This window comes from Kitasatospora sp. NPDC057500 (genome assembly GCF_042802195.1).
Taxonomy (GTDB): domain Bacteria; phylum Actinomycetota; class Actinomycetes; order Streptomycetales; family Streptomycetaceae; genus Kitasatospora.
In genome coordinates this window covers 3541-59683 of record NZ_JBHVER010000018.1, presented here as the reverse complement: position 1 = coordinate 59683, position 56143 = coordinate 3541, and the positions used below count along the sequence as shown (strand labels likewise).

The window sequence follows — 56143 nt, the reverse complement described above, 5'->3', positions numbered from 1 at the left end:
GCATCCAGGCGTCGCAGGCGGTGGCCTGCACACCGATGTGCGCGTACACGCCGGTGATCACCAGCTCGTCGCGGCCCTGCTCGCGCAACAGCTCGTCCAGGTCGGTGCGGACGAAGGCGCTGTACTTCCACTTGGTGAGCAGGCGGTCGCCCTCGGCCGGGGCGACGGCGTCGGCGACGGCCGCCGCGTGCGGGTCGTCCGGGATGCCCGGGCCCCAGAAGTCCTGCTGCAGGCCGCGCTGTTCGGGGCTCTGCCCGCCGGGCTGCGCCGAGTAGACGACCGGCACGCCGTGCTCGGCGGCCCAGGCGCGCAGCCGGTTGATGTTGGCGAACAGCTCGGTGACCGGCGAGGCCGTCGTGTCGAAGGCGTTCAGGAAGTGGTTCTGCAGGTCGTGCACCAGCAGCACGGCCCGGGACGGGTCGACCGTCCAGTCGACCCGGTTGGCCGGGAGTTCGGCGACGGCGGGCATCAGGTAGGAGGGGATGCGGGGCAGGCCCACGGCGGTGCGTCCTTAGCGTGTCAGGGAGTTCGGGGTGTTCAGGGGGTGGTGAGGGTGGCGGCTATGGCGGCGCGCAGGTCCTTCTTGCTGACCTTGCCGATGCCGGTGGCGGGGAAGGCGTCGACGAACTCCACCCGGTCCGGGACCTTGAAGTCGGCCAGTCCGCGCCCGCGCACGAAGCGCTTCAGCTCGATGGACTTCGGCGGCTTCGCCCGGTGCTCCTCGCGCAGCACCACGTAGGCGCAGGTGCGCTCGCCGAGGTAGGGGTCGGGCATCGAGACCACGGCCGCGTCGTGCACGGCGGGGTGGGCCAGCAGGTGGTTCTCGATCTCCTCGGCGGCGACCTTCTCACCGCCCCGGTTGATCTGGTCCTTGGCCCGGCCCTCGACCACCAGGTGGCCGGTGGCGGTGCGCCGGACCAGGTCGCCGGTGCGGTAGAAGCCGTCCGCGGTGAAGGAGGCGGCGTTGTGCTCGGGCGCGTTCCAGTAGCCGCGGATCGTGTACGGGCCGCGGGTGAGCAGGTGCCCGGTGGCGCCGTCGGGCAGGTCCTGGTCCTGGTCGTCGACCACCCGCACCTCGTCGTCCGGGGAGATCGGAAGGCCCTGGGTGGTGACGACGACCTCCTCCGGGTCGTCCAGCCGGGTGTAGTTGACCAGGCCCTCGGCCATCCCGAACACCTGCTGGAGGGTGCAGCCCAGCACCGGGCGCACCCGCCGGGCGGCCTCCTCGCTGAACTTGGCGCCGCCGACCAGCAGCACCTCCAGGCTCTCCAGCCCGGTCGGACCGCCGGCCGCCCGGCGCCGCTCGGCGGCCTCCAGCCAGAGCAGCGCCAGCGGCGGCACCAGGCCGGTGATGGTCACGCCCTCGCGCTCGATCAGCGGGAACGCCGTCTCGGGGCTGGGCTGCGGGCAGAGCACCACCTTGCCGCCCGCGTACAGCGTGCCGAGCGAACCCGGGGAGCTGAGCGGGAAGTTGTGGGCTGCGGGCAGCACCACGAGGTAGACGCTGCGCTCGTCCTGGCCGCAGAGCCCGACCGAGCCGCGCAGCGAGTAGATGTAGTCGTCGTGGGTGCGCGGGATGAGCTTGGGCACGCCCGTGCTGCCGCCGGACAGCTGGAGGAACGCGACGTCCCCGGGCTGCGGTTCGGGTCCCTCGGCGCCGGAGGGGTCCACCGGGACGTCGGCCAGCGGCGTGTGCTCGCCCGCGTCGCCCCCGGCCACCAGGACGTGCCGCAGCGTCGGCGTCTCCGCCCGTACCCGGGTGGCGAGTTCGCGGTAGTCGAAGCCGCCCTCGACGGCCGGGACGACGTAGCCGACGGCGCCGGTGAAGGCGCAGAAGTAGGAGATCTCGGTGTACCGGTGCGCGGGCAGCGCGAAGACCGGCAGCGCACCGATCCGGAAGAGCCCGAAGACCACCTCGAAGAACTCGGCGGTGTTGGGGAGCTGGACCACCACGCGCTCGCCCCGGCGGATGCCGCGGGCGCGCAGTCCGGCGGCCATCCGGTCGGCCCGGCGGTCGAGTTCGGCGTACGTCCAGCGGCGGGCCGGGTCCTCGCCGCTGCCGCCGGCCGGGTCGACGATCGCGATCCGGTCGGGGTGGGCGGCGGCGCGCTCGCGCAGCATCGAGCCGAAGGTCTCGCCGCGCCAGTGGCCGGCGGCCCGGTAGCGCTCGGCGAACTCCGCCGGGTACGGGGTGAATCCGGCGAGCACCCGCTCCATCGGGTCCGCCGGGTCCAGGTCGAGCGGTTCGGTCACGGTCTCCCCCGGGGTGGTCAGGTCGCTCACCGCGGAACCCCCGCGGCGTCCAGGAAGGTGCGGAACTTGGCACTGGTCTCCGCGAGTTCGGCCTCCGGCCGGGACTCGGCGACCACGCCCGCGCCCGCGAACACCCGCAGGGTTCGCTCGTCGGCCTCGGCGCAGCGCAGGGTGACCACCCACTCGCCGTCGCCGTCGGCGTCGCCCCAGCCGACCATGCCCGCGTACAGGCCCCGGTCGAACGGCTCGATCTCGCGGATCGCCTCGCGGGCGAGCGGCGTCGGGCTGCCGCAGACCGCCGGGGTCGGGTGCAGGGCGACGGCCAGCTCCAGGGCGGAGACCGCCGGGTCGGCCAGCTCGGCGGTGATGGTGGTGGCCAGGTGCCACATCGCGGCGGTGCGCACCAGGGTGGGCCGCTCCGGCACGTCCAGGGTGCGGCAGTAGGGCGCGAGGGCGGTGCGGATGGCGTCCACCACGAAGGCGTGCTCGTGCAGGTCCTTGGGGGACTCCAGCAGCGCGGCGGCGCGCCGGACGTCCTCGCCGAGGTCGGCGCTGCGCGGCACCGAGCCGGCCAGCGGGTTGGCGACGACGGCGGTGCCGCGGCGCGAGAGGAGGAGTTCGGGGCTGGCGCCGATCAGGGTGCGGCCGCCGCCGGCCGGGACGCCGAAGGTGTAGCCGCCGGGGTCGCGGCGGGCGAGGCGCTGGAGGATCGCGGGCAGGTCGAGCGGGCGGTCGGCGTGCAGCTCCAGGGTGCGGGCGAGCACCACCTTGCTCAACTCGCCGCCCCGGAGCCGGTCGACGGCCTCGGCGACGCCGCTGCCGTAGGCCTCGGGGGCGGGGACCGGGCGGACGTTCCAGTCGATCCGGTCGGCGGCCGGGGCGGGCAGGGCGATCAGCGGGTCGTCGCGCAGGGCGCCGCAGGTGCGCAGCCGGGCGGGGACGGCGAGTTCGGCGCGGCTGTCGTGGTCGAACGCCACCGCGCCCACCACCAGCGGGTGTTCGACGCCGTCGCGGCGGGCCCGGGCGAGGGTGTCGGCGACCCGCTCGACCAGCGGGCGCCCGTCCTGGGGCACCCGGGCGTGCACGCCCTCGGCGAGCAGCGTGCGGGTCGGGGAGGCGAAGAACGCCTCGTCGGGCGCGGCCCGATACTGGCCCAGCAGCCCGCTGGCCGCGCCGATGACGGTGTGGTCCGTCCCGGCGGGGGCGTGGTGCACCGTGGTCACCTGGATTCTCCCAGTCTGCGAGTGGTCGCCGGGCCTCGCTCGTCGCGGTGGCCGGCGGGTGGTGTGGTTCGGGCCCGCGTTCCCCGGTGGGGGTGCGCGGCTCCGGTGGGGCGGCGGGTGGGGGCGCTGCTCGTCCCCGGTCGCGGCCCGCGCGGTCGTCCGGGTGCCCGGACTGCCGGGGTGTCAGGCGCGCAGGGTGGCGCCGCCGTCCACGTAGAGGTCGTGCATGGTGATGTGGCGGGCCCGGTCGGAGACCAGGAAGGCCACCGCCTCGGCGATGTCGGCGGGTTGGGCGATCCGGCCGAGCGGGATGCCGACCCGGTAGCCGGCCAGGTCGCCGTCGATGACGCGCTGTTCGGCGGCGGCCGCGTCGTCGCTCCACAGCGCGCGCTGCATCTCGGTGTCGGTGGAGCCGGGCGAGACGATGTTGCAGCGCACTCCGGAGCGGCCGAGTTCCAGGCCGAGACAGCGGGTGAACATGGTGGCCGCCGCCTTGGAGGCCGCGTAGGCGGACATGCCGGTGCGCGGCACGCCGGCGGCGTTGGAGCCGACGGTGACGATGGCGCCGCCGCCGCGCCCGGCCATCCGCCGCCCGACCGCGCGGGACAGGTGGAAGACCCCGGTGGTGTTGACGGCGAAGGTGTCGGCCCAGTCCTGGTCGCTCAGCTCGACGGCCGGTGCGGCACGCAGTATTCCGGCGACGTTCACCAGGATGCCGACCGGGCCGAGTTGATCCTCGATCAGGGCGACGGTGGACTCGACGGCGGCGGCGTCGGCGACGTCCAGCAGGTAGGGGTGGACGGGCCCGCTCGCGGCCCGCTCGCCCGGGCCCGCCGCCAGCTCGTCCGCGAGTGCGGCGAGCGGGCCGGGGTTGCGGTCGGCCGCCGCGACGACGGCGCCCGCGTCGACGAGCGCGCGCGTCACCGCCGCACCGATGCCCTGCCCGGCGCCGGTGACGATCGCGACGGCGCCGGCGAGTTCGGACTGCTGCACAGGAAAATCCCCTCCGACCAGCGACATTAGGCAAGGCTAACCTAACACAACTGTTCGGGTCCGCCGAGAGGTCGCGCAAGGCCCGGCGGCCCCTGCGGGGTCGTCAACTGCGTGCGCCCGCCGAGGCGGAGCATCGGGCGCCCGCCGGGCTGCCACAGGGCTGCCACCGGACCCCGACCGGACTGCCGCCGGGCCGCCATCGGGACGGTCGGGCCGCCACCGGGCCACTGCCGGGCTGCCGCCGGGCTTGAATGTAGACGCAACGTTGCGTCCAGTGTTACGGTCGCCGCATCGTTGAACCGAGACGCAACGTTGCGTCCACTTTTCGGATCCCACCACCTCGCACCGAGGAACACCCATGCCCCTCGCCCCGCCCCGGCCCTCCGGCGGCGCCCTCGCCCCGGCCGCCGTCGCCCTCGCCTTCTGGGTCACCATGGCCGGCACCACCGTCCCGACCCCGCTCTACCCCCTCTACCAGCACGCCTTCGGCTTCTCGACCTTCACCGTCACGGTGATCTTCGCCGTCTACGCCCTCGGTGTCGTCGCCGGACTGCTCGCCCTCGGCCGCCTCTCCGACCAGATCGGCCGCCGTCCCGTCATGCTGACCGCCCTGCTGCTCGCCGCGGCCGCCGCCGGGCTCTTCGAGGTAGCCGACTCACTGCCCTGGCTGCTCGCCGCCCGGGTGCTGTCCGGGTTCGGCGCCGCCCTCGTCACCGGCGCCGCCACCGCCGCCCTGCTCGACCTCGCGCCGCCGGAACGCCGCCTGCGCGCCCAGACCCTGGCGCTCGCCGCCAACATGGGCGGCCTGGCCGGCGGCACCCTGTTCGCCGGCATCCTCGCCGAGTGGGCCGGCTCGCCGCTGCGGCTGCCCTGGACGGTGACGCTCGTCCTCATCGGCATCGCCCTGCTGGGCCTGCTCGCCGTCCCCGAGACGGTGCCCGCCGAGGTGCGTGCCGCCTCCCGGTTCCGGCTGCGCCTCCAACCGCTGCGCATCCCGCCCGCGATCCGCCCCGCCTTCCTGCGCGCCGCGCTCGCCGGGGGCGCCGGATTCGCCGTCACCGGCGTGCTGACGGCGGTCAGCGGGCTCTTCCTGGCCACCGTGCTCGACCTGCGCCACCACGCGCTGACCGGCTTCGTCGTCGCCCTGGCGTTCCTGTTCACCGCCCTCGGACAGCTGCTGGTCCGGGTGCTGCCGCCGGCCCGCGCGCTGCCGCTGGCCTGCGCCGGGCTGGTGCTGGCCGCCGCGCTGATCGCCGGCGCGCTGCTCGGCGCGACGCTGCCGCCGCTGCTGCTCGGCGCCTGCGTCAACGGGCTCGCCACCGGCACGGCCATCGGCACCGGACTGGGCACCATCAACGGAGGGGTGGCGCCGCACCAGCGCGGCGAGACGGTCTCCGCCTTCTTCGCGGTGCTGTTCACCATGCTCTCGCTGCCGGTGATCGGCGTCGGCGTGCTCGTCCGGGCGACCGATCTGCGGACCGGCGGGGTCGTCTTCAGCGCCGTGGTCGCCCTGCTGGCGCTGGTGATCGCGGCCGGGCTGGTCCGGCGTCCGGGCGGCGCGGGACGGGTGGCGGCCGACGAGGAACGGGTGCCCGCCGCGCGCGCCGAGGAGGCGTGAGAGGATGTCCGCGACGATCGCCCCCGGCCCCCAGCGGCCCCCGGACAAGGACCAGCACGCCATCACCGCCGCCCAGCCCCGCCCCGCCACCGGAAGCCGCGCCGCCGGCCGCCGTGCGACCGCCGCCGCGCCCGCTTCCGCGTCCGTGACCCCGGCGAACGGCAAGGGCAAGGGGGCCGCCGCCTCCGGCGGCAGCGGACGGCGCAGCGAGGCCGCGCGCCTGGCCGTGCTGAACGCCGCCGACGACCTCCTGGTGGAGCAGGGCTTCGAGGGCCTCACCATCGAGGGCATCGCGGCCGCCGCCGGGGTCGCCAAGCAGACCATCTACCGCTGGTGGAAGTCCAAGGTCGACATCCTCTTCGACAACCTCGTCCTGGACGCCGGCACCGCCCTGGCCTGGCCCTCGGAGACGCCCTCCACTCCGGCCGACCTGCGCGCCTACGTCCACCGGTTCGCCGTCTTCCTCGGCACCGACCCGGCCGGACAGGTCCTCCAGGCGCTCCTCGGGCACGCCCAACTGGACGCCCGGACCGCCGAGTTGCTGCACGGCGGGTTCCTGGACGAGCTGCGCGCCCGGGACGTCGCGCACACCCGCGCCTGCCTGGGCCCGACCCCGGGCGACGGCGACAGCACCGGCAGCGACACCGGCACCGGCACCGGCACCGGCACCGGCGAAGACGCCGCCGCCGTGCTGCTGGACGCCCTGCTCGCCCCGCTCTACCACCGCGCCCTGGTGCTGCGCCGCCCGCTGGACGCCGCGTTCGTCGACGCGCTGCTCGACCAGCACCTTCCCCGCTGACACACCCCTCTTTTCCCAACCGCGCCGCCCGCGGCCCGTGTTCACCTCCGGGCCCGCCGCCGGCGTCATCCGATCCCTGCCAGGAGTCACCGTGTTCCGTCGCCCCCGACCGACCTTCGACGTGCAGGTCGTCGCCGTCACCCCGCTCACCCCGGCCCTCGTCCGGCTCACCTTCACCGGTCCCACCCTGGACGCCCTCGCCATCGAACACCCCACCCAGTGGGTCAAGTTGGAGATTCCCGAGGGCCATTCCCGGGCCTACACCATCCGCCATCACCGCCCCGCCGAGCGCGAGGTCGACATCGACGTCGTGCTGCACGGCAACGGGCCGGTCTCCCGCTGGTCCGAGGTCGCCCGCCCCGGCGACGCGGCCCGGCTGGCCGGACCGCGCGGCCGCCGGCCCTCCTTCGAGGGCGCCGGGCACGCGCTGCTCGCCGCCGACGAGAGCGCGCTGCCCGCCGCGCTCAGCATCCTCGACGACCTCCCGCCGGCCGTCCCGGCCTCCCTGTTCGTCGAGGTCGGCGACGCCACCGGGGCCGGCCTGCCGCTGCCCGACCGCGCCGGCCTGACCGTCCACTGGCTGACCCGCCACCCGGACCTGCCGAAGGGCGGCACGCTCGCCGACGCCCTGCTCGCCACCGACGTCCCGGACGGCACCACGGCCTGGCTGGCGGGCGAGGCGCACGCCGTGGCGACCGTCCGCCGCCATCTGCTCACCGACTGGGCGCTGCCGCGCGAGCGCGTCCACAGCAAGGGCTACTGGAAGCACGGCGAGGCCGACCACAAGGAGTGACGGACCGTCAAGGTCGGTGTTGCAGGCCTCTTTCCGCAGCGGCGGCCGCGGTGTGGAGCTCGGTGGCCGGATCCCCCCCCCGGTACGCCGGGGCCGGTCAGCACGGCACGGACGGCGGCGAGCGCGGCAGGCAGTTCGCGCCCGTCCGCCTCGGCCGTCCCGACGTCCGGGAACACCCCTTCGGGCTCCGACACCCGCACCAGGCTGGCGAGCGCCGGGCGGCCGTCGCGCTCGAACGCGTAGTTGCGGCAGCGCTTCTCGAGGGAGAGGGCCGGCCGGTGACCGAGGCCGCGCACGATCGCGTGCGCGGCCTCGCCGTCGGCCATCCGCGTCTCGTGCTCCGGCCCGGTCCCCGACGCCTCGTCCGCCCGGGCGTCCTTGTGCGTCAGCAGCGCCGTCCGGCCGCCGTCCGCGCCGGTCACCCCGCTGATGCGCAACTCGCGGTCGGTGGCAGCGATTTGCCCGTCCGTCGTGTCGTCGTAGGTGTCCCGGTGGGCTTCGACGCGCCCCGGCCGGTACGCGCCCTCCAGCCGGCGCAGCACCGCGCCGGTTCGCGTACCACCGCCTTCAGCTCCGCCTCGATCACCGCTCGCCCCCGCCGCGCTCCGCCTGCCGGTACGGCCCCAGGAAGTAGGACAGCGCCGCGAGCGAGGCGCCGTCGGCCACCTCGCCCGCCGTGAGCAGCTTCACCACCTCGCCCTCGGTCAGCCACTCCACCCGGCTCGCCTCCGCCCGGTCCACCGGCTCGCCGATCCGCGTCGCGCCGGTGGCGTGGAAGGAGTGGAAGTGCATCGTGGAGATGCCCGACATCGCGTCGAACCCCGTCAGCGGCACGACCTCGCCCGGCCGCCAGCCGGTCTCCTCCTCGATCTCGCGGGCAGCCGCCGTCGCAGGCTCCTCGCCCGGTTCCACCCACCCGGCAGGCAGCTCCCAACCCCACCGGCCGGTGATGAACCGGTGCCGGTGGAGCAGCAGGAAGCGCCCGTCCCCGTCCGTCACCACCGCGTTGGCGCACTCCTTCGGCATCCGCAGCACATGGTGGTCGACCCGGCCGACGCCGGGGATGTCCACATCGTCCAGCCAGAGCTCCACCCATGGCGACCCGTACACCTGTCGCCGCCCGTGCACCTCCCACTGCGCCACTGCCCGCACCCGCCTGCTCAGCGCGAAACGGCGGGGGTGGAGGCGGGGGCCGGGGTCCGCGCATTCTGCGAGGACTGCGAGGACTGCGAGGACTGCGACGGCTGGGAGGTCCGCGGGGTGCCGGTCGAGGAGGCGGGCGGGGAGGCGGCGGCGCCGTTCGGGGAGGCAGCGCCGGAGGCGGGCGCGGCGCCCGGGGCGGGGGCGAGGCCGGTGCAGCCGCGCAGGCCGTCGCGGCGCTTGAGGGCGGCGGCCGCGGTGGCACCGGACTGCGGCACCGGCACGCCCTTGTCGTCGATGGTCGCCGGCACGAACGCCTCGCCGAGCACCTTTCCGGCCGGGCTGACGGTCAGCGTGGTGACCCCGGTCTCGTTGGAGTTGGCGTAGTTGGAGGTGCCGTACCAGAGGAAGTTGCCGAAGCCGTACCCGATGTAGGTGTCCCCGAGCATGCCGGAGCCGACCATGGTGTGCGCGTGCGTGCCGACCACGGCGGTCGCGCCCGCGGCGGCGAGCTTCTTGGCGATGGCGGTCTGCGCGCCGGTGGGGCAGGCCTTGCCCTCGTCGCCCCAGTGCAGGTAGACGAGCACCACCGGCGCCTGCCGCTTCGCCTCCCCGACCGCCTTGACCAGCGCGGCGGCGTCCAGCGCCGAGGCGATGCCGGGCTTGTTCGCGCCGGCCCGCCACTTCTGGTTGGTGAGGTCCTCGACTTGGCTGGCCGCGACCACCGCGACCTTCACCCCGCGCACGGTGGTGACGTAAGGGGCGTACGCCTCCTGGGAGTTGCGGCCGAAACCGACGACCGGAACCGGCGAGGAGGCCTTCGCGGCCAGGGTGTCGGCGAGGCCGTCCGCGCCGAAGTCGACGGCGTGGTTGTTGGCGAGCGAGACGACGTCGACGCCGGAGTCCTTCAGCGCGGTGAGCGCCTTGGGCGAGGTACGGAAGGTGTACGTCTTCGGTTCGGCGGCGCCGCGTTCGGTGATCGCGGTCTCCAGGTTGAGCACGGCCAGGTCGGCGGCGGAGAGGGTCTTGGCGATCGGGCCGAGCGCGGTCTCGGGCGGCTGTACGGCGAGCCGGGCCTCGGTGCGGCCCTCGAAGTGCACGTCCCCGGCGAACGCCACCGTGATGCTGCCGTCGGGGCGGGGCGCGTCGCCGGACGCCTGGTCACCGGAGCCGTCGGAAGCGTTCGGCGAGGCCTTCGCGGCAGCCGCGTCGGCCGCCGCCTTGGCGGACCTGGAGGCCTTGACGGTGGCCGGATCGGGGTCGTCCGGCCCGCAGGCGGTCGCGGACATCAGGCTGAGCAGCAGTGCGACGGCGGCCGCGCCACGGCGCATGTGTGTTCCCCCAAGGTCGGTCCAGGAGCGGTCAGCCTACGCCACTCCCCCGCTCCCCCTTCGCCCCGCCTCCACAACCGACACCCGCTCGTCGCCCGGCGTTCGACCACCCCGGCAGGCCTTCCCGGGGCGGGCCCGTCGGCGCGCTCCGGGCCGGTCCGTCCCAAGCCGGCGGCCGGTCCTGGCCATCCCGTCCCTGGCGCGGCGCCCGGGTCGCGCGCAGCGTGGAAAGGTGGAGGCCTCGTGGGAGCGCGGCGGCCGTGACGACAGGCGGGTGGTGTGGGCCATGGCCGGCTACGGGAGCACGGGCACCGGGCGGCGGATCGTGGTCGGGATCGATGGCTCGGCGCCCTCGAAGGCGGCGCTGCGCTGGGCGGTCGGACAGGCGGTGCTGACCGGGGCGACGGTGCACGCGGTGGCCGCGTGGGAGTACCCGTCGCTGTACGGCTGGTTCGCACCGATGGTGGACGACGGCTTCGAGCAGTCGGCGCGCCGGACGCTGACCGTCGAGGTGGACGAGGTGATCGGCGAGCGGCGACCGGTACCGGTCGAGGAGAGCCTGGTGCTGGGGCACGCGGCCGAGGTGCTGCTGGAGGCGGCCGAGGGCGCCGACCTTCTGGTGCTCGGCAGCCGGGGCCGCGGGACCTTCGCCCGGACGCTGCTGGGGTCGGTGAGCGCGCGCTGCGCCGTGCACGGGTCCTGCCCGGTGGTGATCGTCCGTGCGGACGGCACGGCCGCGGCACCCGCCCCGCTCGCGGCGGGCGCGGGGGCGGGAGCGGGAGCGGAGGACACGGAGGGCGACAGCGGGGAGCCGGCCGTCCGGACCAAGGACTGGCAGCTGACCCTGCACGTCGTCGAGGACCGCGACACCACCCGGGTGCACGCCGTGCTGGACGCCGACGGCGACGTGCTGCACAGCGACGCCCTCGCCCGGCGCAATCCGCACGACGCCCCGGCGCCGGCGGTGGGCGACGACTTCGCGGTCGGCCGCGCCCTGGTCGACCTCGGCCACCAGTTGCTCCGCGCGGGCACCCACGGTGCCACCGGGTCCGCCGAGGAGTGACATCCTGACTACCGAAGGACAAAATGACGATCGATGTCGACGCCTGACAGCTGACAGTTGACAGCTGACAGATTTCAGATGACGGATAACAGATGACAGATTCTGTCAGCCCAACTCCGGGCGCCCACCACGCCCCCTCGCCCGACTTCACCCCCGCCCAGCGCGCCCGCGGCCGCGCGCTGCGCCGCGCCCAGCTCCCGTGGGCGCTCGGCGGACGGCTCGCCGGCCTGGCACTGACCCTGGCGCTCGGACTGACGCCCGCCGGGGCGGGGCTGGTGTCGGCGGTCGGCGGCTGGTTCGGCGGCTCGCGGACGGCGGAGGTGCTCACCGGGGCCGCCGCCCTGGTGCTGCTCGGGCAGCTGGCGCAGCTGCCGTTCGGGGCGGGCGCCCGATCGGTGCGGGCCCGGTTCGGCCTGGTCACCCAGGGCTGGACCGGCTGGGCGGTGGACGCCCTGCGCGTGCTGGCGCTGACACTGGTCCTCGCCCTGCCGCTGGCGTTCGGCCTCTACGCGCTCACCGACCGCTCGCCGGAGCACTGGTGGCTGCCGGCGGCGGGCGCGGCCGCGCTGCTGACCGCCGCCCTCTCCTTCCTCCACCCCCTGCTCGTCGAGCCGGTGTTCAACCGCTTCACCCCGATGGAGCCCGGCCCGCTGCGCGAGGCGCTGCTGGGCCTGGCCGAGCGGGACGGCGTGCGGGTGCGGGACGTCCTGGTGGCCGACGCCTCGCGCCGCACCACGGCGCTGAACGCGTACGTGTCGGGCCTGGGCGCGACCCGGCGGATCGTCGCGTACGACACGCTGCTGTCGACGGCCGAGCCGCGCGAGGTGGAGCTGGTGGTGGCGCACGAACTGGGGCACGTCAAGCACCGCGACGTGCTGACCGGCACGGTGCTGGGCGCGGTGGGCGCGGCCGCCGTGGTGGCACTGCTGGGCGTGGCGTCGGGCTGGGACGCGCTGCTGTCGGCGGCCGGCGCGACGGACGCCGCCGACCCCCGGTCGATGCCGCTGCTGGCGGCGCTCGCCGCGCTGCTGGGCGCGCTGTCCGGCCCGGTGCAGTGCGCGGTGAGCCGCACGGTGGAGACCCGCGCGGACCGGCACGCCCTCGAACTGACCGGGGACCCCGAGCAGTTCATCGCGATGCAGCGCAGGCTGGCGCTGACCAACGTCTCCGACGTCGACCCGCCCCGGGTGCTTGAGCTACTGTTCGCCACTCACCCGAGCGCCACCCGCCGGATCGCGGCCGCGCGCGCCTGGCAGGCCCGGCGCCCGTCCGCGTCCAAGGTTGTTGTATAGTGCAACAAAATTCCGAGGCCCCGAGGAGGTAGGTCACCGTGCCCGACCGCGAGACGTCGATCGCCACCATCCAGCGCGAGCTGACCGCCTTCGCCCGCCGCGCCCGCCACAAGGCGTCCCAGCTGCACCCGGACCTCTCGCTGGTCACCTACAGCATCCTCGACCTCATCACCGAGCGCGGCGGCTGCCGGGCCGCCGACATCGCCGCGCACTTCATGCTCGACAAGTCGACGGTGAGCCGCCAGGTCACCGCCCTGGAGAAGCTCGGGCTGCTGCTCCGCGAGACCGACCCGGAGGACCAGCGCGGGCAGATCCTGCTGGCCACCGACGCCGGGCTGACCCTGCTGCGCGAGGCCAACGAGCAGCGGCGGCTCTCCTTCACCGCCCGCTTCACCGACTGGGCGGACGAGGACGTCGCCCGGTTCGCCGACTACCTGGCCCGCTACGGCGCCGAGGGCTGACCGGCCGCCGGCGCGGTCCGTTCGCTCCCCGTCCGGCGCCCCCTGTCCGTTCGCTCCCTGTCCGGCCGCCCCCGCCCGTTCGTCCCCCGTCCGGCCGCCGACCTCCGGCGCGCGGGCATCCGGCGGCCCCGGGGTGCGGCGGACCACCCGGACGGTGTACAGAGGAGAGGTGCCACCTCGGCAGCAGCCTCCCCGCGAGCGGCACCCCCGCGCGGGACCCACCGACGACCGGCGTTCCCGTGACCGCCGGCGCTCCTGGCGGCCCGACCGCCGGGCACTGACCGCGGTCCCGCTCGCGCTGATCGTCCTGATCACGGTGGTCGACGTGCTCGCCCCGCCGGACATCCACCTGGGCCCGCTGCTGATCGTCGCCCCGGCCCTGACCGCCTCCGTCGCCGGCCCCCGCACCACCGCCGCCGTCGCCGTGCTGGCCATCGCCGCACTGACCGTCATCGGCATCCTGCGCGACGGCGTCACCACGACCAACCACCAGACCCAGCTCGGCGCCCTGCTCGCCGTCTCGGCCCTCATCGTCGGGCTGCGCGTGCTGCGCGACCGCCACGAGCGCGAACTCGCGCAGGTCCGCTCCGTCTCCGAGGCGGCGCAGCGCGTCCTGCTGCGCCCGCTGCCCGACCGGATCGGCCCGCTGCGCCTCGCCTCCGTCTACCTGGCCGCCGAGGCCGAGGCACAGGTCGGCGGCGACCTCTACGCGGCGGCCCGCACCACCACCGGCACCCGGCTGCTGATCGGCGACGTCCGGGGCAAGGGCCTGTCCTCGCTCGGCGACGCCGCCCTGCTGCTGGGCGCCTTCCGGGCCGCCGCTCACCTGCACGCCGACCTGCCCGGCCTGGTCGGCTACCTCGACGGCAGCATCGCCTGGGACCTCGCCCAGCTCGCCGAGCAGCAGCGCGCCCAGCAGACGCGCCTCCAGGAGCAGCCCCGGCTCCAGCTCCCGCCGCTGCTGCGGCAGGTCCCGCGTCCGCCGCCGCTCGGCGAGGCGCCGACCGCTCCCACCGCCGCCGAGGACGACAGCGGCGAATCCTTCATCACCGCCCTGGTCCTGGACATCCCGGACGACGAGGCGGTGGTCCGGCTGGTGGACTGCGGCCACCCGCCGCCGCTGCTCCTGCACCGGAGCCAGGAGCGGGACCGGGAGCAGGGCCGGGACCGGGAGCAGGACCAGGACCGGGGCCGGGAGCGGGGCCGGGTGACCCCCCTGGAGCCGGGCCGCACCGCGCCCCCGCTCGGCCTCGGCGAACTGGCCCCGGGGCCGTACGAGGTGGTGGAGTTCCCGTTCCTGCCCGGCGACCGGCTGCTGGTCTACACCGACGGCGTGATCGAGGCCCGCGACACCGGACGGCGGTTCTACCCCCTGCCCGAGCGGGTCGCCGGCCTGACCGCCGCCCACGCCGGCGAGCCCCCGGCCGCCCTGCTGCACCACCTGCGCCGCGACCTGCTCGCGTACGTCGGCGGGAGGCTGGACGACGACGCCGCCATGGTCGTCGTGGAGCGCTTCTGACACGGCTCCGGGCGGCTCACGGCTTGTACGGCAGCTGCGGCACGTCGAAGCAGGTGGTGGTCATGGACTCCACCTGGGTGACCCAGCCCCCGCGCCCGCCCTGGGCGGAGTCCTGCCAGCGGGCCGCGTTCAGGCAGGCCCGGGTGGGGCCGCTCGGCGGGGGCTGCGGGACGAAGGAGGCGGGCAGCAGCAGACCGTGCGCGTCGTAGGGCTCGGGGCGGTTCATGAACCGTTCGACGCAGGTCCGGGTGAGTTCCGCGCCGCACGATTCCATCGCGTCGGTGAGCCACTGCGCGCCCGCCCAGCCCTCCAGTTCCCAGGCCGACAGCAACGGCTCGCGGTCCGGGTAGTACTGCGCCATCGCCGCCCGGAAGGCGCCCACCGCCGGGTGGCGGACGTCCTCGTAGTTGAGTGAGGAGGAGGTCGCCCAGAGCGCGTTGCGGCAATCGGGCGAGGCCTGGTAGTCGGTGCGCACGGCCTCCGACCAGTTCTGCACGTTGGTCACCTTGGCGGTGACCCGCACGCCGGCCTCGTCCAGCGAGCGGCAGAGCGCGGCGTTGCCCCGGGTGTCCATGGCGTCGAACAGCAGCTGCGAGCCGTCCGCCCGGACGGCGGCGGCCACCGCCTGGAAGTTCGGCAGCGCGAAGTCCACCGTCTGCATGAGCACCCGGTAGCCCTCGGCCTCCAGGCCGGCGCGCAGCTGGGCGGCGTAGCGGGCGGAGTCGGCCTGGTTGTAGGCGACCACGGCGGCGCTGGTCGCGCCCAGCCGTTCCTTGAAGAAACGGAACACCTCGGTGGACTGGTAGAGCGTGCCGTTCCAGCCGACGGCGTGCCCGTCGCGCGGCGCGCTGCTGCCGTAGACGCCGTACAGGTGCGGCCAGCGGTCGTAGGCGGTGCCGATCGGCTGGCCGCCGACGTCCGGCACCGCCTTGCCGCTCACGTAGGGGGCGCCCGCGTAGTCGAGGACGCTGCCGGAGACGAAGGCGAAGACGTGCGACTGGTCGATCAGACGGTGCACGCAGTCCTGGTTGCCGATGCCGCTGCCGCCGTCGTCGCAGGTGACGAGCTTGACGGTGCGGCCGTGCAGGCCGCCGTGGTCGTTGAGGGACTGGAAGAAGGCCTGGGCGCCGTAGCGCGGGCCACTGAACACCTCGCTGCCGACCGGGCTGGTGAGCGAGGTGACGATGCCGATCCGGATCTCGGTGGGTGTCACGCCGGTGTCGGAGGCCGGATTGCCGTTGCCGTTGCCACTGCCGTCAGCGGTGGCGGTGGCGGTGGCGGTGCTGGTACCGAAGGCGCTCGCCGGCAGGCGCGTCCCGCAACCCGCCACCCCGGTCGGCGCCAGTGCGAGGAGCAGCGCGAGGACCGGGGCGACGGCGCGTGGGCGAGGGGTCAGCTGCATCCGGGGATCGGGGTGCCGGTGGCACCGGCCGCCTGGACCAGCAGGGCGCAGAGGGTCGAGCGGGAGACCTTCCAGACGCCGTTGTCCAGCACTGCCTGCCCGGTCGCGGCGGGCTCGACCACGTTGCCTTCGAGGGACAGTTCGTAGGTGACGGTGGCCTCGGTCGGGGAGGTGAACGCCACGTCCGTCACCCTCGCCTTGACCTGGCCGACCCGCGGGTCCTGGGTGAAGCCCTCCAGGACGGGCAGCAGGACGTCACCGTTCTGGAGCAGTGAGGCCTTCTCGGGGATCGGGGTGCCGGGGTCGAAGAACTTCTGCCAGTTGTCGGTGATCGCGGTGGTGGCCGCCGCGGGATCGGCGGGCCCGGTCGCCCCCGGGCTCGCCGTCCCGGTGACCGTGGCCGTCCCGGTGCCGGTCGCCGTGGCCGTCCCGGTGGCCGTCCCGGTGACTGTGGCGGTGGCCGTGGCGGGCGGCGACGGGCTGGCCGTCGAGGATCCCGAACCGTCGTCGCCGCACGCCGCCAGCGTGGCCGCCGACAACAGTGCGAGCAGGACGCCCGCCGACCGCAGGACCGGACCGCCGAGCCGGCGGGGGCCGCTCTGCCTCAGGTGCATGGTCTTCCTCTCGACGGCCGGAGCGGGCGGGCGCCGCGCGGGCCGGTTCGCCCCGCTCCGGATGCTGTTCCAGGCCGATCCTGGAAACGTCGCAAGTGACACCATCAAGGCGGATCCATGGACGAATCGCAATCCGGGCGGCAGAGCACCGCGAACCGCTCGAAGGCCGCGGCGGCGCGCGCCGTGCGGTCGGCGCGGGAGAGCGGCGGCTGGGCCGGATGGGCGCTCGTCGCCGTCGGCGCGGTGCTCTGCGTACTGGGCTGGTACGGGGTGTCCGGCGAGCGCTTCGTCGAGCAGCAGGTCCCGTACCTGGCCTCGGCGACGGTCCCGGGCGCGGCGCTGATCGTGGCGGGCGTCGTCCTGGTCGCCCTGCGCCCGTCCGGACGCTCCCGCGCCGGGCCGCCGGGGTCGTCTGCGGTCACCGCCGCCACTGCCACGGACCGCCGGATCGAGCACCTTTACGCCCTGCTGGTGGAACCCTCCGAACCCGCCGAACCCGCCGGTCCCGCCGGTCCCACGGCGACCGCCGCCCCCGGTCCCCCGCTGGCCGTGCCCGGCGGCACGCTCTACCACCGCCCGGACTGCCCGCTGGTGGCGGGCAAACCCGCCGCCGCACCCGTCGACGCCTCCGCCGTCCGGGAACGGGGGCTCACACCCTGCCGCCTCTGCGACCCGGGACCCGGGCCGTGGCAGGCCGACGAGCCCCCCGCCGGCCCCACCACCCGTCCAGGCGATCCGCGCCCGCCGACCGGCTGAGGCGGCGGACCGATGAACGCCCTGGCGTCGACCGGCCTCACCGTCGACCTCGCGCTCGCCGGCCTGACCGTCGGCAGCGCCGCCGCGCTCAGCGGCATCGGCCTGGTCGTCTGCCACCGCGCCACCGGCGTGCTCAACCTCGCCCAGGGCGCACAGGCGATGCTCGTCGCCTACCTGCTGCGCGACCTGGTCGTGGAGCGCGACTGGCCGCTCTGGCCGGCCGTGGCGTGCTGCCTGCTGCTGGTGGCGCCCGCGCTCGGGGTGCTGCTGGACGTCCTGGTGTACCGGCCGCTGCAACGGCGCGGCGCCGGGCCGGCCGAGACCATGGTGGCCGGGCTCGGCGTGTTCGTGCTGCTCATCGGGGTGGTGGTGCTGGTGTGGGGCGCAGCGCCGGTGGGCGGCGCGCCGTCCCCGTTCGGCGGGGCGCCGATCACGCTGCCCGGCGGGCACACGCTGCGCCCGGACACGGTGGCGCAGCTGGCCGCGATCCTCGTGCTCGCCCTGGCGGTCGGGGCGACGACCCGGTTCACGCCGTTCGGCCTGCGGCTTCGGGCGGTGGTGGACGACCGGCGGCTCGCCGCGCTGGCCGGGGTGGACGCCGACCGGGTGTCGGCGGCCGGGTGGGCGTTCGGCTCGTTCACCGCCGGGCTGGTCGGGATCACGCTCGCGCCCTACCTGCTGCTCGACCCGTACGGGCTGCCGCTGCTGGTCATGGAGACGATGGCCGTCGCGGTGGCGGCCCGGCTGCGGAGCATCCCGGTCGCGGTGGTGACCGGGCTCGGGCTGGGCGTCCTCCAGGCGGAGCTGACCCGGTTCCGGCCGGACGGGCAGCTGCTGCCGCTGGTGCAGGCGGTGCAGGCGAACCTGTTCGTGGTGGCGCTGCTGGCCGCCGCGCTGCTGGCCGGGCCCCGGCTCGCCGACGGGGACCGCCCACCGTCCGCCCGTCCCTCCCCGCCGCCGGTGCGGGCCCGGGGCGGCGGGGGCGCCTGGGCGGCGCGGGCGGTCTGCCTGGTGCTGCTCCTGCTGCCGCTCGGCTTCCGCGGCAACGACCTGCGCAGCGCGCTGCTGGTGCCGGCGCTGGCGCTGGTGCTGCTGTCGATCGTGGTGGTGACCGGCTACGGCGGGCAGATCTCGCTGGGCCAGGCCGGGTACGCGGGGCTGGGCGCGCTGGGGACGGCGCTGCTGATGTCCGGGCGGATCCCCGGCCTGCCCGCGCTGCCGGCCGCACCCGCGCTGCTGTTGGCCGTGCTCGCCACCGCGCCGCTCGGCCTGCTCACCGGCTGGCCGGCCATCCGGCGTCGCGGCCTGGCGCTGGCGCTGGTGACCTTCGCGGTCGGTACGACGCTGAGCCGCCTCGTCTTCCAGCAGCCGTACGCCACCAGCGGGCTGGTCCTGGACCGGCCCGCGTTCCTGGCCGGCGACCGCGCCTTCTACGTCGCCGAACTGCTGCTGCTGGGCCTGGGCGCGGTCGTGGTGCGGGCCCTGCACGGCGGTCGCACCGGCCGGGCGCTGAGCGCGATGCGCGATCACGAGCCCGGAGCCGCCGCGGCGGGCGTCAACGTGCCGGGGCTCAAGCTGTTCGCCTTCGTGGCGGGCGCGGCGCTGGCGGCCCTCGGCGGCGGCCTGATGGGCATGGCCGGCCGCGCCTTCGATCCGGCGGCCTTCGACCCGGTCCTCGGCCTGCTCTGGTTCGCGGCCGTCGTCGTCGCGGGTGCCGACAGCGCCCTGGCCGCGATCCTGGCCGCCGCCCTGATCATCGGCCTGGACGCGGGAACGGCGGCGGGTGTGTCCGCCGTCGCCGTCGGCGCCCTGGCAGCCGCCATCGGCCACCTCCCCGGCGGCCTCGCCAACCTCGCCACCCCCCGGCCGCCCGCCCCGCCCCCGACCACCCCCACCGCCCACCTCACCCCGACCGGCCACCACCTCCGCACCCTCGTCACCACCCGCCGCCCGGCCAGCGGCACGGCTCCCGGGAGGGCCGAACCATGACCCGACGCCGCCCACCGCCCCCGGGCCGCCCCGCAGCCCGCCCACTGCCGGCCGGCCGACGAGACCGCGCGCTGACCTCCCGTCAAAGGCTCGGCAGCAAGCCACCCATCGGAGCCGCACCGTGACCGGATCGCGGCACCACACCCCTCCCCCGCCGTCGACCCAGCGGGCACGCGCGCCGATCGGCCACGAGCGACGTGAGCGGGTGCGGTGGAGGGGTCCACCGCACCCGCTCACCGCGCAGACGACCGTACCCGGCATCAGACGGACGGTACGGCGATGCCGAGGCGCCACCCGATCCACCCCGGTGCCAGCCGTCTGCCCCCAAGCGGCAGACGGCCGCGCGCTCTGATCACCGCCCATCGAACGACCAACGGCGAGACGCCCCCGGGAGCCGCACCATGACCCGACGCCACCACACCGCCCCTCCGCCGCGCCCGCTCGCCGCACGGCTGACGGCGCGTGGGGTGGTGCGGCGGTACGGGGGGATCGAGGCGGTGGCGGGGGTGGATCTGGTCGCGGCGGCGGGGCGGGTGACGGCGTTGATCGGGCCGAACGGGGCGGGGAAGAGCACGTTGTTCGACTGCCTGGCCGGTACCGTCCGCCCCGATGCGGGGCGGGTGCTGCTCGGCGGGCGGGACGTCACCCGGATGCCGGTGCACGAGCGGGTGCGGCTCGGGCTGGCCCGGACGTTCCAGCAGATCGCCGTGTTCCCGACGCTGTCGGTGGCGGACAACGTGCGGGTCGGGGCCGAGCAGCGGGCCGGTGCGGTGGACGGCCGGACGGCGCGGGCGCTCGCCGTGTTCGGGCTGGGCGCGCTGGCGGCGGAGCCGGCCGGTGGACAGCCGACGGGCGTGCTGCGGCTGGTCGAACTGGCGCGGGCGCTGGCGGGCGAGCCGCGCGTGCTGCTGTTGGACGAGCCGGCGGCGGGCCTGGACACCGCGCAGACCGCCCGGCTGCTCACCGTCCTGCGCGGGCTGGCCGACGACGGCATGGCTCTGCTGCTGGTCGAGCACGACCCGGACCTGGTGTCCGAGCTCGCCGACACCGTCTACGCGATGGCCGACGGCCGGGTGGTCGCCGCCGGCCCGACGACGGCGGTGCTGGCCGACCCCCGGGTGATCCGCGCCTGGGGGCGGTGACGGGGCGGGCGAAACGGGTGACAACTGACAACTGACAGATTTCAGATAACAGATAACAGATGACAGATTTCCAATTTCCAACCCTCGACCCGTACTCGACCCCGGGAGGGCCGCCCCATGCCTGTCGAAGTGGCCCTGCGGGGCGTGCGGGTGCGGTACGGCCCGCTGGAGGCGCTGCACGGGGTGGACCTGGCCGTGCCCTCCGGGCGGGTGACCGTGCTGCTCGGCCGCAACGGGTCGGGCCGCACGAGTGTGCTGCACGCGCTGGCCGGGCTGGTGCGGCCGGCCGCCGGGCGGGTGGTGTGGCGGGGGCGGGACGTCACCGCGCTCGGCGTGCACCAGCGGGTACGGCTCGGGCTCGCGCTAGTGCCGGCGGAGCGGGCCGTCTTCCCGTCGCTCACCGTCGCCGAGCACCTCGCGCTCGGCTCCGCCCGCCGCCAGGGCGGCCCGGCCGGCGAGGCGCTGGAGCTGTTCCCGGAACTCGCCGCCCTGCTCCCCCGGCGGGCCGGCACGCTCTCCGGCGGTCAGCAGCAACTCATCGCCGTAGCACGTGCGTTGACCGCCTCTCCGACACTTCTCCTGCTCGACGAGCCGGACCGGGGGCTGGCCCCCGCCGTCGCCGCCCGGCTGCACTCGCACCTGCTGTCCTCGGCCGCCGCCACCGGCCGGACGGTGGTACTGACCACGCAGACCCTCCCCTCGACGCTGACCGGGGCGGCGGCCGTGCACGTCCTGCACCGGGGCGAGGTCAGCTTCTCCGGGGAGCCCGGCGAGCCGAGAACGGCGCCGGACGCGGCGCGCTGATCACCTCGCCGGGCGCTGCGGCGGCCATGATCTCGTCCAACAGGCCGCGCGCCTCGGTGAGTTCACGGATCGCATCGGTGATCCGGGCACGCTCGCGGGCCAGTCCGGTCAGGAGTTCGGGACAGGTCGGGCCGGGCGGGCGCTCGCCCGGCAGGGGCAGGCCGGACAGCAGTTCGCCGATCACCGCCGAGTGGAGGCCCGCCGCGAGGAGGGTGCGGATGCCGTGGACGGTGCGCACGTCCCGCTCGCCGTACTCGCGGTAGCCGCTGGGCCGGCGCTCCGGGTGGAGCAGGCCCTGTTGCTCGTAGTAGCGCAGCGCCCGCGGGCTCACCCCGGTCCGCTGCGCCAGTTCACCGATCCGCACGCCCGCCACCCCCGCTGTCACCGTGCCACTCGTGCCACCCATGTCACCCGTGCCACCGGCACTCAGCCGCTTGACTCTGACATCGACGTCAAGGTCTAGCGTAACCGCCGTGACAGAGAACCGATCGCACCCCACCGACCACTCAACTCCCCCACCCCCCAATCCCGTTACTGTTCTCGGCCTCGGCCCGATGGGCCGGGCGCTGGCCGGCGCGCTGCTCGCCGCCGGGCACCCGGTGACGCTGTGGAACCGCACGCCCGGACGGGACGCCGAGCTCGTCGAACGCGGCGTGCGGACGGCCGCGAGCGCCGCCGAGGCCGTCGCCGCCGCCCCGCTCACCCTGCTCTGCGTCCGCGACGACGACGCCGCGCGGGCCGTGCTCGACGCCGCCGGCCGGTCGCTGGACGGCCGGACGCTGGTCAACGCGACCTCGGTCGGCCCGGACGAGGCACGCGCGAGCGCCGCCCTGGCCGCCCGGCACGGCGCGCGGGTGCTCAACGCCGCGATCCTCAGCCCCACCCCGACCATCGGCCGGCCCACCGGGGTGATCGTGTGCAGCGGCGACGAGGCGGTGTTCGACGCACACCGGTCCGAACTGTCGGCGCTCGCCGGGACGGTGAACCACGTCGGCGCCGACCCCGGCCGGGCCGCCGCGTACGACACCGCGCTGCTCGACCTGTTCTGGACCACCGCGCACGGCCTTCTGCACGCCCTCGCCCTGGCCCGCGCCGAGGGTCTCTCGGCCGCCGAATTCGCCCCGTACGCCCAGGGGTTGCCGCGCATGCTGCCGGCGCTGATCGACGACTGGGCCCGCCGGGCGGACGACGGCCGGCACCCGGGCGAGCGGGCCACCGTCGCCTCGGCCGCCGCCGGGCTGGCGCACGTCGCCCGCACGGCCCGCGCCCACCGCCTGGACACCGGCGTGCTCGACGCCGCCCTCGCCCTGACCGAGCGGGCGGTCGCGGCCGGTCACGGCGCGGACGGCGTCTCGGCCCTCACCGAGACCGCGGCGACGACTCCCCCGGCATCACCGGGCCGCTGACCGCCACCGTCACTGGGCGAGGTAGCCGCCGTCCACCGGGAGAACGGCACCGGTGATGAACGAGGCCTCGTCGGACGCGAGGAAGAGGACGGCGGCGGCCACCTCCGCCGGTGAGCCGAGCCGGCGCATCGGGTGGAGCTGCTCGATGGCGGCGAGGTACTCGGGCCCGCCGGGTTCGTCCCGCAGGCGGGCGACCCGCTCGGTGGTGATCGTGCCGGGGGCGACGGCGTTGACCCGGATGCCCCGGTCGGCCCACTCCACCGCGAGGTGCTTGGTGAGGCCGGAGGCGACGAACTTGGCAGGGCCGTAGACCGCCTGGCCGCGCTGCCCGGCGACGCCGGAGATGGACGAGACGCAGACGATCGCTCCACCCACCGGCGCCATCGCCTCGATCGCGTACTTGCAGGTGAGGAACATGCCGCGGCCGTCGACGGCCATCACCTGGTCCCAGTCCTCGGCGGACGCCTCGGTGATCTCCATCAGCGGGATCACCCCCGCGTTGGCCACCAGGACGTCCAGCCGCCCGTGCCGTTCGACGGCGGCGGCGATCATCCGGCGGGCGTCCTCCTCCCGCGACACGTCCCCGACGACCGTGGTGACGGTCTGCGGCAGCTGTTCGGCCAGCCGCCGCAGACCGTCACCGTCGAGGTCGGTGGCCACCACCGACGCGCCCTCCCGGGCGAAGAGTTCGGCGACGGCGCGGCCGATCCCGTTCGCGGCGCCGGTGACCACACAGGACTTCCCGGCCAGCCGCCCGGTGGAACCCTGGGCGGCCGTGGTCCTCACATCCTCCATGACGCCGAACTGTAACGGCTCGACGTCGATCAGTGGCCCTCCCCGGGAAAACACCCCCCGGAGCCGGCTACGCCGCGGCCCGGGCGTCCGTGGCGAGGGCCTCGGCGGCGGGGAGGTTGGGCTGCGGGTGGGTGAGCAGGTGCACACCGGCCGCCAGCGCGCCGCCGACCAGCGGGGCGAGGAGGAACAGCCACAGCTGGGACAGCGCCGGTCCGCCCGCGAACAGGGCCGGGCCGAAGCTGCGGGCCGGGTTCACCGAGGTGCCGGTGAGCGGGATGCCGACCAGGTGCACGACCACCAGGGCCATGCCGATCGGCAGCCCGTCGAAGCCGGTGGCGGCGAGCCGGTGGGTGACCGCGAGGACCACGTAGACCAGCAGGAAGGTCAGCACGACCTCGGTCAGGAACGCGCCGCCGGCGTTGATGTGGACCTGCGAGCGGTCACCCCAGCCGTTGGTGCCGAGCTTGCCGTGGGTCTCCAGGCCGGGGACCTGCTTGGCGAGGAGCAGCACCAGCGCCGCGCCCGCGATGCCGCCGAGCACCTGCGCGACCCAGTACGACACCGCCGTGCGGCCGTCGATCCGGCGGGCCAGCAGGAAACCGAGCGTCACCGCCGGGTTCACGTGGCAGCCCGAGATCGGGCCGATCGCGTACGCCAGCGCGAGCAGCACGAAGCCGAACGCGAGCGCGATGCCCACCGAGCCGATGGCATCCCCGGCCAGCACCGCGGCGCCCACCGCCAGCAGCACCAACAACAGCGTTCCGAGGAATTCGCCGACCACTGCTCGCCTGTCCATCCGGGTCCTCCTGACCTCGTGCGCGCGGACGGCCTGGCGCCGCCCGTCACTCCCGGTCAACCCTCTGCACTCGAATGGGCGAGCGCATGTCGGCCGACCGGCTTAACCCCGTGATCACGGGGATTCCGAGCGTCGGATTATTCCAAACGAGTTAAAATCAGACCAATCCGGACTTAGCTCACCATCGGGACGATCTTCCCCAGCAGGCGACCGAGCCCCCCCTCGGCCCGCGCCTCGGCCGCCAGAACGGCGGCCGGCCCATCACCGTCGAGCCGACCCCGCACTTCGACCCGGCGCAGGAAGTCGACCCCGCCGACTTCCCACTCCACGGAGCCACGGACAGCGGGCCAAGCCACAACACGGCACAGGCCAGGTCGGGTCGGGTAGGCCGCAGCGCTCAGGCGGAAGGAGCGACCGGGCCCAGCGAGGCGCCCATCACCGGATGGAGCAGGAAGTCGACCCCGCCGACTTCCCACTCCGCGCGGGTTCAGCTCAGGGCGGGTGGCGGCAGCGGGTGGCGGCTCACCACTCCTTCGGCTCCTTCGGGCGGGTGCGGGCGCGGAGGTGGAGGCGTTCGCCCTGTTTGCCGAAGAGGCTGAGGACTTCGACGTCACCCGTGCCCGTGGAGCCGAACCAGTGCGGGTTCTGGCAGTCGAACTCGGCCGCCTCGCCGGGGGCGAGGACGACGTCGTGTTCGCCGAGCAGCAGGCGCAGGCGGCCGGAGAGGACGTAGAGCCATTCGTGGCCGGTGTGGGTGGCGAGCGAGGGGGTGTTCTGGGCTGCCGGGATGGTGATCTTGAACGCGCGGGGTTCGGTGCGGTGACGGGAGAGCGGGACGAAGGTGCGGCCGTCGGCGCGGCCCGGGTGCTGGTGGACGCGCGGGTCCTGGACGCGGGGAGCGGCGACGATCTCGTCCAGGGGGACGGCGAGGGCGGCGGCGATGGGCAGCAGGAGTTCCAGGCTGGGCTTGCGCTGCTCGGACTCCAGCCGGGACAGCGTGCTCTTGGAGATGCCGGTGGCCTGGCCGAGGTCGGCCAGGGACATGCCCTTGCGCTCGCGCAGGCGGCGCAGCCGGGGGCCGATCTGGCGCAGGGTCGCGGCGATCTCGGGGTTGGCGTCCTGGTCCATGCGACCGATCGAAGCAGCCCGTCCCGGTTCCGGCAACGGCCCCGCCCGCTATCCGAGCGGGCGGCGCGGCAGGGGCAGCAGGTGGTGCAGCGGCCGGCCGGCGGCGGCCCAGCTCTCCAGGCGGGCGCGGTCGATCCAGTGGACGCCGTACTGGTCGCCCCAGGCCATGGCGTCGCGGGTGAGGCCGCCGTTGGTGACGACCACGGCGATGTCGGCGCCGTGCACCGGGCCGGCCGTCCCCTTGGCCCGGTGCATCACCTGCACGTCGACCTCGGCGCCGACGGTGGTGCGCTCGGCCTGGAGGACGATCCGGCCGTGCCGGGGGTGGTGGCCGGTCACGTCGGCGGCCCGGCCGCCCTGCCGGCCGGCCCGGTCCGCCGTCCAGCCGTCGCGGACGAGCAGGTCGCGCAGCGCGCACCCGAAGTCCTGGTCGCCCATCGCGTCCACCTCGGCGAGGCTGAGGCGCAGGCCGGACGCCGGCCGTCCGGCGCGGGTGCGCTCCGGCAGCGGGCCGCGTACGGCGCCCGCGAGCGTGAGCAGCGCGACGGCCGCGAGGAAGACCCAGGACTTCAGCAGCGCCTGGGTGACGCCGAGTACGGCGACGGCCGCCGCCGCGGCGACCAGCCCCGCCGCCAGCCGCTCCACCGGTCCGCGCGGCCTGCGGAATCGGGCCGCCATCAGGGCGTCGCCGTAGCGGCGGGCTCGGCGCAGCCCGGCCGCCCACCGATCCCGCCCGAGCCGGGCCTGCGCCGAGGATGGGCGCGCACCCGGCCCCACTCGCCGCCACCTGCCATACCTGCCTCCTCCCACGACCGCCCCGATGGCCGCCCCGGTGGCCGCCTCCGGTCGGACCGCCTCCAGCGGGTCGCCTCCAGCGGGCTCACCTCCGGCGGGCTCACCTCCGGTCTAGCAGCGGCGGCCGACAGCCGCGGGCCGTTGTTCGGTTCGCACACCACCGGACCGTCGGAAACCAGCCACCCGGACCGCCCCCGAAGCCCCGCCGTCCACCGCTTCCACCGCCCCGCACCCCCGCCGGCCCGCAAGAACGCCTCGCGCAGAGTCGACGGGAACCCGCCCGGCGCCCGCCGCGGGGACGCGCGCCGCCCCGGCGGGCCCGAACGCGCGGGCGGCGCCGGGCGCCCGTCCGCGAAACTCCCCTGCGACGGCCTGTCACATCCGGGCGCCCCGCGTCGTCTCCCTCCCGACAGCGGCCGACCGCCGGGAGCGACCCGGGCCGGCCGGACGAGGACCACCAGGGAGGACGGGCCCATGGCGCGGCGGATCACCATCATCGGCGGGGGCTTCGGCGGTCTGACGGCGGCCATCTCGGCGGCCGAGGCCGGCGCCGACGTGACGCTCCACGAGGCGCACCGGCGGCTCGGCGGCCGGGCCCGCACCACGCGGGCGCCGTACCGGGCCAACGAGGGGCCGCACGCCTTCTACCGGCGCGGCCCGCACTGGGCGTGGCTGCGCCGGCGCGGGCTGGTCGGGCCGCTCGCCCGGATCCCGCTCGGCGCGCTGCTGCGCACCCGCTACCTGCTCGACGGCCGGCTGCACGCGCTGCCGCCGCTGGCGCTCTCCCGGCTGGCGGCGCGCCGGGACGCGCCGGTCGGCCGGACCTTCCTGGGCTGGGCGAGCGAGGTGGCGGGCGAGCGGACGGCCCGGGCCGCGGCCAACTTCGCGGCCGTCGCGACCTTCCACCACGACCCGGGGATGCTGTCGGCGGCGTTCACCCAGGAGCGGTTGCGCCGGGCCGCGAGCCTGCCGCCGGAGGCGGTGTACCCGGTGGGCGGCTGGCAGTCGGTGATCGACCGGATGGCGGCGCGGGCCCAGGAGTTGGGCGTGCGGATCGAGACCGGGTCGCGGCTGGAGGCGCTGCCGCCGACCAACAACCCGATCGTCGTCGCGACCTCCCTGGAGTCGGCGCGCCGACTGCTGGGCGACCCGGGCCTGACCGGGGAGAGCGGACGGACGCTGCTGCTCGACGTGGCGCTGCGCTCGCGGCGCGGGGACGCGTTCTTCGTCTCCGACCTCGACCGCACCGGCTGGGTGGAGCGCTTCACCACCCAGGACGACAGTCTGGCCCCGGCCGGCGAGCAGCTCGTCCAGGCCCAACTCCCGCTGTCCGCAGCGGAGTCGAAGGAGGACGGGCTGGCCAGGGCCGAGCACCTGCTGGACCTGGGCTTCCCGGGCTGGTCGGAGCGCCTGGTGTGGCGCCGCGCCGCCGTCGCCGCCGGCCGCACCGGCGCCGTGGACCGGCCCGGCACCTCCTGGCGCGACCGCCCCGCGATCGACCGCGGCGACGGCGTCTACCTCGTCGGCGATCAGGTCGCCGCGCCGGGCGTGCTGAGCGAGGTCTCCTTCACCAGCGCCCTGGAGGCCGTCTCCCTGGCCCTCGCCCGGCACCCCGCCCACCGCGTCGCGCACCGGGCGGCCGACCGAGCGGCCGACCGAGCGGCCGACTGAGCGACGCGCGGGAGGGCGACGGGCCCGGGTTCCCGCGCGTGGCGCCCGGCGGGTGAGGGACCGCGGGCCTACACCGGGGCGGGGCCGGTGCGGAGCACCGCCTGGTCGCCGTGGGGGCCGTAGAGGTGGAGGATCTCCACGGCGTCGGCGCCGGCGGGGCCGAACCAGTGCGGCTCGGCGGTGTCGAACTCGGCGGCCTCGCCCGGGTGGAGGGTGAGGTCGCGGCCGCCGACGAGCAGGCGCAGGTCGCCGGCGAGGACGTAGAGCCACTCGTAGCCGGCGTGGCTGACGAGCCGGGGTTCGCGCGGGGCGAGGACCTGTTTGAAGACCTGCACCCGGCCCGGGTACTGGGTGAGCGGGAGGAGGACGCTGCCGGGGTCGCGGTGGCGGGGCCGGAGGTGGAGACGGGGGTCGCCGGTGGCGGGGGCGGCGATCAGGTGGTCCAGGGCGACGCGGTGGGCGCGGGCGAGCGGGATGAGCAGGTCGAGGGTGGGGCGGCGGTGGCCGGACTCCAGGCGGGACAGGGTGCTCACGGAGATGCCGGTGACGGCGGCGAGGGCGTCCAGGGTGAGGCCGCGGCCGAGGCGCAGCGCGCGCAGCCGGGGTCCGATGGCGGCGATGAGCTCCATGACGTCGTCGTTGGCGGTGGGGTCGGCGTCCATGGGGACGATTCTGCCCGCAGGCCGCCGCTTTGCGGTTTTCGCAAGAACGGTGGGCCGGGCCCGTGCCCGGACCTCAGCATGGGCGACCGGTAAGACGATCCGACCGGAAGGCGGGCCCCGCCCATGAGCAGCTCCACCACCACGGCGACAGCAGCACCGCCACCGCCCCTCCTCGGTGCCCGCCGGCGCTGGACCGTGCTCGCCGTCTGCGCGCTGAGCCTGTTCCTGGTGGGCCTGGACACCACCATCGTCAACGTCGGCCTGCCCGCCATCGGGCGCGGCCTGGAGGTGGGCACCCGCGACCTGGAGTGGATCGTGGACGCCTACACGGTCGTCCTCGCCAGCCTGCTGATCACGGCCGGCGCGCTCGCCGACCGCTTCGGGCGCCGGAGGGTCTTCCAGGGCGGTCTGCTGATCTTCGGCCTCGCCTCGCTCGGCTGCGCGCTCGCGCCGTCGACGGGCGCGCTGGTCGCGGCGCGCGCCCTCCAGGGCGTGGGGGCGTCGATGCTCAGCCCGGTGGCACTGGCGATCGTGGTGAACGCCATGCCCGACCCCCGGGAGCGGGCTCGCGCGATCGGGGTGTGGGCGTCGGTGTTCGGGCTGAGCATGGCGGCGGGGCCGGTGACCGGCGGGGCGCTGGTCGCGGCGTTCGGCTGGCGGTCGGTGTTCTGGGTGAACGTCCCGGTGGTGGTGGCGGCCGTGGTGCTGAGCGTGCTGTTCGTGCCCGAGTCCCGCGCGCCGCGCGCCCGCCGGCTCGACCTGCCGGGCCAGCTCCTGCTCACCGCGGCCGTGTCCGCGACGGTGGCCGTGCTGATCGAGGGGCCGCGGCTCGGCTGGGCCTCGCCGTGGGCGCTCGCCGGGTACGCGGTGGCGGTGGCGGCCACCGCCGGGTTCGTCCGTGCCGAGCACCGCCGGGCCGAGCCGCTGATGGACCTCGGGCTGTTCCGGCGGCCGGCGTTCACCACGGCCGTCCTGGGCGCGGTGGCGGTGTTCGTGGCACTGACGGTGAGTCTGCTGCTGACCACCTTCCAGTTGCAGCACGCCCTGGGGTGGACGCCGCTCGCCGCCGGGCTGGCCTCGCTGCCGATGGCGGTGGGGGCGACGGTGTGCGCGCCGCTTTCGGGGGTGCTGGTGAGCCGGGGCGGGCCGCGCCGGCCGCTGCTGCTCGCGGCCTGGTTCACGGCGGCCGGCGGGGGGCTGCTGCTGGTGCGCACCTTCCTGCCGGACGGGAGCGGGGCCGACGTGCCGGTGCTGCTGGCCGCCAACCTCCTGCTCGGCACCGGCTTCGGCTTCGCCAACGCGCCGATCACCAACACCGCCGTCGGCGGCCTGCCGGCGGACCGTGCGGGGGTGGCGGGGGCGATCACCTCGACGGCCCGTCAGCTCGGCTCGGCGCTCGGCATCGCCGTCGCCGGTGGCCTGGCTGCGGGTGGCCTGGCTGCGGGCGGCCCGGCCGCGGGCGATCTGGCCGCCGCCTCCCGACCGGGCTGGCTGCTGGTCACGGCCTGCGGCCTGTCCCTGCTGCTGGTCGCCCGCGCCTCCCGGCAGCGCTGAGCGGAAAAACCCCTCGCCCCCGTCGCGGACCGCGTGCTACCGTCCCTCGGCGAGGCGGGCCGAACAGGCTGTCGAGCTGGTCACGGTGAACGGAACAAGTCACCGGATCAAGTCAACAGAACAAGTCAACGGAACAGACGGAACAAGCGGAAGAAAGGGAAGGTGGATCGTGGTCGCGGAGACAACCGCTGCGCAGGCACTGCGCGGCACCCGGACTGTCCTCACCTCCCGGGTCCCGGTCTGACACCTCTCGCTCCGGGGCCCCTTCTCAAGGGTTCTCCCATGTCTTCTTCCGCTTCCACCTCCCCTTCCTCCTCCTGGCGCGCCCGCGCCGAGGTCCCCGCGGACGTCCCGGCCGTCCGTGAGCTGACGCTGGCCGCCTTCGGGCGGCCGGCCGAGGCCGACGTCCTCGACGCGCTCCGTGCCGACGAGGGGTGGCTCGACGGCCTGTCGGTCGTCGTCTCCCACGCCGACGACCCGACCGGCTCCCCCGTCGGCCACGTCGTGCTCACCCGCGCGTTCATCGGCGACGTGCCGGCGCTCGCCCTGGGGCCGGTGTCGGTGCACCCCGACCACCAGCGCAGCGGCGCCGGCTCGGCCGCCGTCCGGGCGGTGCTGGACGCCGCCCGCGCGCGCGGCGAGCGGTACGTCATCCTGCTCGGGTACCCGTCGTACTACCCGCGGTTCGGCTTCGGCCGGGCCTCGGAGCACGGCATCACGCTCACGATCGACGCGCCCGACGACGCGTGGATGGCGCTGAGCCTGGACCAGGAGCGCCACCCGCTGCCGTCCGGGACCGCCCGCTGGGCGGCCGCGTTCGGCATCGGGTGACCGGCGTCGGGACCGCCCGCCCCCCGGGCGGTCCCGGCACCGTCCGCAGCGGTTCCGCCGCGGGCGAGGCGCGGGTGCGGCGCGGGTGCGGCGCCCTACTCCTGCGGCGGGACCACCGCCGACGGCGTGCCGCCGGTCAGCTTCAGCAACTCGTCGTACGTCATCGGCACCACGGTGTGCGGGTGCCCGGCGGCGGCCCACAGCAGGTCGTAGCCGGCCAGGTCGGTGTCGACGACGGTGCGCAGCGGCGCCGGGTGGCCGACGGGGGCGACGCCGCCGATGGCCTGGCCGGTGGCCTCGCGCACCTGGGCGGCGCTCGCCCGGGTGACCGGGCCGGTGCCCAGGACGCGGGCGAGGTGGTCGGTGTCGACGCGGTGGGCGCCGCTGGTCATGACGAGCAGCGGCGCGCCGTCGCAGACGAAGACCAGGCTGTTGGCGATCGCGCCGACCTCGCAGCCGAGGGCGGCGGCGGCCTCGGCGGCGGTGCGGGCGGAGTCGGGCAGGACGCGGATCTCCCCGGGCAGCCCGGCCGCCGCGAGGGCGTCGGCGACCGCCCGGCTGCGGTCGGGCAGGGACGTGTCGTTGGTCATCGCCCCATCCTGCCCCACCCCCGCCGCGGGACCCGTCGACGCGACGCCCGCCCGCGCGACGGCGCTGAGGACCGCCCGGATCCCGGCGTCCAGTACCGAGGAGTCCCGCCCGGCGCCCCAGACCACCTGCCCGTCGACCCGCGCCTCGACGTAGGCGACGGCGTCGCTGTCTGGTCCGGTGCGCACGGCGTGCTCGGTGAACTGCAGGATGTCCACCGCCCGCCCGGCCGCGCCGAGCGCCGCCGCCACGGCGGCCAGCGGGCCGTTGCCCTCCCCCCGGTGCACGGCGCCGCCGAGCGTGAGCGATGCCCGGTGCCGCCCGTCGGCCTCCCCGGTCCGCCACTCCACACCCGCCGGCGCCGCGTCCAGGTAGGTGGCGGCGAACAGCGCGTACAGCTCCTCGCCGGTGACCTCGCGCCCGCTGTCGTCCGTGGACTCCTGGACGACCCGGGAGAACTCGATCTGCAGCCGGCGCGGCAGCTCCAGCCCGTGCCCGGTCTGCAGCAGATAGGCGATACCGCCCTTGCCGGACTGGCTGTTGACCCGGATCACCGCCTCGTAGTCGCGCCCGAGGTCCGCCGGGTCGATCGGCAGGTAGGGCACGTCCCAGGGCGCCTGCCGCTCGGGGACGCCGAGGCGGGCGGCGGTGGCGGCGTGGTGGGCGAACCCCTTCTTGATGGCGTCCTGGTGGGTGCCGGAGAAGGCGGTGTGGACGAGGTCGCCGACGTAGGGGTGGCGTTCGGGCACGGGCAGCCGGTTGCAGTGCTCGACGGTGCGGCGGATCTCGTCGATGTCGGAGAAGTCCACCATCGGGTCGACGCCCTGGGTGTGGAGGTTCAGCGCGAGGGTCGCGAGGTCGACGTTGCCGGTGCGCTCGCCGTTGCCGAACAGGCAGCCCTCGACACGCTGGGCCCCGGCCAGCAGGGCGAGTTCGGCGCAGGCGATGCCGGTGCCGCGGTCGTTGTGCGGGTGGACGGAGAGGATCACCGCGTCGCGCCGGGCGAGGTGCCGGTGCAAGTACTCGATCTGGTCGGCGTAGACGTTGGGGGTGGCGATCTCGACGGTGGCGGGCAGGTTGTGGACGACCGGGCGGTCCGGGCTCGCGTCCCACAGTTCGGTGAGGCCGTCGCACAGCTCCAGCACGTAGTCCGGCTCGGTCAGGTTGAAGACCTCGGGCGAGAACTGGAAGCGCAGTCCGGGGCGGTCGCCCGCCAGGCGGGCCATCCGTTCGGCGGCGGCGGTGACCAGCTCCCGCACCTGGGCCCGGTCGCGGCCGAGGACGAGTTGCCGCCAGACGGGGGCGGTGGCGGTGTAGAGGTGGACGACGACCCGGGGCAGGCCCTCGACGGATTCGAAGGTGCGGTCGATCAGGTCGGCGCGGGCGGCGGTGAAGACGACGACGGTGACGTCCTCGGGCACCGCGCCGGGGGTGGTGGCGAGGTGGCGCACGAAGTCGAAGTCGGTGCGGCTGGCGGAGGGGTAGCCGACCTCGATCTCCTTGAAGCCCATCGCGAGGAAGAGGTCGAACATCCGGCGCTTGCGGGCCGGGTCCATCGGTTCGGCGAGCGCCTGGTTGCCGTCCCGCAGGTCGACCGGGACCCACAGCGGGGCCCGTTCGATGCGCCGGGCGGGCCACCGGCGGCCGCCGGGCAGCGCGTCGAGGGGCGGCAGCGGGACACGGGCGTGGGCGGGGCGGTAGCGGTGGAACGGCATGGCGCTGCCGCGTTGGGGGTTCCAGGCGGGGGCGTCGGCCGGGACCGGTCCGGCGGGTGTCCGGAGGGTGGCGAACGGTTCGACGTTCTGTGCGGATTCGGTGGAGCGCACGGGGTGCGGCGTCCTTCCCTGGTTCGGTGTCGAGGGGACGACGACCGGCAGCACGGCGACCCGCAGCGGGGTGCCGGTCTGTCAGACCCCGCTGCGGCCACCGAGAAGAAGGCTCCACGTCTGCATGATGCCGGGTACCGTAGCCGTGAACCGCGGGTTGGGACAACCCCGTTCCACCCACCGGGACTTGTCATGGCGTCCACGGGCGCGACCGGGGGCGCGCGACCGGTGCGGAGCGCCCCGGGCCGGGCCCGGACGACGCCCCGGAGGAGCTGCGGACTCCGCGCTCCGGCGATGTCAAGGACTTGTGTGTGCACCGTCCGAAGATCGAACGGGCTTTCACTCCTAACACACCGTATGACTAGTATCGCCTCGTCATAAAGCCCGTGCCCCCGGTCGGTGCGGCCCCTCCCGGGCCGGCCGCCAGCCCCAAGGAGTCAGCTCTGCGCGCGCGTGCGAATCGGCGGCCCCCGACGCCGAAGGCCCCCCGCAGGCGTCGTCCGCGCCTGTCGCTGCGGACGGCACTGCTCGTCCTCGCCCTCGTCCCCAGCATCGCCATGGCCGTCCTGTGGGCGGTCACCAGCGGTGTGACCTTCTTCGACTTCCAGCGCCAGGCGGACCAGGGACTGCTGGCCCAGAAGGCGGGACAGCCGTCCAACATCGTCTACTACAACCTCCAGGAGGAGCGCCGGCTCAGCGCCGAGGCGCTCGCCCGGCCCGGCACCGTCACCGAGCAGCTGAAGAAGCAGCGCCGGCTCACCGACGAGGCCGTGCAGAAGTTCCAGGCGCTCTCCCGGGAGACCGCCGACAGCGCGCCCGCCGAGGTGCTCACCGCCGTCGCCGAGGCCCGGAGCGCGATGGAGAAGCTGGGCGACCAGCGGGCCGCCGTCGACCGGGGCGACGCTGAGCAGCAGGTGGTCTACGCGTACTACACCGACCTGATCGCCGTCGACCTGCGGCTGTTCACCGCGCTCAGCCACGGCGACAACGGCGAGGTCACCTGGATCTCCAAGACCCTGGTCAACTCCTTCTGGGCGAAGGAGATGCTGGCCCGCGAGGACGCGATCCTGGCCCGCGGCTGGCCCTCCGGCCGGCTCAGCGCCTCCGAGTACCAGCTGGTCCAGCAGGCGATCGGCGCCCAGGACCACCTCTTCACCGTCCAGGTCGTCCCCTACCTCCCGGAGGACGAGCGGGGCGCCTGGTCGGAGCTGATGGGCGGCACCGCCTGGCAGGCCAAGGCCGCCGTGGAGCAGGCGCTGACCCGCCCGACCACCGCCGACACGACCGGCACCGTCCGGCTGCCGCAGCTGCAGGACCAGTGGCGCCAGGCCGTCGACCAGGTCAACTCCCAGCTGGTGAAGCTGATGGAGACCCGCACCGACGGCGTGGTCGTGGTCGGCAAGGCCTCGTTCCTCTCGCTGCTCACCCGGGTCGCGCTGACCGCCGTGATCGGCCTGATCGCGGTGATCGCGGTGATCGTCGCCAGCTGGCGGCTGACCCGCTCGCTGCGCCGGCGGATCAAGGACCTGCACCACCAGGCGCAGGAGCTGGAGCGCACCCTGCCCGAGGTCGTCGAACGCCTCGCCCGCGGCGAGCAGGTCGACGTCGAGGCGGAGAGCCGGGCGATCACCGCCGGGTCGCGCGCCCGCGGCGGCGACGAGCTGGCCGAGCTCGGCCAGGCGATGAACCTGGCCCGCACCGCCGCGCTGGAGACCGCCGTCCGGCAGGCCGAGCAGCACCGCGGCTTCGAGCGGCTGCTCCAGCGGATCGCCCGCCGCACCCAGCTCCTGATCGGCCAGCAGCTGCGCAAGCTGGACACCCTGGAGCGGCGGCACGAGGACCCGGAGGTGCTGGAGGGCCTGTTCGACCTCGACCACCTGACGGCCCGCCTGCGCCGCTACGAGGAGAACCTGGTCATCATGGCCGGCGGCCAGCCGCAGCGTAAGTGGCGCAAGCCGGTGCCGCTGCTGGACGTGCTGCGCTCGGCGCAGGGCGAGGTGCAGGAGTACCGCCGGATCGTGCTGGACGTCGAGGGCCACCCGTGGCTCTCCGAGCGGGCGGTCGGACCGGTCGCCCACGTGGTCGCCGAGCTGATGGAGAACGCGGCGAGCTTCTCGAAGCCCCCGACGCCGGTCGACGTGCGGGCAGCCGTCGTCGGGCGCGGGCTGGCCATCGAGATCGAGGACCGCGGCCTCGGCATGGACCTGGAGCAGTACGACGCGGCCAACGCGCTGATGGCCGCCGCGCTCGCCGACGACCCGCCGCGCACGGACATGCTGGCGCGCGGCGACGACATCCGCCTCGGCTTCCACGTGGTGGGCCGGCTGGCGGCCGCGATCGGCCTGCAGATCGAGTTCCGCCCGTCCGCCTTCGGCGGGACCAGGGTGGTCGTGCTCGTGCCCGGCGAGTACGTGCTGGACGGCGACGCCGGCCTGCCGGACGGCGCGGCGGTCACGCCGATCCCGCTCGCCCGGCGCCAGCGGCCCGATCAGCGCAAGGAGCCCGCGCCGCTCGCCTCGGTGACCGAGATGCCCTCGGCCGCGACCGCCCCGGCGTCCGCGCCGGTCGTCGCGGTGGACGAGGCGGAGGAGCGCGCGGCCCTGGGGGAACCCGGGACGGAGCCGGACCCGGACCGCGCGGACTGGTTCACCCCGGGCACCCACCCGGCGCCGGCCCAGGCCTTCGCCCACGTCGAGTACGTGCCGCCGTCGGACGACGAGGTGTTCGGGGCCCCGGCCCGCACCGGCGTCGAGGACGGTTTCGCGGACAACTTCGCGGACAACTTCGAGGACGACTTCGCCGCGGGCTTCGGCGGCGGCTTCGCGCACGGCGACACCGACGGCTACCTGTACCCGCTCTCCGAGCACGGCCGGCCGGTCGAGCACGGCTCGCCCGCCGGCCCCTACGGCTACGGCGGCACGGCGTACGGCTCCCCGGCGCACGGCGTGCCCGCCCAGCCCACACCGCCCGGCCAGTCCGGCCAATCCGGTCACTCCGGTCAGCCCGGTCACTCCGGCCGGCCCACCCAGGCCGGTCAGCCCGGGTACGACGACCCCGCCTACCCGGACATCGCCTACGCGACGGTGACGCCCGACGAGGCCCCGTACGCCGACGAGCAGTACCGGCCCGCCGACCACTACCGGCTGGCCGAGCGGCGCCGCGAGGACGGCACCGGCCCGGCGGACCGACCGGCCCCCGCGCCGGCCGCGCCGCCGGCGGGCTCGCAGCCCCCGCTGCCGCAGCGGGTCCGGCAGGCCAGCCTGGCCGCCGAGCTGCGCATCCCCCCGCCGGCCCGCAACCCCTACGCCGCGGACCCCGGCGGCGCGGCCTCCGCCGGCGCGGCCCCCGGCGGCACCGGGAGCGCCCCCGCCGCGGGCCCGTTCCAGCGCCCGCCGCGCCGCTCGGGCGCCACCGTCGGCGCCTTCCAGCGCCAGTCCAGGGCCGCCCGCGGCCTCGGCGACACCGGCGGCACCGGCGGCGGCACCGGCCCCGACGCGGCCGACGGCCCCGACGCCACCGCCGCGGACCACACCGCGGCCCGGCGCGGCCTGCCGCCCGGCCCGGCCGCCCCCACGGCCGTCACCGGCCCCCCGACAACCGCGCCGGGCGCCGCCCCCTGGGCGCTCCCGGCCGCGGACCCCCGAACCACGAGGACGGAAGAGCAGTCATGAACCGCACCATCGCCACCCACCAGGACCTCGACTGGCTGCTGGACGGACTCGTCGACACGGTGCCCGGGACCAGGAGCGCCGTCCTGCTCTCCGACGACGGCCTGGTGGTCAGCCACTCGCGCTCGATCGACCGCGCCGACGCCGAGCGCCTGGCCGCCGTCGCCACCGGCCAGCAGAGCCTCGCCCGGGGCATCGGCCAGCTCTTCGACGGCGGCCCGGTGCACCAGGTGATCATCGAGCTGGCCGAGCTCTGGCTGTTCGTCATCGCCGCCGCCCAGGGCACCCACCTGGCGGTGGTCGCCGACCAGGAGGTGGACGCCGAGGTGATGTCGGTGGCCATGCACCAGCTGGTCCAGCAGGTCGGCCAGAAGCTCAGCACCCCCGTCCGCAGCGAGTTCGACGCCTTCGCCGCCAGGAACCGGGGGTGAGCCCGCGGTGAGGCCGCACTGGAGCGAGCTGCCCGACGAGGACGAGGACGACGACTACGGCGCGGGCACGATGGTGCGCCCGTACACCATCACCCGCGGCCGGACGGCGCCCGAGCACGACCACCTCACCCTGATCACGCTGCTGACCACGGTGGAGGAACTCGCGGACCCGGTGCTGGCCGCCCGGTCGTCCGGTGTCCGCGGGCTGCAGCCGGAGCACCGCCTGATCCTGGAGCGGTGCCGCCGGCCGGCCGCCGTCGCCGAGGTGGCGGCCGGGCTCAACCTGCCGGTCTCGGTGACCAAGATCCTCCTGGGCGACCTGATCGCCCAGGGGTTGCTGCTCGCCCGGGCCCCGATCTCGGTGGCCCGGGCCTCGGGGGACGGCGGCCTGGACCTCGGGCTGCTGACGGCCGTACGCGAAGGACTCCGGAGGCTCTGAACCATGGCACCATCCGCACCTCTCCCCTCCTCCCCGTCCCCCATCACCGCCGCGGCCCCCGCGGCCCTGAAGATCCTCATCGCCGGCGGCTTCGGGGTGGGCAAGACCACCCTGGTCGGCTCGGTCAGCGAGGTCGCGCCGCTGCGCACCGAGGAGTACCTGACCCGCGCCAGCGAGGGCGTGGACGACCTCTCCGGGGTGGACCAGAAGGAGACCACCACGGTCGCCCTGGACTTCGGGCGGATCACGGTCAGCCCGGAGCTGGTGGTCTACCTGTTCGGGACGCCCGGCCAGGAGCGCTTCTGGTTCATGTGGAACGACCTGGTGAACGGGGCGCTCGGCGGCATCGTGATCGCCGACACCCGCCGGCTGGAGACCAGCTTCGCCTCGATCGACTTCTTCGAGAGCCGGGGCATCCCGTTCGTGGTCGCGATCAACTGCTTCCACGGCGAGAACACCCGCACCGTGGCGGAGGTCAGGGCGGCGCTGGACCTCGACCCGCAGGTGCCGATGCTGGTCGGCGACGTGCGGGTGCGGACCTTCGGGCGGGACCTGCTGCTCGCGCTGGTCGACCACCTGATGGAGCTGTCGACCGGCACCCCGGCCCGCTGAAACCTTTCCCCCGCGCCCCCGCCGCACTCTCCCCTCTCCTTCCCCATCCTGGAGTACCACCATGACCCCACCCCTGCGCGTCCTCGTCCACGGCGCCGGCATCGGCGGCCTGACCGCCGCCACCGCCCTCGCCGGCCGCGGCCACCGGGTCGACGTCGTCGAGCTGCGCGACGCCCCGGAGGCGCTCGGCGTCGGCATCATCCAGCCCTCCAACGCGCTGCACGTGATGCGCGAGATCGGCGTGCTGGAGCAGTGCCTGGCGGTCGGCTTCGAGTGGGAGGTGCTGACCATCTGCGACCCGGCCGGCGGCGTCCTCGCGAAGATCCCGCAGCCCCGGATGGACGGCGCGCCGTCCAACAACGGCATCCCCCGCCCGGCGCTCGCCCGGGTGCTGGGCGAGGCCGCCACCGCCGCCGGGGCGACCCTGCGCTTCGGCACCACCGTCGCCGAACTCGCCGACGAGGGCGAGGAGGTGGCGGTCACCCTGTCCGACGGCAGCAGCGCCCGCTACGACCTGGTGGTCGGCTTCGACGGCATCGGCTCGCCGCTGCGCAAGCGGCTCTACGGCGGGAAGTACGCGCCCGAGTACACCGGCTTCGCCAACTGGCGCGTCACCCTGCCGCGTTCGCCCGAGGTGCAGGGCGTGGTGATGTCCACCGGCAACCTCGCAGCCAAGGCGCTGCTGACCCCGATCAGCGACGAACTCATGTACCTGGGCTCGGTGTTCGCCGAGGCCGAGGACTTCCGCCCGGACCCGGAGCGCGCCCACGAGCAGCTGCGCGAGCGCCTGGCCGGCTTCGGCGGCCCGATCGCCGAGGCGCTGGCCCGGGTCACCGACCCGGCGGCGGTGGTGTACTCGCGGATCTCGCAGGTCACCGTCGAGGAGCCGTGGCACGTCGGCCGGGTGGTGCTGGCCGGCGACGCCGCCCACGCCTCCACCCCGCACCTGGCGCAGGGCGCCGCGATGGCCGTCGAGGACGCCCTGGTGCTCGCCCAGTGCCTGGACTCCGCCGAAGCGGTGCCCGCCGCGCTGGCCGCCTGGGAGGAGCGCCGCCGGCCGCGCGCCATGTTCGTGCAGGCGCTGTCCCGGGCGATCCTCAAGCAGGAGACCGGCACGCCGACCACCCCGGAGGAGGACGAGCTGCTGAAGGTCGGCATCCCCGGCGCGGCGCACGCACTCGTCAAGCCCTACTGACCCGCGCGCCCTCCCGTCCGGTCGCCCGCACGCGAACCACCCGGGCCCGGTGCGGACTTGTGTCCGCGCCGGGCCCCGGACAGACTTGACGCCCGTCCGACAAAGTGGCCAGCGCCCGAGGGGGGACGGATGACGCCGTCGTTGTTCCGCATGCTCGATCTGCACGAGGCCGTGGAACGGGCCCGCCAACGACCGGACGGGCGGCTGTTCGTCTCCGACTACAACGGCGGCCACCCCTTCGTGGCCGACTACCTCGGCGACCTCGCGCACACCCCGCCGTACCGGCTCGGCGACGTCACCCGCTACGCGGCGCTCGACGAGGACGCCGCGCTGCGCGCCAAGATCGCCCGCCTGCACGAGGGCTACGACGCCGAGCCGTGCTCCCCGGACCGGGTCGTGCCGGCCGGCGGCGCCAGCGCGCTGCTCGGCACCTTCTGCACCTGGCTGCACACCACCGGCCGCACCCGGATCCACTACCTGCCGCCGGTCTACTACAAGTTCGCCTACTTCTTCCGGTTGTTCGGCATCGAGCCGGTCCCGGTCGCCGGCGCGCACGCCCACCAGCCGGGGTTCGAGCTGCGGCTGCCGGACGAGCGCACCGTCCTGCTGCTCACCGACCCGGTCTGGTACGCCGGGCGGCGGGTGCCCCGGATGGTGCTGAAGCAGCTCGCCGAGTGGCAACTCGCCACCGGCTCGCTGGTGTTCGTCGACGGCACCTTCCAGTACATGCGCTGGGACGGCGGGCGGCGCGAGGACTCCGCCGCACTGCCCGCCGACCTCACGCTGCGGATGGTCTGCCCCACCAAGTACCTGTCCATCCACGGCTACCGCTGCGCCCACCTGCTCGTCCCGGAGCGGCTGCGGGAGCCGCTCGCGGACCTGCACCTCAACCTGCACGGCGATGTCACCCTCGCCGACCGGCTGTTCGCCCACCGGGCCGCCGACCTGATGCTGATCGAGGGCAACCACCGCCTCCTGGAGCACGTGCGCGCCAACCACCAGCGCCTCACCGGGGCGGGCGCACTGGAGGCCCAGGAGCGGATCGAGACCGGCTACTTCCTGTTCGCCCGCCCCGCCGCCCCGCCGGAGCGGCTGCTCGCCCTGGACGGCCGCCACTTCGAACTCCCGGGCCACCCGGGCTTCGTGCGGATCAACCTGCTCAACGAGCAGGCACTGGCGGGCCTGCAAGAGCCGGGGCGCCACTGATCGCGTGCCGCCGCTCCCACACCGCCGCCGAGACCCGCGCCAGCAGCCGGGCGGCCGGGTCCTCGGCGGCCCCGTCGGCGCCCGAGGCGAGCGGTCCGGTGTAGCAGACGGCCAGCAGGTACGGCGGGCAGTCGTCCGGGCGGACCAGGCCCACGCAGTGCCGCACGCCGGGGAACCAGCCGTTCTTGAACGCGACCCTGGTCCCCGGCGGCAGCCCGGCCGCCAGGTCGACCCGGAAGGCGTTGCGCTCCAGGAGGTCGAGCAGATCCGGTTCGCCGTCCAGGGACTGCACCAGGCGCACCAGGTCGCGCGCGGTGACCCGGTTGTGCACCCCCGCGTCCCGCGCCGGGTGGTCCTCGATGCCGCGCGGGCTGGCGCTGCGGGTGGCGCCGGCCCGCCGCCACACCTCGTCCACGGCCGGGTGGCCGGCCCGGGCCAGGCAGAGGTTGGCGGCGAGGTTGGAGGAGTGGGTGATCATCCGCTCGGTGAGCAGCCCCAGCGGCACGGTGGCGCCGAGCAGCGTCCACGGCACCGGGTCGCTGTCCCACTCCGGATCGTTGGCGAACTCCCCGCCGGCCCGCGAGGTGAAGGCGTTGACCACCGGCACCGGTTCGCGCGGATCCGCGCCGGTCCGGCGCAGCGCGGCCAGCACCGCGATCTTCATCGTGCTCGCGGCGTCGTGCGGCACGTCCCCGTTCCGCTCGAACACCGGCTCATCGCCCCAGGGGGCCACCACTACTGACAACATGTCCGCTTCAGTCCCCCCGCCCGCCGCGACCCAAACCGGTACGCGCCGGAACGGTCCCCGACCGGCGGCGCGGGGCGCGGACCGCCTCCGGTTGAGGCGGCGCGCGGGGCTCGGGGATACTCGTGCAGCCCCCTGCATCCGCCCCCGTCCACAAGGTTCCTGTCGATACGTCAGCTCCATGACCACTGGAGGATCCAGCCCATGCCAGCATCCCGTCAGGTCGGCCTCGCCCTCGCGATCGCGGGCTCCGCGGTCACCGGGGCCGTGCTCCCGTCCGCCGCGCAGGCCGAGGAAGCCGTGCTCCACGTCGACAACGGCCCCCGCTCGAACTGCTCGGACTCCGGGACCGGCACCCGGGAGCGGCCGTTCTGCACCGTCCAGGCCGCCGCCGACGCGGCCGGCCCCGGGCAGACCGTCCAGCTCGCCCCGGGCCGCCGGTTCACCGGCCAGGTCACCGTCCGGCACTCCGGCGAGCCCGGCCGGCCGATCGTCTTCCAGGGCGCCGAGCCGACCGTCCACGCGCCGAACGCCTCCGTGGGGACGCGCCACTGGACCCGGGGGTCGGCCCCCGCGCCGCACGCCTTCGTGTTCGAGGGCGTGCACGACGTCACCGTGACCGGCCTGCGCCTGGACGCCCCGCAGGAGGGCGTGCTGGTCAAGGACTCCACCCGGATCGCCGTGGACCACAACGACATCGAGGCGGGCGACCCGGTCCGCGGCGGCGTGCGGGCGTTCCCGGCGGCGACCCCGAGCGTCCGGGTCACCGGAGCGGGCTCGTCCGTCACGGTGAGCCGCAACCGGATCTCCGCCGCGCCCGTGAGCGGCGTCGCCGTCGACACCGGGACGTCCGGCGTGGTCGTCACCACCAACCTGATCACCGGGGGCTCCGGCCGGGGCGTGCTGGTCACCGACGCGCCCGGCACGATCGTGGTGGGCAACACCTTCGGGCGCAACTGCGGGAGCGACCTGGAGTTCGCCGGGAACTCCACCGGGTCGGTGGCCGAGAACAACATCCTGGCCAAGCGTCCCGCCCCGCGCTGCGGCGGCACGCCGCCCACCGCGATCCCGCTGGTGGTGTCGGCCGGGTCCGTCCGGAGCACCAGGGTCGACTACAACACCGTCGTGCCGTGGGGCCCGTACGCCTACTCCTGGGGCGGCACCCCGTTCGCCACCCCCGAGGCCTTCCGGGCGATCGGACAGGGCGCGAGCGACAACGCCGTCGACCCGGGGTTCCCGGCCGACCGCGAGGACTACACGCCGACCGCCGCGACGGGCCTGACGGACGCCGCCGACCCGGCCGCCCTCGGCACCCTGGCCACCGACCTCCTCGGCGCCGAGGCGGCCGACCACCCGCGCTTCGCCGGCACCAGCGCCTGGGGCTACCGGGACCGCGGCGCCATCGAGCTCCAGGACCCGCTGCGGGTCGGCCTGAGCGCCCGCCACCGCCCCCGGCCGGGCCACCCGCTGAACGCCCGGTTCGCGGTCGGGTACTCGACCGGCTGGACACCGGGCACGGCGGCGCTGGACTTCGGGGACGGCAGCGCGCCGCGCGCGGTCGAGCCCGGGTACGGGTTCGTCGACCACGACTACCCGGCCGCCGGAACCTACACCGCGACGCTCACCGCCGGCGGTCCGGCCGGGACGGTCCGCACGTCCACCGTCCGGGTCACCGTCGGCCCGGCGGAACGCGGGTGACGGACCGTCAGGCCCGGCGGGCGTTGCGGTAGGGGTGCCGGTGGTCGCGCGGGAGCCCGTGCGGGCGCGGGCGGCGGGGGCGCTCCGGGGCGAGCCGGGCGGCCGGGAGCCGGCCGGTCTCCAGCGGCCCGGGGGGCTCGGCCTCCTCGGCGAGCACCGCGAGGTAGCGCTCCCTGGGCTGCGGGACGGCGCCGAGCGAGCGCACGTGCGGGGAGTCCCACTGGGCGTCGAGCAGCCGGCCGCCGGCGGCCGCGAAGCGGGCGGCGAGGTCGGCGACGGCGACCCGGGCGGCGTCGGGCCGGCGGTGGAACATCGAGTCCAGGCTGAGCACCGGCCCGGAGGCGATGCCGAACACCCCGCCGATCAGTTCCCCGTCCTGCCACACCTCCGCGCTGTGGGCCGCGCCGAGCCGGTGCAGCCCGGTCAGCGCCTCCTGCAACTCCGGGGTGAGCCATGGCGGTTCGCGCCCCTCGGCGCAGGCGGCGAGCACGTCCCCGAAGGCCTGGTCGGCGGTGGTCCACCAGTCGAGGCGGTTGCGCAGCAGCCGGGAGAGCTTGCGTCCCAGCTGGACGCCGTCGGCGTCGAGCAGCGGCCGCGGGTCGGGTGACCACCAGGCGAGCGCGTAGGGGTCCGCCCCGTGGTCGGGGCCGGGCAGCAGAGCGACCCGGCCCGCCGCCACCGCCTGTTCGGAGCGGGCCTCGTTGAAGGCGCTCGCGTAGGCGTCGGCGGCGGGCAGCGGGAACAGCCCGCGCCGGTAGGCGGCGAGCAGGGTGGCGGGCGCGAGGTCGGCGCCGAACGCGGCCGGGCCGTCGGCGGGCGCCCGGGCGACGTCGAGCGCCGCGAAGAGCTCGTCGGGGGCGGTGGCGGTCATCGCAGGGCCTCCAGCGGCGAGGCCTCCTGCGGCGGGGCGAGGAAGCCCTCCGCGGTCAGCCGGTCGAGGTAGAAGTCGAGCAGGGTGTCGTCGACGGCGGGCAGTTCCACGCCGCTGCCGGCCAGCGCCCGGTCGGTGTTGGCCCGGTCGAAGCGCGGGAAGGTGGGGCGGAAGTACAGCTCGCTGATGGACAGCCCGGTGCCGGGGACGCGGTCGACGAAGAGCGGCACGAAGGGCGTCATCGGGTGGGTGGGGTGTCCGGCGGCGAACCGGACCAGGCCCTGCACCCACTGCGGGTAGGGGACGTGGTCGACGGGGTGGCCGCGGGCGCGCAGCCGTGCGGCGAGGTCGGCGAGGTCCGCCGGGCGGGGCGAGGTGAGGTGGTAGACCTCGCCGATGGCGGGGGCGTGGGCGACGACGTGGCAGATCGCCCGGCTGAAGCGGTCGGCGGGCACGAAGTCGAGCGGCAGCCGGACGTCCGGGCAGGTGCCGCTCTCCGCGATGTACTTGATCAGCGCGCAGATCTCGGTGCCGGTGTTCATCACGCCGGTGCGCAGGTCGCCGGTGACGTCGTTGGTGCGCAGCACGGTGACCGGCAGTCCGCCCGCGGCGGCGTGGTGGAGCAGCTGTTCGGCGACCCACTTGCTCTCGACGTAGCCGACGGCGAGCCGGTCGGGGTGGGCGAGCGGGGTGCGTTCGGCGACCTCGCGCACGCCCGCCGGGCCGAAGCCGGCCAGCACGGCGAGGGTGGAGAGGTAGTGGACGGGGATGCCGCGGGAGTGGCCGGCGAGGCGGATCACCTCGCGGGTGCCGGCGACGTTGGCGGCGCGCAGCTGGTGGTAGGGGTAGATGAAGTTGACCTGGCCGCCGAGGTGGTGGATGGCGTCGAGGCTGCCGGCGAGCCGTTCGAAGCGTCGGCCGGTCAGGCCGAGCCGGGGTTCGGCGAGGTCGCCGACGAGGGGGACGACGCGGCGGTCGGCGAGGTCGTGGCGCAGGTAGCGCTGCTGGGCGGCGCGCAGGCGTTCGAGGGCGTGTTCCTCGTCGGGGGCGCGGACCAGGCAGTGGACGCGGGCGTCGGTGGTGTGCAGCAGGGCGTCCAGCAGGTGGGCGCCGCAGAAGCCGGTGGCGCCGGTGAGCAGGATCTCGGCGGGTTCGGCGCGGGAGGGGGCGGGGCTCCAGGACTGCCGCAGGGGGGTGTCGAGGCGGGCTTCGGCGGCCCAGTCGACGGCGGCCTCGCGGGGGCCGGGGGTGGTGGTGCCGGTGCGGGCGGCGAGGGTGGCGGCGGCGAAGGCGCGCAGGGTGGCGTCGCGCAGCAGGGCGCGGGTGAGGAAGCGGATCCGGGTGACGTCGATGCCGAACATGATCCGGGCGCGGGCGAGCATCTCCATGGCGAGCAGGGAGTTGCCGCCGAGGTCGAAGAAGTCGTCGGCGGGGCCGGGTGCGCCGATGCCGAGGAGTTCGGACCAGAGCTGGGCGACGCCCGCCTCGACGGCGGACCCGTCGCCGGTGCCGGCCGCGCCGCCCGCCGCCGGGCCGGTCACCGGGCCGGTCACCGGGCCGTTCGGGGAGGCGTTCGGCGAGGCGTCCGCGCGGACGGGCGCCGCCGCTGCCGCCGCTGCCGCCGCTCCGCCCGCGTCCGCCCGCCCGTCGCGGGGCCGGCGCACCCTCGGCGGGGCGTCGGGCAGCCGGCGCCGGTCGATCTTGCCGGCCGGGGTGAGCGGCATGGCGGCGAGCGGCACGAACTCGGCCGGGACCATGAAGTCCGGCAGCCGTTCGGCGAGGTAGGCGCGGATCCGGCCGCGCCGGGCGCGCGGGCCGGAGGCGGCCCGGTCGGTGAGCGTGTAGTAGGCGGTGAGGACGCGGCTGTCGCCGCCGCCGTCGGCCGCGACCCTGGCCTGCCGGACGTCGGGGTGGGCGGCGAGCACCGACTCGACCTCGGCGGGGTCGACGCGGTGGCCGCGGACCTTCAGCTGGTCGTCGAAGCGGCCGAGGACCTCCAGGGTGCCGTCGGCCCGCCAGCGTCCGGCGTCGCCGGTGCGGTACATCCGCTCGCCGGGGGCGGGGGCGTAGGGGTCGGGCAGGAACGTCTCGGCGGTCAGGCCGGGCGCCTTCCAGTAGCCGCGGGCCAGGCCGGGCCCGCCGAGGTGGATCTCGCCCTTCTCGCCGGGCCGCACCGGGCTGAGCCGGGCGTCCAGCACGTGCACCCGCACCCCCGGCAGCGGGCGCCCGATCGGCACCGGCGCGCCCGGTCCGTGGGTGCCGGGGCCGTGCGGGCCGGGCGCGGCAAGCACCCGCGGGGTGAGCTCGCCGAGCGTGGAGGTGACGGCCGCCTCGGTGACCCCGTAGGCGTTGACCAGCCGCACGCCCGGCAGCCGCTCCAGGCAGGCGCGGCAGTCGTCCTCGTGCACGGTGTCCCCGCCGACCACGATCAGCCGCAGCCCCTCGGGCGCGGGCCCGCCGGGCGGGAAGAGGCCGAGCAGGTGGTGCCAGTAGGCGGGCGTGAGGTCGGCGACGGTCAGCCGCAGCCCGGCCATCCGGTGGGCCAGCTCGGTGGGCGCCCAGGTGCGGGCGCCGCCGAGGACGACGGTGGCCCCGGCGGCCAGGGGCGCGAGGACCTGCTCCAGCGCGGTGTCGAAGCCGAGCGCGGCGAGTTGCAGCACCCGGTCGCCGGGGGCGAGCCCGTAGGCGTCGGTCACCCGGCCCAGGGTGAAGGCCAGCGCGCGGTGGGTGACGGCCACGCCCTTGGGGGTGCCGGTGGTGCCGGAGGTGTAGATCAGGTACGCCAGGTCGTCCGGCCCTCCGGTGTCCGGCACGGGCTCCGGAGGGTCCGTCCGCTCGGCGCCCTCGCCCGGTGCGACCACCCGTACGCCCGGGAACCGCGTCCCCTCCCCCGCCACGGCCAGGCGGGCGCCGCAGTCGGCGACCAGTGCGGCCAGCCGCCGGTGCGGGTGCGCCGGGTCCAGCGGCAGGAAGGCCCCGCCGGCCTTGAGCACGGCGAGCCAGGCGGTCACCAGGTCCGTTCCGCGCTCCAGGCACACCGGGACGATCCGCTCCGGCCCGGCGCCCAGGGCGCGCAGCACGGCGGCCAGCCGGTCGCTGCGCGCGTCCAGCCCGCCGTAGTCGAGGCTCTCGCCGTCCGCGAGCACGGCGAGGGCGCGCGGGTCGTGCGCGGCGCGCGCCCGGACCAGGCCGTGGACGGTTAACCCGGTCCCGGTGCCCGTCCCGGTGGCCCCTGCACCCGCTCCGACGCCGAGTCCGGCCGGGCGCCACTCGCGGTCCACGTAGCGGCGGCACTCCTCGTGCGGGGCGGGCCCGAACACCGTGCGCCAGCCGCCCGGCACGGTGAGGCCCCCCGGCCAGATCGCGTACTGACCGTCCTCGTTGACCAGCACGGCGTGACGCCCGGAACGCGCTCCGGGACGTGCTCCCCGTGCGCTGTCTGCTACGTCATCCACCGGCTTGACCTCGTGCTGTGGCGGCAGAATGCTGGGAGGTGCGACATTTCCGACTATACGCACTCAAGGCCCATTTCGAACGTCAGACCGGACCTCCCCGGCCCGGCTCGGACGCTCGCGAGCCCCTGCCCGGACCCCACCGCCCGTCCGCGGGCGGGCGCGGTGACGCCGAGGAGGAGGTAGCTCGTTGACACGTCGGCGCCAACGCCTGATGGTCTGTTACCTGGCGTGGATGGTGCTGTTCACCGGCATCTACTACACCAACCCCTCCCAGCGGATCATCTGGTGGACGGGCGTCGGCCTGGGCGGCGTCGCCGCCATCGTGGTCGGCGTCCGCCTCAACCGCCCCTCGCACGCCGTCTACTGGTACCTGCTGGCGCTGGCCAACCTCAGCTTCACCGCCGGCGAGGTCGTGCAGGTCGTCCAGATGCAGTTCCTGCACCTGGGCAGCCCCTTCCCCTCCGTCGCCGACGGCTTCTACCTCGCCGAGTACCTGCTCTACGCGGCGGGCGTGCTGGGCTTCATCCGGTGGCGGACGGCGCATCAGGACCGGGCCAGCCTGCTGGACGCGCTCATCCTCACCATGGGCCTGGCGCTGCTCGTCTGGATCTACCTGATCCTCCCCTACGCCCGCAACCCCGACCTCGACTGGTTCCAGAAGGCCGTCTCGATCGCCTACCCGCTGGGCGACGTCGTGGTGCTCGCCCTGCTGCTGCGCCTGGTGGTGCCGCGCGGCGGGGTCAGCCGCTCGCTCCAGCTGCTCGCCGCCGGAACGGTCGGCCTGCTGGTCTCCGACATCCTGTACGGGCTGATCGTGCTGCACGGCGACTGGCGCATCGGCACCCCCGTGGACCTCGGCTGGGCCGCCTTCTACACCGCCTGGGGCGCCGCCGCACTGCACCCCTCGATGGTCGAGCTGACCAGGCCCATCCCCAGCCAGCAGCCGGACATCGGCCCCGGCCGGCTCGTCCTGCTCGCCGGGGCCTCGCTGATCGCACCGACCATCCTGATGGTCGAGGCGAGCAACGGGAACACCAGCAACGCCGGGGTCATCGGGGCCTTCTCCGCCGTCCTCTACCTGCTGGTGCTCGCCCGGCTGGCGGTCGTGGTGCGGGCCCGCCGGCAGGCCGTCGCCCGCGAGCGCGCGCTGCGCGAGGCCGGCTCCTCGCTCACCGCGGCCGTCACCGTCGAGGAGGTCGCCGACGCCGTCCAGGCCGCCGCCTCCACCCTGATGCCCACCGAGCCCGGCCACGTCGCGCTGCTCGCCGTCACCGAGAGCGGCGTGCTGCACGTGCGGCACGCCGAGCGCGGCGCGGGCCGCCACCGCCTGGGCGCCGAGCGCGACTCCGACGAGGTGCTCGCGCTGGCCGCCTACCGGGAGACCAGACTGCTGCCCGTCGAGGACATCGGCAGCGAGCTGGCCGCCCGGCTGGACGGCATGCCGAGCGCCCTGCTCTGCCCGCTCACCCTCGCCGAGCGCCCCTCCGGCGACCCGCTGATCGGCGCGCTCATCGTCACCGGCACCGAGCAGGAGCTGACCAGCCTCTGGGGCTCGCTGGAGATCCTCGCCGCACAGGCCGCCCTCGCCGTCGAGCGCGTCATGCTCAGCCAGGAGATCACCCGGCGCGACAGCGAGGCGTACTTCCGCACCCTGGTGCAGAGCGCCAGCGACGTCATCCTCATCCTCGACAACGACGACTCGGTGCGCTACGCCTCCACCTCCTCCGCCGGGCGCGTCCTCGGCTACCCCCGCCTGGTCGGCACCCTGCTCACCGACCTCGTCCCGCCCGAGGACAGCCGGTCGGTCGGCAAGGCGCTGGCCCGGATGCGCGGCCCCGCCGTCACCGGCGCCGGCCGCTCGGGTCCGGACACCCAGCGTGAGCACTGGCGGCTGCTGCGGGCCGACGGCTCCCCGATCGAGGTCGAGGTGCGCTGCAACGACCTGCGCGAGGACCCGACGGTCGGCGGCCTGGTGCTCACCCTGCGCGATGTCACCGAGCAGCGGCAGATGGAGCGCGAGCTGACCCACCGGGCCTTCCACGACTCGCTGACGGGACTGGCCAACCGGGTGCTCTTCCTGGACCGGGTCGGCCACGCGCTCTCCCGCGGCGAGCGCAGCGGCGCCGTCACCGGGGTGCTCTTCATCGACCTGGACGACTTCAAGATGGTCAACGACACCCAGGGCCACGCGGTCGGGGACGAGCTGCTGGTCGCCGTCTCGCTGCGGATCTCCACCGCGCTGCGCGCCTCCGACACGGCGGCCCGGCTCGGCGGCGACGAGTTCGCGGTGCTGGTGGAGGACGCGCTGGAGCCGGCCGACGTCGGGGCGATCGCACAGGGCGTGCTGGCGGCGTTCACCGAGCCGTTCAAGCTGAGCGCGGGCGCGGTGCGGGTGTCGGCGTCGATCGGGGTGGCGACGACCGAGGACAGCGTGGACGCCACCGAGCTGCTGAGCCACGCCGACCTGGCGCTGTACTCGGCGAAGGCGGCGGGCAAGCGGCAGTGGTGCCTCTACCAGCCGGCGCTGCAGGCCGGACTGATGGCGCGGCACGAGCTGAACGAGAACCTGGACACCGCGATCGCCGAGTCCGCCTTCCGGCTGTACTACCAGCCGATCGTCGACCTCCGGACGGGTGACCTGGTGGCCTTCGAGGCCCTGGTGCGGTGGCCGCACGACCGGCGCGGCATGGTGCTGCCCGACGAGTTCATCGCGCTCGCCGAGGAGAGCGGCCAGATCGTGCCGCTCGGCGCCTGGGTCCTGGAGCGCGCCGCCCAGGAGGCGGCCGCCTGGCACGCCCTCAGCACCCCCGCCCGCGCCGCCGCCGGCCTGCCCCCGTTACGCGTCAACGTCAACGTCTCCGCCCGCCAGTTCCGCGACGCCGGCTTCGTCGACGTGGTCCGCGGCGCCCTGCGCACCTCCGGCATCCCGCCGCAGTCCCTGGTCCTGGAGCTGACCGAGTCCGTCCTGATGCGCCGCGACGACCGCGTGCACACCGACATGCGCACCCTCGGCGAACTCGGCGTCGGCATCGCCATCGACGACTTCGGCACCGGCTACTCCTCGCTCTCCTACCTGCGCGAGTTCCCGATCTCCGTACTGAAGATCGACAAGTCCTTCATCGACGGCCTCGGCCTCTCCCAGCAGCAGTACGCCCTGGTCGAGGGCATCACCCGGATCGCCGACACCCTGGACGTCCAGGTCATCGCCGAGGGCATCGAACACCCCGAGCAGCGCGACCTCCTGACCGCCATGGGCTGCCCCCTCGGCCAGGGCTACCTCTTCGCCCACCCCCTCACCCCCGACCAGGCCCGGTCCTTCATCACCCACCACACCACCCCCCTCGGCCGCCGCCCCTAGGCCCTCGGGGCGGTCCCCGTGCGGCGAGAACACGAAGGAGGAGGCATCCCCGTCGAGGTCGATGGCGAGCGCCGCGTCCAGCGCCCGCGCAAGCCGCCGGAGCAGCGGCGGCGTCGGCAGCGAACCGCCGCCCTCGATCGTCGACACCTGGGGCTGCGTCATGCCCGCGCGCCGCGCGAGTTCACTCTGGGACAGCCCGAGTTCGGTCCGCCGGTCGTACACCGCCCGGCCGAGCGCGAACGCGTACCCGGCCTCCACGTAGGCCGCGGACTCCTCGACCGTCTCGCCCAGGAGCTTCCTGGTCCGCCGGGTCCTCCACCCGCTGTGGTTCACGGTCGCTCCTCCCTGATCCGGTCGTACTCGTGCTGGGCCGGACCGTGCCGGGCCTCGCACTCCTTCTGCGCCTGGTGCGCCCGGCTCCTCGAAGCGGCCGGTCACGGCCGCCGGAAGACGCCTGCCCTGGCCGCTGCTTCGGCGGCGTCGGCGGCGCGGTCGGCGGCGGCCTCGTCCAGGGGGTCGGGGGTGGTGAGCATGCGGTAGTAGAGGGGGGCGGAGACGGCGCGGACGACTTCGGCGGGGTCGGTGCCGGGCGGGAGGTCGCCGCGTTCGACGGCCTCCGTCACGCAGGGGGCCCAGGCCTCGACGCGGACGCGGTAGAAGCGGTGCAGGGCCTCGGCGGCGGAGGCGTCGCAGGTGGCGGCGACCAGGACGGCGCGGAACAGGGCGCCCTGCCGGGGGTCGGCCAGGGTGCGCTGGACCAGGCGGGCGTTGGCGCGCAGGTCCTCGTGCAGCGAGCCGGTGCGGGTGCGCGGGAGGGACTGCTCGGCCATGTCGGTGAGGACGTCCGCGAGCAGCGCGCCCACCAAGCCCCAGCGCCGGTAGACGGTGGTGCGCCCGACCTCCGCCCGCCGGGCGACGTCGCCGAGGTCGAGCCCGGCGAAGCCGACCTCGACCAGGGCGTCCTCGGCCGCCTTCAGCACGGCGGTCCGCACCCGCGCCGTGCGGCCGCCCGGCCTCTGCATGCCTTGCGCACCCGATGCAGTCATTAACGGGACTCCTGTTCCATTAGCTTCGTCGACAGTGCTAGGGTCGGGACATCTTAACGGCACAACAGTCCCGTTAGTGAAAGGAACCTCCCATGGAGTACCGCCGCCTCGGCGCGTCCGGCCTCACCGTCCCCGCCCTCTCCCTCGGCACCGGCACCTTCGGCGGCCGCGGCCCGCTCTTCGGCGCCTGGGGCGACACCGGCCCCGACGACGCCCGCCGACTGCTCGACATCGCCATCGACGCCGGCCTCACCCTGTTCGACACCGCCGACGTCTACTCCGACGGCGCCTCCGAGGAGGTCCTCGGCCAGGCCGTCAAGGGCCGCCGCGACCAGGTGCTGATCTCCACCAAGGCCGGCCTGCCCACCGGCGACGGCCCCAACGACGCCGGCACCTCCCGCGCCCGCCTGGTCACCGCCGTCGACAGCGCCCTGCGCCGCCTCGGCACGGACTACCTCGACCTCTTCCAGCTGCACGCCTTCGACGCCGCCACCCCCGTCGAGGAGGTGCTCGCCACCCTCGACGACCTGGTCCGGGCCGGCAAGGTCCGCTACACCGGCGTCTCCAACTTCTCCGGCTGGCAGCTGATGAAGTCCCTCGCCGCCGCCGACCGCGACGCCCGCCCCCGCTACGCCGCCCACCAGGTCTACTACTCCCTGGTCGGCCGCGACTACGAGTGGGAGCTGATGCCGCTCGCCCGGGACCAGGGCGTCGGCGCCCTGGTCTGGAGCCCGCTCGGCTGGGGCCGCCTCACCGGGAGGATCCGCCGCGGCGCCCCGATCCCGGCCGGCAGCCGCCTGCACGACACCGCCGACTACGGCCCGCCGGTCGACGACGAGCTGCTCCACGACGTGGTCGACGCGCTGGACGCGATCGCCGAGGAGACCGGCCGCACCGTCCCCCAGGTGGCGATCAACTGGCTGCTGCGCCGCCCCACCGTCTCCTCCGTCATCATCGGCGCCCGCAACGAGGAGCAGCTGCGCCAGAACCTCGGCGCCGTCGGCTGGGAACTGACCGCCGAGCAGGTCGCCCGGCTGGACGCCGCGAGCCTGCGCACCGCGCCGTACCCCTACTTCCCCTACCGCCGCCAGGAGGCCTTCGCCCGCCTCGACCCGCCGCTCGCCGGCTGACGCGGTAAACCGGTTGTCCGCGCGGCACGCGACGGGGCATCGTCGACACCGTGATCGAACTGCGCGAACTGACGTCCGACGACTGGCCGCTCTGGCGCGAGCTGCGGCTGGCCGCCCTGGCCGAGGCGCCGTACGCCTTCGGCTCCGCCCTCGCCGACTGGCAGGGCGAGGGCGACCGCGAGGAGCGCTGGCGCTCGCGGCTGGAGATCCCCGGTGCCCTGGACCTGGTCGCCTTCGTGGACGGCGAGCCCGCCGCGATGGCGACCGGCGTGCCGGCGGACGGGTACGTCGAGCTGATCTCGATGTGGGTCGGGCCGCCCGCGCGCGGCCGGGGCGTCGGCGCCCGGCTGATCGACGCGATCGAGCGGTGGGCCGCCGGGCAGGGCTTCCCGGCCCTCCGCCTCGCCGTGATGCCGCACAACGCGCACGCCATCGCCCTCTACGGGCGCGCCGGCTACACGGACACCGGCGAGCCGGGCGACCTGCTGCCCGACGGCGTGAGCCGCGAGGTCGTCATGGCCAAGCCCTTGCAGGCCTGACCGGCGGCCTCCGGTCAGCGGCTCCTGATCGGCGGGTTCCCGGTGCCCGCCGGACGATCGGGAGGAGGCGGCCGGCCCGAGGGCCCCGGCCAGGGGCGGCACTCCGGGGGCCTCCCCGGTCAGTGCCCGTCCCAGGCGGCCGTCCTCGACGATCCGCTGCCCGCGGACACCCCGCGCCCGGCCCACCCGCCGATCACCGCCCGCAGGTCGGGCCCGCCCCGCCGCTCCCTGGAGGCGGTGCGGGCGCGGGCGGCGGCAGGCGCACGGCGAACGACCTGACGTCGCCCGCGCGCCCCCACGCCCCGCACTCGGTGAAGCGCCCGTGCCCGCCCCCGCTCCCGTCCCCGTCCCCGTCCCCGCGTTCGGGCGCCTCCTCGGCCGCCGCGCTGAGGACGGTCAGGGCCATCCTGGTCATCGCGGCGCCACGCGGCGGTGGCGGGAAGGGCGGGGTCGTCTCCGTCATACCGCCAGCGTCCCGGCCCCGTTCACCCGGATGCCGGACGTTCCACCGCCGTTCACCCGATCAACGGACCGGCGCGGACCCGGACTTGACGCCTCCGGCACACCGCAGCCGCCCGTCACCGGGCTCGGCCCGGAACGCCCCGTCGGTGGGGGCCGCTAGCCTCCGGGGATGGCGAACTACTCATATCTCTGCTCCACGGACGCGCCGTCCCTCTACCCCTCCAGCCAGGTGGCGGGGTTCGACCCGAAGACCGGGGTCGTCGCGCACGACGTCTCCTGCGTGCCGCTGCTCTGGCTCGCGATGTTCCGTCCGGCGGACCTGGTGACCGGGGTGTTCACGGTCGACGAGGACGACCTCGACGACGACGAGGACCCGGAGGTGGAGGCCACCGCGCCGCTGGTGGCCAAGGAGCGGGCGCTGGCGCAGCTCGACGCCGCACTGCCGGTGCTGAACGGGCTGTTCGCCGGCGAGGGCCCGCTGGACGCCCATGCCGCGCTGCTGCGGCGGGCGGTGGAGCGGGCGCCGGGCGCGTTCGTGACGATCGAACTGGAGGAGGTCGAGGGGATCTGGGCGGACGAGGACGCCTTCCAGCCCACCCTCCGCGCCGCACTGGCCGGCCTCGACGTCGGAACGGACAGCGGGATGGACGGCGCCGCCACCCGCGCCCGGCTGATCGAGCTGTCCCGGCTGCGGCCCGGCCTGCCGTTCCCGCCCGCCCGGCTGATCGTCGACGGAATGGACGCGGATGACGACGACTACTGGAACCTGGTGCGGCTGCTCGGCACGGGCTTCATGAGCGAGGTGCCCTGGGAAGCGGAGTGAACGCCGGTGGGGGCGGCGGCGAAACTCGCCACCGCCCCCACCGTCATGGTGCCGCCGGGCAACGTGCCGCAGAAATTCACACAACTGCCATATGGCAGTACTGCCACTTCCCTACCGTCGGGAGTGCCCGGCCACGGCCCCGTGGCCGGTCCCGCACCCGCAGAGCGAGGGCCGCACATGCCGCACGACAGCACCATCGACATCGTCCAGATCTCCGACACCCACCTCCGCGACGCCCCCGGCGCCCGGTCCTTCGTCGCCCACGAGCCCGAGGAGGGACTCGCGGCGGCGCTCGCCCACGCCGCGGGCGCGGTCGGGGACGCCGCGCTGGTGGTCGCCACCGGCGACCTGGCCGACCTCGGCGAAGCCGGCGCCTACGAGCGGCTCGGCGGGATCCTCGACGCGCTGCCCACCCCCGTCTACTGCCTCGGCGGCAACCACGACCGCCAGGAGCCGATGCAGGCCTGCCTCCCCCGCCCCACCGTGCACCTCGAACCCGCCGTCCAGGTCGGCAACTGGCTGATGCTGTTCCTGGACACCAACGCCAACGGGCGCGAGGCCGCCGCCGACGGCACCTTCCGCGACCGCGACGACCGCGTCCACGCCGCCGCCCAGCCGGCCATCACCCCGGTCGAGGAGCAGCGCGCCCGCGCGATCCTGACCGCCACCCGGGCGGAGCACGTGTTCCTCTGGCTCCACCAGCCGCCGCTGCCCGAGACCGCCCCGGACGCCCAGGGCGACAGCCCGCTCGCGCTGCTGGTCCGCGACTTCCCCGAGATCCGGGCGATCGGCGCGGGCCACCTGCACGGCGACCTCTCCGGCAGCTTCGAGAGCCGCCCGGTGTACGTCTGCCCGTCCTCCTACCTGAGCATCAACCCGCGCGACCGCGTCCTGGACGGCCCCGGCTACCGCACCTACCGGCTCCACCCCGACGGCCGCGTCGAGACCGAGGTGCACTTCGTCCCCGGCCCCATGACCGACGCGATGCGCGCCACCCCCATGCCGGTCTTCCTCGCCGACATGATGGCCGGCCGCATCACCGGCAAGGAACTCAATGCCCTCAGCGACGCGGAATTCGAGGCCCGCTACGGCGAGCGCCGCCCGCTCTCCCACGGATGACCCCGCCGTGGGGGGGGGGAGTCGGCGGGGGCCAGAGGCCCCAGCCCAGCCCGGGGCGGGGGGGGGGTGGGGGGGGGCACCGTGCGCCCAGGGGCCGCGGCG

48 protein-coding genes and 2 pseudogenes (1 of these 50 cut by a window edge) are annotated in these 56143 nt (G+C 75.4%); 27 read left to right on the top strand and 23 right to left on the bottom strand.

Annotated elements, in window-relative coordinates; genetic code table 11:
- The 4 genes from ACFU74_RS06685 to ACFU74_RS06670 all read right to left on the bottom strand — a co-directional run.
- Nucleotides 1-499 carry the 5' portion of an isochorismatase family protein gene (locus tag ACFU74_RS06685; protein ID WP_380752799.1) on the bottom strand. 134 nt of this gene lie to the left of the window's left edge, so the window shows 499 of its 633 coding nt (coding positions 1-499); it begins with the start codon at nucleotides 497-499; its stop codon lies off the left edge, out of view.
- A 38-nt stretch (nucleotides 500-537) separates the two neighbouring features.
- On the bottom strand, nucleotides 538-2217 hold the full coding sequence (locus ACFU74_RS06680; RefSeq protein ID WP_380752823.1) for a (2,3-dihydroxybenzoyl)adenylate synthase: 1680 nt from the start codon (nucleotides 2215-2217) through the stop codon (nucleotides 538-540).
- Between the two features lie 62 nt (nucleotides 2218-2279).
- A complete protein-coding gene (dhbC, locus tag ACFU74_RS06675) occupies nucleotides 2280-3482 on the bottom strand; it encodes an isochorismate synthase DhbC (protein WP_380752820.1) in 1203 nt (400 codons plus the stop codon).
- 177 nt (nucleotides 3483-3659) lie between these two features.
- Nucleotides 3660-4496, bottom strand: a complete 837-nt coding sequence (locus ACFU74_RS06670; protein WP_380752797.1) for a 2,3-dihydro-2,3-dihydroxybenzoate dehydrogenase — start codon at nucleotides 4494-4496, stop codon at nucleotides 3660-3662.
- A gap of 331 nt (nucleotides 4497-4827) precedes the next feature.
- Between ACFU74_RS06670 and ACFU74_RS06665 the strand changes: the two genes are divergently transcribed.
- The 3 genes from ACFU74_RS06665 (at nucleotide 4828) to ACFU74_RS06655 (ending at nucleotide 7679) form a co-directional block, all read left to right on the top strand.
- Nucleotides 4828-6087: an MFS transporter gene (locus ACFU74_RS06665; protein ID WP_380752795.1), complete on the top strand. Its 1260-nt coding sequence runs from the start codon at nucleotides 4828-4830 to the stop codon at nucleotides 6085-6087.
- A gap of 4 nt (nucleotides 6088-6091) precedes the next feature.
- The gene (locus ACFU74_RS06660; protein ID WP_380752792.1) at nucleotides 6092-6886 is read left to right on the top strand and encodes a TetR/AcrR family transcriptional regulator; all 795 of its coding nucleotides are present in this window, start codon (nucleotides 6092-6094) and stop codon (nucleotides 6884-6886) included.
- 91 nt (nucleotides 6887-6977) lie between these two features.
- Nucleotides 6978-7679, top strand: coding sequence for a siderophore-interacting protein (locus ACFU74_RS06655; RefSeq protein ID WP_380752789.1), 702 nt, complete (start codon nucleotides 6978-6980; stop codon nucleotides 7677-7679).
- Here ACFU74_RS06655 and ACFU74_RS06650 read toward each other — a convergent pair.
- The 3 genes from ACFU74_RS06650 to ACFU74_RS06640 form a co-directional block, all read right to left on the bottom strand.
- Entirely contained in the window at nucleotides 7643-8221 is a 579-nt protein-coding gene (locus ACFU74_RS06650) for an adenylyl cyclase (protein WP_380752787.1), read from the bottom strand. The two genes, ACFU74_RS06655 and ACFU74_RS06650, sit on opposite strands and share 37 nt — an antisense overlap.
- A gap of 40 nt (nucleotides 8222-8261) precedes the next feature.
- Nucleotides 8262-8771, bottom strand: a complete 510-nt coding sequence (locus ACFU74_RS06645; protein ID WP_380752785.1) for an NUDIX hydrolase — start codon at nucleotides 8769-8771, stop codon at nucleotides 8262-8264.
- Nucleotides 8772-8839: 68 nt separating this feature from the next.
- Nucleotides 8840-10150: a CapA family protein gene (locus ACFU74_RS06640; protein ID WP_380752782.1), complete on the bottom strand. Its 1311-nt coding sequence runs from the start codon at nucleotides 10148-10150 to the stop codon at nucleotides 8840-8842.
- A 232-nt stretch (nucleotides 10151-10382) separates the two neighbouring features.
- Between ACFU74_RS06640 and ACFU74_RS06635 the strand changes: the two genes are divergently transcribed.
- The 4 genes from ACFU74_RS06635 to ACFU74_RS06620 all read left to right on the top strand — a co-directional run bounded on the left by ACFU74_RS06635 (nucleotide 10383) and on the right by ACFU74_RS06620 (nucleotide 14485).
- Complete coding sequence (locus ACFU74_RS06635; RefSeq protein WP_380752780.1) at nucleotides 10383-11213, top strand: universal stress protein; 831 nt, start codon at nucleotides 10383-10385, stop codon at nucleotides 11211-11213.
- A 92-nt stretch (nucleotides 11214-11305) separates the two neighbouring features.
- Nucleotides 11306-12505 carry a M48 family metalloprotease gene (locus ACFU74_RS06630; RefSeq protein WP_380752778.1) on the top strand — a complete coding sequence of 400 codons (1200 nt, stop codon included), beginning with the start codon at nucleotides 11306-11308 and terminating at the stop codon, nucleotides 12503-12505.
- A gap of 38 nt (nucleotides 12506-12543) precedes the next feature.
- Nucleotides 12544-12966, top strand: coding sequence for a MarR family winged helix-turn-helix transcriptional regulator (locus tag ACFU74_RS06625; protein ID WP_380752775.1), 423 nt, complete (start codon nucleotides 12544-12546; stop codon nucleotides 12964-12966).
- Nucleotides 12967-13243: 277 nt separating this feature from the next.
- Nucleotides 13244-14485, top strand: a complete 1242-nt coding sequence (locus tag ACFU74_RS06620) for a PP2C family protein-serine/threonine phosphatase (RefSeq protein ID WP_380752818.1) — start codon at nucleotides 13244-13246, stop codon at nucleotides 14483-14485.
- A 16-nt stretch (nucleotides 14486-14501) separates the two neighbouring features.
- Here ACFU74_RS06620 and ACFU74_RS06615 read toward each other — a convergent pair whose 3' ends face one another.
- Both ACFU74_RS06615 and ACFU74_RS06610 read right to left on the bottom strand, forming a co-directional pair.
- A complete protein-coding gene (locus tag ACFU74_RS06615; RefSeq protein WP_380752772.1) occupies nucleotides 14502-15887 on the bottom strand; it encodes an ABC transporter substrate-binding protein in 1386 nt (461 codons plus the stop codon).
- Entirely contained in the window at nucleotides 15878-16501 is a 624-nt protein-coding gene (locus ACFU74_RS06610) for a hypothetical protein (RefSeq protein WP_380752769.1), read from the bottom strand. Before ACFU74_RS06610 ends, ACFU74_RS06615 begins: the two co-directional genes overlap by 10 nt.
- 117 nt (nucleotides 16502-16618) lie before the next feature.
- Here ACFU74_RS06610 and ACFU74_RS06605 point away from each other — a divergent pair, with 117 nt between their 5' ends.
- The 4 genes from ACFU74_RS06605 to ACFU74_RS06590 all read left to right on the top strand — a co-directional run bounded on the left by ACFU74_RS06605 (nucleotide 16619) and on the right by ACFU74_RS06590 (nucleotide 21192).
- Nucleotides 16619-17257 carry a hypothetical protein gene (locus ACFU74_RS06605; RefSeq protein WP_380752766.1) on the top strand — a complete coding sequence of 213 codons (639 nt, stop codon included), beginning with the start codon at nucleotides 16619-16621 and terminating at the stop codon, nucleotides 17255-17257.
- Between the two features lie 12 nt (nucleotides 17258-17269).
- Nucleotides 17270-19246 carry an ABC transporter permease gene (locus tag ACFU74_RS06600; protein ID WP_380752763.1) on the top strand — a complete coding sequence of 659 codons (1977 nt, stop codon included), beginning with the start codon at nucleotides 17270-17272 and terminating at the stop codon, nucleotides 19244-19246.
- Between the two features lie 401 nt (nucleotides 19247-19647).
- Complete coding sequence (locus ACFU74_RS06595; RefSeq protein ID WP_380752760.1) at nucleotides 19648-20388, top strand: ABC transporter ATP-binding protein; 741 nt, start codon at nucleotides 19648-19650, stop codon at nucleotides 20386-20388.
- A 117-nt stretch (nucleotides 20389-20505) separates the two neighbouring features.
- Nucleotides 20506-21192, top strand: a complete 687-nt coding sequence (locus ACFU74_RS06590; RefSeq protein WP_380752758.1) for an ABC transporter ATP-binding protein — start codon at nucleotides 20506-20508, stop codon at nucleotides 21190-21192.
- On the opposite strand, the gene ACFU74_RS06585 is transcribed toward ACFU74_RS06590, so the two are convergent.
- Nucleotides 21137-21598 (bottom strand): MerR family transcriptional regulator, encoded by a 462-nt coding sequence (locus tag ACFU74_RS06585; RefSeq protein WP_380752755.1) that lies wholly within the window; start codon nucleotides 21596-21598, stop codon nucleotides 21137-21139. The two genes, ACFU74_RS06590 and ACFU74_RS06585, sit on opposite strands and share 56 nt — an antisense overlap.
- Nucleotides 21599-21605: 7 nt before the next feature.
- On the opposite strand from ACFU74_RS06585, the gene ACFU74_RS06580 reads away from it, so the two are divergent.
- Complete coding sequence (locus tag ACFU74_RS06580; RefSeq protein ID WP_380752753.1) at nucleotides 21606-22598, top strand: NAD(P)-dependent oxidoreductase; 993 nt, start codon at nucleotides 21606-21608, stop codon at nucleotides 22596-22598.
- A gap of 9 nt (nucleotides 22599-22607) precedes the next feature.
- Here the strand turns inward: ACFU74_RS06580 and ACFU74_RS06575 are convergent, their stop codons facing one another.
- From ACFU74_RS06575 to ACFU74_RS06560, 4 genes are all read right to left on the bottom strand, one after another.
- Nucleotides 22608-23393, bottom strand: coding sequence for an SDR family NAD(P)-dependent oxidoreductase (locus tag ACFU74_RS06575; RefSeq protein WP_380752750.1), 786 nt, complete (start codon nucleotides 23391-23393; stop codon nucleotides 22608-22610).
- Nucleotides 23394-23460: 67 nt separating this feature from the next.
- The gene (locus ACFU74_RS06570) at nucleotides 23461-24189 is read right to left on the bottom strand and encodes an MIP family channel protein (RefSeq protein WP_380752747.1); all 729 of its coding nucleotides are present in this window, start codon (nucleotides 24187-24189) and stop codon (nucleotides 23461-23463) included.
- A gap of 522 nt (nucleotides 24190-24711) precedes the next feature.
- Nucleotides 24712-25317, bottom strand: a complete 606-nt coding sequence (locus ACFU74_RS06565; RefSeq protein WP_380752744.1) for a helix-turn-helix domain-containing protein — start codon at nucleotides 25315-25317, stop codon at nucleotides 24712-24714.
- A gap of 48 nt (nucleotides 25318-25365) precedes the next feature.
- Nucleotides 25366-25995 (bottom strand): restriction endonuclease, encoded by a 630-nt coding sequence (locus tag ACFU74_RS06560; RefSeq protein WP_380752741.1) that lies wholly within the window; start codon nucleotides 25993-25995, stop codon nucleotides 25366-25368.
- Nucleotides 25996-26586: 591 nt separating this feature from the next.
- Here ACFU74_RS06560 and ACFU74_RS06555 point away from each other — a divergent pair.
- Nucleotides 26587-27783, top strand: a complete 1197-nt coding sequence (locus ACFU74_RS06555) for an FAD-dependent oxidoreductase (RefSeq protein ID WP_380752738.1) — start codon at nucleotides 26587-26589, stop codon at nucleotides 27781-27783.
- 68 nt (nucleotides 27784-27851) lie between these two features.
- Here the strand turns inward: ACFU74_RS06555 and ACFU74_RS06550 are convergent, their stop codons facing one another.
- Nucleotides 27852-28445, bottom strand: a complete 594-nt coding sequence (locus ACFU74_RS06550) for a helix-turn-helix domain-containing protein (RefSeq protein ID WP_380752735.1) — start codon at nucleotides 28443-28445, stop codon at nucleotides 27852-27854.
- Between the two features lie 123 nt (nucleotides 28446-28568).
- On the opposite strand from ACFU74_RS06550, the gene ACFU74_RS06545 reads away from it, so the two are divergent.
- Together ACFU74_RS06545 and ACFU74_RS06540 are read left to right on the top strand one after the other, a co-directional pair.
- Entirely contained in the window at nucleotides 28569-29999 is a 1431-nt protein-coding gene (locus ACFU74_RS06545; protein WP_380752732.1) for an MFS transporter, read from the top strand.
- 282 nt (nucleotides 30000-30281) lie between these two features.
- Entirely contained in the window at nucleotides 30282-30830 is a 549-nt protein-coding gene (locus tag ACFU74_RS06540) for a GNAT family N-acetyltransferase (RefSeq protein ID WP_380752729.1), read from the top strand.
- 95 nt (nucleotides 30831-30925) lie between these two features.
- Here ACFU74_RS06540 and ACFU74_RS06535 read toward each other — a convergent pair whose 3' ends face one another.
- The gene (locus ACFU74_RS06535; protein WP_380752815.1) at nucleotides 30926-31420 is read right to left on the bottom strand and encodes a YbaK/EbsC family protein; all 495 of its coding nucleotides are present in this window, start codon (nucleotides 31418-31420) and stop codon (nucleotides 30926-30928) included.
- 48 nt (nucleotides 31421-31468) lie between these two features.
- Nucleotides 31469-33133: pseudogene (locus tag ACFU74_RS06530) on the bottom strand (2-isopropylmalate synthase); the annotation flags it as partial.
- 668 nt (nucleotides 33134-33801) lie between these two features.
- On the opposite strand from ACFU74_RS06530, the gene ACFU74_RS06525 reads away from it, so the two are divergent.
- The 6 genes from ACFU74_RS06525 to ACFU74_RS06500 all read left to right on the top strand — a co-directional run bounded on the left by ACFU74_RS06525 (nucleotide 33802) and on the right by ACFU74_RS06500 (nucleotide 40795).
- Nucleotides 33802-36915: a nitrate- and nitrite sensing domain-containing protein gene (locus tag ACFU74_RS06525; protein WP_380752726.1), complete on the top strand. Its 3114-nt coding sequence runs from the start codon at nucleotides 33802-33804 to the stop codon at nucleotides 36913-36915.
- Nucleotides 36912-37343 (top strand): roadblock/LC7 domain-containing protein, encoded by a 432-nt coding sequence (locus tag ACFU74_RS06520; protein ID WP_376095584.1) that lies wholly within the window; start codon nucleotides 36912-36914, stop codon nucleotides 37341-37343. Before ACFU74_RS06525 ends, ACFU74_RS06520 begins: the two co-directional genes overlap by 4 nt.
- 7 nt (nucleotides 37344-37350) lie before the next feature.
- Nucleotides 37351-37782, top strand: a complete 432-nt coding sequence (locus ACFU74_RS06515; protein WP_380752723.1) for a DUF742 domain-containing protein — start codon at nucleotides 37351-37353, stop codon at nucleotides 37780-37782.
- Between the two features lie 3 nt (nucleotides 37783-37785).
- On the top strand, nucleotides 37786-38394 hold the full coding sequence (locus tag ACFU74_RS06510; RefSeq protein WP_380752720.1) for an ATP/GTP-binding protein: 609 nt from the start codon (nucleotides 37786-37788) through the stop codon (nucleotides 38392-38394).
- 61 nt (nucleotides 38395-38455) lie between these two features.
- Nucleotides 38456-39589 (top strand): FAD-dependent monooxygenase, encoded by a 1134-nt coding sequence (locus tag ACFU74_RS06505; protein ID WP_380752717.1) that lies wholly within the window; start codon nucleotides 38456-38458, stop codon nucleotides 39587-39589.
- A gap of 129 nt (nucleotides 39590-39718) precedes the next feature.
- Entirely contained in the window at nucleotides 39719-40795 is a 1077-nt protein-coding gene (locus tag ACFU74_RS06500) for an aminotransferase class I/II-fold pyridoxal phosphate-dependent enzyme (RefSeq protein ID WP_380752714.1), read from the top strand.
- Here the strand turns inward: ACFU74_RS06500 and ACFU74_RS06495 are convergent.
- The gene (locus tag ACFU74_RS06495) at nucleotides 40749-41504 is read right to left on the bottom strand and encodes a serine hydrolase (RefSeq protein ID WP_380752711.1); all 756 of its coding nucleotides are present in this window, start codon (nucleotides 41502-41504) and stop codon (nucleotides 40749-40751) included. The two genes, ACFU74_RS06500 and ACFU74_RS06495, sit on opposite strands and share 47 nt — an antisense overlap.
- Nucleotides 41505-41744: 240 nt before the next feature.
- On the opposite strand from ACFU74_RS06495, the gene ACFU74_RS06490 reads away from it, so the two are divergent.
- Complete coding sequence (locus tag ACFU74_RS06490; RefSeq protein WP_380752708.1) at nucleotides 41745-43238, top strand: right-handed parallel beta-helix repeat-containing protein; 1494 nt, start codon at nucleotides 41745-41747, stop codon at nucleotides 43236-43238.
- Between the two features lie 7 nt (nucleotides 43239-43245).
- Here ACFU74_RS06490 and ACFU74_RS06485 read toward each other — a convergent pair whose 3' ends face one another.
- Together ACFU74_RS06485 and ACFU74_RS06480 are read right to left on the bottom strand one after the other, a co-directional pair.
- Nucleotides 43246-44109 carry a leucyl/phenylalanyl-tRNA--protein transferase gene (locus tag ACFU74_RS06485; RefSeq protein WP_380752705.1) on the bottom strand — a complete coding sequence of 288 codons (864 nt, stop codon included), beginning with the start codon at nucleotides 44107-44109 and terminating at the stop codon, nucleotides 43246-43248.
- The gene (locus ACFU74_RS06480; protein ID WP_380752702.1) at nucleotides 44106-47564 is read right to left on the bottom strand and encodes an amino acid adenylation domain-containing protein; all 3459 of its coding nucleotides are present in this window, start codon (nucleotides 47562-47564) and stop codon (nucleotides 44106-44108) included. Before ACFU74_RS06480 ends, ACFU74_RS06485 begins: the two co-directional genes overlap by 4 nt.
- Before the next feature lie 187 nt (nucleotides 47565-47751).
- Here ACFU74_RS06480 and ACFU74_RS06475 point away from each other — a divergent pair, with 187 nt between their 5' ends.
- On the top strand, nucleotides 47752-50922 hold the full coding sequence (locus tag ACFU74_RS06475) for a putative bifunctional diguanylate cyclase/phosphodiesterase (RefSeq protein ID WP_380752700.1): 3171 nt from the start codon (nucleotides 47752-47754) through the stop codon (nucleotides 50920-50922).
- 18 nt (nucleotides 50923-50940) lie between these two features.
- On the opposite strand, the pseudogene ACFU74_RS06470 reads toward ACFU74_RS06475, so the two are convergent.
- Together ACFU74_RS06470 and ACFU74_RS06465 are read right to left on the bottom strand one after the other, a co-directional pair.
- A pseudogene (locus ACFU74_RS06470) lies at nucleotides 50941-51255 on the bottom strand (helix-turn-helix domain-containing protein); the annotation flags it as partial.
- 101 nt (nucleotides 51256-51356) lie between these two features.
- Entirely contained in the window at nucleotides 51357-51968 is a 612-nt protein-coding gene (locus tag ACFU74_RS06465) for a TetR/AcrR family transcriptional regulator C-terminal ligand-binding domain-containing protein (protein WP_380752697.1), read from the bottom strand.
- A 92-nt stretch (nucleotides 51969-52060) separates the two neighbouring features.
- Between ACFU74_RS06465 and ACFU74_RS06460 the strand changes: the two genes are divergently transcribed.
- On the top strand, nucleotides 52061-53098 hold the full coding sequence (locus tag ACFU74_RS06460) for an aldo/keto reductase (protein WP_380752695.1): 1038 nt from the start codon (nucleotides 52061-52063) through the stop codon (nucleotides 53096-53098).
- Between the two features lie 50 nt (nucleotides 53099-53148).
- Nucleotides 53149-53637, top strand: a complete 489-nt coding sequence (locus ACFU74_RS06455; protein ID WP_380752693.1) for a GNAT family N-acetyltransferase — start codon at nucleotides 53149-53151, stop codon at nucleotides 53635-53637.
- 193 nt (nucleotides 53638-53830) lie between these two features.
- On the opposite strand, the gene ACFU74_RS06450 is transcribed toward ACFU74_RS06455, so the two are convergent.
- Nucleotides 53831-54100, bottom strand: a complete 270-nt coding sequence (locus ACFU74_RS06450) for a hypothetical protein (RefSeq protein WP_380752690.1) — start codon at nucleotides 54098-54100, stop codon at nucleotides 53831-53833.
- Between the two features lie 168 nt (nucleotides 54101-54268).
- Between ACFU74_RS06450 and ACFU74_RS06445 the strand changes: the two genes are divergently transcribed.
- Both ACFU74_RS06445 and ACFU74_RS06440 read left to right on the top strand, forming a co-directional pair.
- On the top strand, nucleotides 54269-54922 hold the full coding sequence (locus ACFU74_RS06445) for a hypothetical protein (protein ID WP_380752687.1): 654 nt from the start codon (nucleotides 54269-54271) through the stop codon (nucleotides 54920-54922).
- A 177-nt stretch (nucleotides 54923-55099) separates the two neighbouring features.
- Nucleotides 55100-56041 carry a metallophosphoesterase gene (locus ACFU74_RS06440; RefSeq protein ID WP_380752685.1) on the top strand — a complete coding sequence of 314 codons (942 nt, stop codon included), beginning with the start codon at nucleotides 55100-55102 and terminating at the stop codon, nucleotides 56039-56041.
- The last annotated feature ends 102 nt before the right edge of the window (nucleotides 56042-56143 follow it).

Coding starts and splice junctions, on each gene's coding strand:
- ACFU74_RS06640 (WP_380752782.1), bottom strand. CDS start 10,150: ATGCGCCGTGGCGCGGCCGCCGTCGCACTGCTGCTCAGCCTGATGTCC.
- ACFU74_RS06565 (WP_380752744.1), bottom strand. CDS start 25,317: ATGGACCAGGACGCCAACCCCGAGATCGCCGCGACCCTGCGCCAGATC.
- ACFU74_RS06450 (WP_380752690.1), bottom strand. CDS start 54,100: ATGACGGAGACGACCCCGCCCTTCCCGCCACCGCCGCGTGGCGCCGCG.
- ACFU74_RS06605 (WP_380752766.1), top strand. CDS start 16,619: ATGGACGAATCGCAATCCGGGCGGCAGAGCACCGCGAACCGCTCGAAG.
- ACFU74_RS06545 (WP_380752732.1), top strand. CDS start 28,569: ATGAGCAGCTCCACCACCACGGCGACAGCAGCACCGCCACCGCCCCTC.
- ACFU74_RS06560 (WP_380752741.1), bottom strand. CDS start 25,995: ATGGCGGCCCGATTCCGCAGGCCGCGCGGACCGGTGGAGCGGCTGGCG.
- ACFU74_RS06505 (WP_380752717.1), top strand. CDS start 38,456: ATGACCCCACCCCTGCGCGTCCTCGTCCACGGCGCCGGCATCGGCGGC.
- ACFU74_RS06660 (WP_380752792.1), top strand. CDS start 6,092: ATGTCCGCGACGATCGCCCCCGGCCCCCAGCGGCCCCCGGACAAGGAC.
- ACFU74_RS06490 (WP_380752708.1), top strand. CDS start 41,745: ATGCCAGCATCCCGTCAGGTCGGCCTCGCCCTCGCGATCGCGGGCTCC.
- ACFU74_RS06460 (WP_380752695.1), top strand. CDS start 52,061: ATGGAGTACCGCCGCCTCGGCGCGTCCGGCCTCACCGTCCCCGCCCTC.
- ACFU74_RS06440 (WP_380752685.1), top strand. CDS start 55,100: ATGCCGCACGACAGCACCATCGACATCGTCCAGATCTCCGACACCCAC.
- ACFU74_RS06570 (WP_380752747.1), bottom strand. CDS start 24,189: ATGGACAGGCGAGCAGTGGTCGGCGAATTCCTCGGAACGCTGTTGTTG.
- ACFU74_RS06485 (WP_380752705.1), bottom strand. CDS start 44,109: ATGACCGCCACCGCCCCCGACGAGCTCTTCGCGGCGCTCGACGTCGCC.
- ACFU74_RS06555 (WP_380752738.1), top strand. CDS start 26,587: ATGGCGCGGCGGATCACCATCATCGGCGGGGGCTTCGGCGGTCTGACG.
- ACFU74_RS06535 (WP_380752815.1), bottom strand. CDS start 31,420: ATGACCAACGACACGTCCCTGCCCGACCGCAGCCGGGCGGTCGCCGAC.
- ACFU74_RS06520 (WP_376095584.1), top strand. CDS start 36,912: ATGAACCGCACCATCGCCACCCACCAGGACCTCGACTGGCTGCTGGAC.
- ACFU74_RS06540 (WP_380752729.1), top strand. CDS start 30,282: ATGTCTTCTTCCGCTTCCACCTCCCCTTCCTCCTCCTGGCGCGCCCGC.
- ACFU74_RS06465 (WP_380752697.1), bottom strand. CDS start 51,968: ATGACTGCATCGGGTGCGCAAGGCATGCAGAGGCCGGGCGGCCGCACG.
- ACFU74_RS06630 (WP_380752778.1), top strand. CDS start 11,306: ATGACAGATTCTGTCAGCCCAACTCCGGGCGCCCACCACGCCCCCTCG.
- ACFU74_RS06445 (WP_380752687.1), top strand. CDS start 54,269: ATGGCGAACTACTCATATCTCTGCTCCACGGACGCGCCGTCCCTCTAC.
- ACFU74_RS06670 (WP_380752797.1), bottom strand. CDS start 4,496: ATGTCGCTGGTCGGAGGGGATTTTCCTGTGCAGCAGTCCGAACTCGCC.
- ACFU74_RS06590 (WP_380752758.1), top strand. CDS start 20,506: ATGCCTGTCGAAGTGGCCCTGCGGGGCGTGCGGGTGCGGTACGGCCCG.
- ACFU74_RS06500 (WP_380752714.1), top strand. CDS start 39,719: ATGACGCCGTCGTTGTTCCGCATGCTCGATCTGCACGAGGCCGTGGAA.
- ACFU74_RS06615 (WP_380752772.1), bottom strand. CDS start 15,887: ATGCAGCTGACCCCTCGCCCACGCGCCGTCGCCCCGGTCCTCGCGCTG.
- ACFU74_RS06680 (WP_380752823.1), bottom strand. CDS start 2,217: ATGGAGCGGGTGCTCGCCGGATTCACCCCGTACCCGGCGGAGTTCGCC.
- ACFU74_RS06610 (WP_380752769.1), bottom strand. CDS start 16,501: ATGCACCTGAGGCAGAGCGGCCCCCGCCGGCTCGGCGGTCCGGTCCTG.
- ACFU74_RS06550 (WP_380752735.1), bottom strand. CDS start 28,445: ATGGACGCCGACCCCACCGCCAACGACGACGTCATGGAGCTCATCGCC.
- ACFU74_RS06575 (WP_380752750.1), bottom strand. CDS start 23,393: ATGGAGGATGTGAGGACCACGGCCGCCCAGGGTTCCACCGGGCGGCTG.
- ACFU74_RS06525 (WP_380752726.1), top strand. CDS start 33,802: ATGGCCGTCCTGTGGGCGGTCACCAGCGGTGTGACCTTCTTCGACTTC.
- ACFU74_RS06595 (WP_380752760.1), top strand. CDS start 19,648: ATGACCCGACGCCACCACACCGCCCCTCCGCCGCGCCCGCTCGCCGCA.
- ACFU74_RS06510 (WP_380752720.1), top strand. CDS start 37,786: ATGGCACCATCCGCACCTCTCCCCTCCTCCCCGTCCCCCATCACCGCC.
- ACFU74_RS06665 (WP_380752795.1), top strand. CDS start 4,828: ATGCCCCTCGCCCCGCCCCGGCCCTCCGGCGGCGCCCTCGCCCCGGCC.
- ACFU74_RS06585 (WP_380752755.1), bottom strand. CDS start 21,598: ATGGGTGGCACGAGTGGCACGGTGACAGCGGGGGTGGCGGGCGTGCGG.
- ACFU74_RS06600 (WP_380752763.1), top strand. CDS start 17,270: ATGAACGCCCTGGCGTCGACCGGCCTCACCGTCGACCTCGCGCTCGCC.